The following is a 57,180-nucleotide window of genomic DNA, read 5'->3' as shown; positions in this document are numbered from 1 at the left end:
TTTCCTGCATTTGCTGCGGAGAAGCATTGGGTTCCATAATCGTATTTTGACTAAAACCCGCGACTGCAAACATTCCCAAAAATACCTGAGCAACAATCTTCGGATTCATCTTTCGATAAACTCCTTTTTCCATCGCCGTTTCAAAAAAAGCCTCAGCCACATCGCTCATTTTTCCAATGACTTCCAACTGAATTCTGTCGCGTAAATCCGGGTGAAACTGCGCCTCTAAGAAACACACCCGCATCATATCGCTATTCTCGCGGATATTTAGCATCCGGCGCCGCATCACCTGAGCCACCGCTTTGTAACTGCCCATCTCGCTCAATTCTGTCAGCAAATCTGTCAGTATTTCCACCCATCCTTCCGTGGCTACCTGAATCAAAATCGCTTTTTTATTCTCAAAATGCCGAAATAGCGTACCCTCTGCTACCCCCGCCGCCGCTGCTAAATCGCGAGTTGTCGTACCGTCGTATCCGCTGCGGGCAAACAACCGCTGAGCAGCTTGTAAAATTCGCTTCTTGGTTTCTGTTTCTGAAGGAGGAGACTGATTAAAAATTCGCATGGCTTTGCAATTGGTAATTGGCGACTTGGAACTGTGGGTTTGGGAATGAAGGGCGAAATAATGTTAAGTTTTAAGTTGTGCGCGACTTTAATCCCAAACTCAAAACTCCTTGCCGGGCCCCAGACCCTTTTTGAGATTTGCTGTATCAGCCTAACATCTGCGGCGCAACAGATCGCTTATGCCTCCAAAAATCTTTATCCTTAAGAAAGAATCCCTGGCATTGAGCGCAAACATTTTTTTGTTTGACAATCCAAAATCTAAAATCTAAAATCTAAAATCGAATGACTCCGCAGTTCCAAAAACCACGCGCGGCGAAGCTATCCCCTAGGGAATCGCCCCGCAAAACTCGATTCATCGCCTCCCTGCTCGCCGCTGTACTGCTGTGGTGGGGGATTTCACCCGAAATCGCCCTCGCCCGCGAGAACCCCGCTAACGGCTCCCAAGCAGTGTCTGTTCAACCGTCGCTCGATCGAGTAATCAAGCAAGTCACGGAATTTAAGCTCGACAACGGCATGACATTCGTGGTGCTCGAAAGGCCCAGATCCCCCGTAGCATCGTTTTTGATTCACGCTGACGTGGGAGGCGCCAACGAACCCGAGGGCCAAACCGGAGTCGCGCACTATCTCGAACATTTAGCCTTTAAAGGTACGCCAAAAATCGGCACTACCGACTACAAAGCGGAAAAACCGCTGCTAGAAAAACAAGACCAACTCTTCGAGCAAATGCAAGCAGCGAAGGCGAGCGGCAAAACTGAAGAAGTCGCTAAATTCAAAGCAGAATTTGACAAGGTTGAAGCCGAAGCATTGCAATTTGTCAAGCGCAACGAATTCGGCAAAATAGTCGAACAAGCAGGCGGAGTCGGACTAAATGCCGCTACTTCTATCGATGCTACAATGTATTTTTATAGCTTACCAGCTAACAAATTAGAACTGTGGATGTCTATGGAATCGGAGCGATTTCTAGAACCTGTTTTTCGGGAATTTTATAAGGAAAAACAGGTAATTTTAGAAGAACGCCGACTGCGAACTGAGAATTCGGCGATCGGGCAAATGGTCGAAGTTTTTGCTGACAAAGCTTTCTCTGTTCATCCTTACCGCCGCCCGGTAATTGGCTACACTGAAGACATTAAGAACCTCACGCGCAGCCAGGTGCAGACTTTTTTTGATAGCCATTACATCCCCAGCAAACTGACTGTGGCGGTTGTAGGAGACGTGAAAGCTGCGGAGGTGAAGCGTCTCGCTCAAATTTATTTCGGCCGCTACAAGGCGAAACCAGCGCCTCCTGAATTGCAAATTGTGGAGCCTCCCCAAACGCAAACTAAGGAAGTCACGCTGAAGTTAAAAACTCAACCTTGGTATTTGGAAGGATACCACAGGCCGGCGATGAATCATCCCGACAATGCGGTTTATGAAATCATTGGTTCTTTGCTCAGCAGTGGCCGCACTTCTCGGCTTTATAAGTCTTTGGTAGAGCAACAGCAGTTGGCGCTGGCTGCTCAAGGTTTCAGTGGTTATCCGGGGGAAAAGTACCCGAATTTGATGTTATTTTATGCTCAAACTGCTCCGGGTAAGACTGTTGATGAGGTAGCGGTGGCTTTGAGTAAGGAAATCGATCGCCTAAAAACTGAGCCGGTGTCTGCTTTGGAGTTGGAGCGGGTGAAAACTCAGGCGAGAGCGGGTTTATTGCGATCGCTCAATTCTAATATGGGCATGGCATTTTCGCTGCTGGATTATCAAGTGAAAACTGGTTCGTGGAAAAATTTGTTTAAGGAGTTGGATGCGATCGCGGCTGTTGCTCCTGCTGATATTCAACGTGTTTCTCAGGCAACTTTCCGCCCGGAAAATAAAACAATTGGTAAGCTTTTGCCGCTGTAAAGAAGTCATTGGTCATTAGTCATTGGTCATTGGTGTCAACTTAAGCTGAAACCTAGTGCCGATTTTCTGTCTAGCGATTAGGCCTAGATCCCCCCTAGCCCCCCGAAAGCAAGGGGGGGACAGGAGTATTCTCAAAGTCCCCCGACTATCCGGGGGATTTAGGGGGATCTGGCCTCGGACAAAAGCGAGATTTACTCGTTCCCAGGCAGAGCCAGGGAACCAGTTAAAAGCGAGATTTGCTCGTTTCCAGGCTCTGCCTGGGAACGCAGATCCAGAGGCTCTGCCTCGTTGAATTGTCAACAAATGAAACTTAGGAGAAAGAATGAAAAGGACTAAATTGAAACTGAAGAAAGTAAAGTTATTTCTGCTGTCGCTTTGCTTTTTTACTGTTTCACTTGGCACATTTAATTTGTTACCTTCGTTAGCGGCTGGGCCCAAACACTATGACGAATTAAAATTCCCGGCGCTGGCAGAAATTAAACTGCCTAAATACACTCGATTTGAGCTGAAAAATGGCATTCGCGTGTATCTAATGGAAGATAGAGAACTCCCGTTAGTTGGGGGGACGGCGCTATTTCGCACGGGCGATCGTTTTGAACCTGCTGATAAAATTGGCTTGGGAACTTTGACGGGAGAAGTGATGCGAACTGGCGGCACGAGTCGGCATACGGCTGATGAACTAAATCAGTTGCTAGAACAGCGTGCTGCTTCGGTAGAAACGGGGATTGATGTTACTTCTGGGAACGCTAATTTTAGTGCTTTAGCTGAAGATTTAGAACCCGTTTTTGACTTGTTTGCGGAAGTGATTCGGGAGCCAATTTTTGCTAACGAAAAGTTCGATTTAGCGAGGAATCAAGAGCAAGGTGGGATCGCCCGCCGGAATGACGATCCTAACGGTATTACTGGCCGCGAGTTTCAAAAGTTAATTTATGGCGATCGCAGTCCTTACGCGCGCACGGTAGAATACAAGACTCTCGCCAATATTTCCCGCGATGATTTGGTGGGTTTCTACCAGAAGTATTTCCACCCCAAGAATATGATTTTGGGTATTTCTGGCGATTTTGATACTGCTAAAATGCGATCGCTCGTTGAGCAAAAATTCGGCAATTGGCAACCGACGCAGAGTGCAGAAATGCCTGCGCTACCAACGGTATCGCCCGCAAATCAAGGCGGCATATTTTTGGTAGATCAGCCGCAATTGAGTCAAAGTTACGTGCAGATGGGACATTTGGGCGGAATGCTCAACAGTCCTGATTACGGTGCTTTGGACGTGATGAATGGGGTTATGAACGGTTTTGGCGGGCGTTTGTTCAATAATGTGCGATCGCGCCAAGGCTTAGCCTACACGGTATACGCCTCTTGGAGTCCGAGATTTGACTATCCTGGGGTGTTTGTGGCTGGAGGGCAAACGCGATCGGACGCGACAGTACCGTTTATCAAGGCAATTCGCGCTGAGATCGATCGTATCCGCACCGAAGCAATTACCGCCGAAGAATTAGCTTTTGCTAAAGATTCCACCCTGAATTCTTTCATCTTCAAATTTGAAAATCCCAGTCAAACTTTGTCCAGACTAATGCGCTACGAATACTACGGTTATCCTGAAGATTTCATTTTTCGCTACCGCCGCAGCATCGAAGCAGCCACAATTGCTGACGTGCAGCGCGTAGCTCAGACTTACTTGAAACCGGAGAATTTGGTAACATTAGTAGTGGGAAATACTGCGGGGATTCAACCGCCATTATCGAGTTTGGGAACTTCGGTAAAAGTGCAATCTGTTGATATCACAATTCCGTCGGCGACTTAATCGATGATTCGTGTGACGCACCAGACTATTGTGTGGTGCGTCACTGTGAGATTGTGGATCTAATTTGTAAATCTTCGATGGCGAACCCTACGGCTACTGAATAATATAATGAATATCAACACGCAAGAGCAATTCGAGTTAATTCTAGATTCTAGTATAGAAAGTCAAGAATTTATCAGATTAACTTTAGGAAAATATAGAGGAGGAGAAGACGGTTTAACTAAAATTATTGTGAGAATCGTACAATTTAAATCAAGCATAAAACTTTCTTTTACCTATGGCTACAAAACTAAGGAAATAGTCAAAAATTACCCAATCGAAGAAGGAGTAGATTTAATCAAAACCCTGATTGGCAGTGACTTTATGAGTATTAGATTATTCTCTATCAAGCAAGATGTTCAACTTGAATATGGTAAAAGTCAGAATCCTAAAATTAATTTTATTAAGCCCACTTTTACCAATCCTGTTGATACGAATCCGCAGGAACACGATCACAGGAAGAAACGGTATATTGAATCCCAAAATAATGTATATCTCAGAGCATTAGGCATTACCAATAGTCAAGGTAATGTCGTAAAAACGATGGAAGATAAGTTCAGACAGATAAATAAGTTTGTTGAAATCATACATGGCTTACTTGAATCATCAGGATTGGCAGGGAAGAGTCATATCTCTGTAGTTGACATGGGTTCAGGCAAGGGATACTTAACCTTCGCAATATATGATTTTTTGAACAATATTTTAGACAAAGAAGCATCAGTTATCGGTATAGAAAGCAGAATACATTTAGTAGATTTTTGTAACTCTGTTGCCCAATCAGTTAATTTTGAAAGGTTACATTTTAACCAAGGAAACATCAGTAACTATAGCGCAGAAAAATCAGACATAACCATCGCACTTCATGCGTGCGATACTGCAACAGATGATGCAATTTATAAAGGGATACAGTCTGATTCTTCTTTAATCATCCTAGCACCATGCTGCCACAAGCAAGTTAGGAAACAGATTCATCCGAATATGGTTTTGAAGGATCTGCTGAAGTCTGGCATTTTGCTGGAGAGGCAATCGGAAATAGTGACTGATGGATTAAGGGCACTTCTACTTGAATTGTCTGGCTACAAAACTAAGGTTTTTGAGTTTATATCTGCTGAACATACGAGTAAGAATATAATGATTGTGGGAATCAAAAGCAATCATAGTATCAATAAGGAGCAGATTATTGGACAAATCAAAGACATCAAAAAACTTTATGGCATCAATTTTCACTATTTAGAGACTTTACTATTTCCCGACTTCTTTCTTTCCCCTGATCTGGCTGATCTAATTAATGCTGAGTTGGTAAGCGATCGCCCTATAATACCAATTTGAACCCGATCGCCTTCAAGCAGTAATGCTGGGTTTGAAGCGCCGTATGGTCAATTTGGATGGAGTCGCGATTTCCCCGATCGCCCGAATCACGTCAGCCGATCGATATCAACACCCAACTCCCGCAACTTAGCCGCCAATAAATCCGCCCGCTGACGTTCGCGTTCCGCCCGCAGCCGTTCATATTCCGCTTGTTCCGAACTCCACAGCAGCAAATTTCCCTGCGAATCCCACCAGCGCAGCCAGTTAATAGTTTGTCCCAGCCGTTCCCCCGACCAAATCCCCAGCCACAAATCCAACTCTGGAATCCGCACCCGTCCTGACGCATCAGCAGCCTGCGTTTCATAGGCTCCATTTAGCAGATACCGCACTTCCAGCTTGGGCTCGTAGGGGTCATAAGTCACATAGGTGGGCACTTGCAGAATCTGTTCGTAGAAGTAGAGCTTGCCGTAGGGAGGAGTCGATCGCACAGACAATTCGCTGTAATCCTCATTAGACAAAAACTCCATCACCACCGATACCGGCGCACCCTCCAGATTCGGCGTGTAACTGCGGCGAATCGTGCCCTCTGCAACTCGATGCACTTGCGGCACGAAAAACCAATCCGGTGCTTTGACTACAGTCTGCTTATTTACCGTCGCTACCAGTCCAAAATTGGAACCGATCAGGGCGATGGGAGCGATCGATCCAGCGGCTCCCAGAGCATCGGTGAGAGCAGCAGCAAGCGACGGTTGTTGAATATTTTCCACAGGATCGTCCGGTAAAACAAAGTCGGCTGGTAGGGGTTCCCAGGTGATAGTTAATGCTTTAGAACTGGATGGGATTTGAAGTACCATTAGCTACATACCATTTTAAATTTTAGAGTTTAGATTTTAGATTGAAAAAGCGTAGGGAAACGGCATTGCCCAAAACGTGTCAACTTAAGCTCAAGCATAGTCAGAGACGGCTGTTTGGCGACCAAGGCTAGATCCCCCCTAGCCCCCCTTAACAAGGGGGGGACAAGAATCTTCTCAAAGTCCCCCTTCTTAAGGGGGATTTAGGGGGATCTGGCCTAGGCAATAAACGAGATTTATCAATGGTTTTAGGCTTAAGTTGACACTAATTGACATTGCCGTTTCCCTACAGTTTACCGCTAAAAATCAATAGTCAAAGGCGCTCTCGGAAACGGAATTACATCCCGAATATTGCCCATTCCCGTCATAAACTGCACCAACCGTTCAAAGCCCAAACCAAAGCCAGCATGAGGTACAGTACCGTAGCGGCGCAAATCCAAATACCACCACAACTCCTCCTTATTCATACCCTGTGCGTCCATGCGCCGCTCCAACACATCCAGCCGTTCTTCCCGCTGCGAACCGCCGATAATTTCCCCAATATTCGGAGCCAAAACATCCATTGCTCGCACGGTTTTCTCGTCATCGCTTAAACGCATATAAAATGCTTTAATCCCGACGGGATAATCGCTGACAATCGTCGGCTTTTTAAACAACTCCTCAGCCAAATAGCGCTCGTGTTCCGACTGCAAATCCAAGCCCCAGCTTACCGGAAAATCAAACTTTTTGTCGGCTTTTTCCAAAAGTGCGATCGCCTCCGTGTAAGTAATCCGCTCAAACTGATTGTTAATAATATTTTCAGCAGTCGCCAAAACTGTCTTATCAATGCGCTCATTGAAAAACTCCATATCTTCCGGGCAATGCTCCAAAACAAACTTAAAAATGTACTTTAAAAACGCCTCAGCCAAATCCATATTTCCCTGCAAATCGCAGAAAGCCATCTCCGGCTCAATCATCCAAAACTCAGCTAAATGCCGCGAAGTATTAGAATTTTCGGCTCGGAAAGTCGGGCCAAAAGTGTAAACATTGCCGAAAGCCAGCGCCATAACTTCCGCTTCCAACTGACCGCTAACTGTTAAATAAGCGCGCTTGCCAAAAAAGTCTTTCGCATAATCAACCTCTTGCGAATCAGTGCGCGGTACATTCTTTAAATCAAAGTTAGTAACGGCGAACATTTCCCCCGCACCTTCGCAATCGCTAGCAGCAAGAATCGGAGTGTGAACCCACAAAAAGCCGCGTTCTTGAAAAAATTGGTGTACCGCCGCCGAACAAGCATTGCGGACTCGAAAAACAGCGCCGTGGGTGTTTGTGCGCGGCCGCAAATGCGCGATTGTCCGCAAGAATTCTAATGAATGGCGCTTTTTTTGCAGCGGATAAGTTTGCGGGTCTGCTTCACCGTAAACTTGTACTTGTAAAGCTTTCAACTCAATGCGCTGTCCTTTCGCCGGAGACGCTACCAGCACTCCCGACACTTCTAAAGATGCACCTGTATTGATTTGTTTGAGTACATTTTCAAAATCAGGCAAATCGGAATTTATAACTACTTGCAAGTTAGCCATCGCCGAACCGTCGTTGACTTCGACAAAGGCAAATTCTTTTAATTCGCGCTTAGTACGAACCCAGCCTTGAACTGTTACAGTTTGATCGGGTTCCCCCGCGCGCAAAATTGCTGCAATTCGTTGATTAGTCATATCCACTCCCGTTTATTTAATATTTTGCACTATATCTCTGTTTTCTCTTCCTCTGCGCCCTCTGCGCCCTCTGCGGTAAAAAAAATCCAAAACTATCCCGCATAGGATTTCAACATCCAACCAAGCAAAATGCCGAGTCCCCCAAAGCGAACTGCTTGCCAAAAAGGTTGTTTGATGCTTCCCCAAGAAAACAGGCTGCTTTCTAAATTTAACTCGATCGTTTCCAATTCTTGCTCAATTTCCCGCAATTCTTGCTTGAGTTGCGGCAGTCGATTTTGGCGCAGAGACTGGCGCACATCTTCGCGGCGATGGCCGAGTTCGGCTTGGCGCTGTCGATCGACCTGAATTTGAGTGTAACGCTCTTTGACTGCCGCGAGCGATCGCTCCACTGCTGCGATCGCCTCCACCAACTCATTTTCTGACTCTTCCCGATTTAACTCTGACGGCTGTTGAGGCATTTCGATCTGCAAACCTGACAATACTTAAAAAAAACCAATTTCCAATTAAGTTGTTATTATATGCAGTATATTTTTCAAATTCAAAAACCCTAACCAAATCGCTATAATTGCCATCTATGCTTGAAACTACACAAACAACCCAAACTGTCAACCTCAACGAGCTTAGCACAGTAGAACTAGCCCAAGCCCTAGCAGCCCGCCTCGCCATTTCCGAAAAAGATTGGCACCGCCTCAAAGCCAACCGTTCTGCGCGCGCCGGAGAGCAAGCCTCGGCCGCTTTGGTCTTTTTGCTCAAAAAACAGCCAGAAGAAGCTCTCCCGCGCTTAAAACAAGCAGCAGGATGGCTGGATGGATCGATTTCTGCTCCTCCCTGTCCCACCCACGGCAAATAATTTTGAGTATTGAGTTAAATATTTGATTAGTCATTCACAACTTAGACAATCGCGCCGCTCGATCGAGCAGCGCGATGGGGAGTTAAAAAAGATTTTATACTTTTCTTACTCAAAACTCACATTTTGCATTATCATCAACTATCAATAGCCAGAGCCTGCAAATTCTCCATTCCCGGTTCCCCGCGGTCACGAAAAAATAGGCAGCTCTCGCTGATCCGTGAAAAATGCTGGAAAATATCGGTTCTAGCGCAAGCGCGGCAGTCGGTAGCGACTGGGAAGTTCTTTGCACAGCCTTAACTCTGTACCTTGAGCATTCCACTCTACCCGATCGAATATTTGGTAAAGAATAAACAGCCCCCTACCGCATTCTTGTTCAACATGGGGTAGTGCAGAGTTATCTGCAACATCCTCTGCTATGAGACTGTCGCAATTATCGCTATAAAGGTCACAACCGCAAGGGGCTTTAAAGCCAGAACCTTCATCCGATATCACCCACCAGTATTGGTTTTGGACGATCGAAAAACGGACTCCAACAGTTTTACCGGGGTCTAACTTGTTTCCATGCTTAGCAGCATTTACCAAAGCTTCTTGAAGCCCCAACCGCAATTCGGCTTGCCAGTGAGCCGGAACCTCTGCTAGGAGCAGATCCAAAATAGGACAAAGGTATAGGGTAGAAGCGAAGCTAATCGTAATCCAATTGCGTCCGACCGGACGGGCTGAAATAGCAATCACTCAGAAAACTCCCTAACTTTCAGGTGGATCAACTTCACACCCTGCATAGTTGGCTCCCTAGTATTCAAAATGCTAATTAATTGAGCGGCACAGCTCTACTTCTATCTTAGAGTATTAAAGCCGTTAAGAAAAGCAGAGAACCTCAGAAAATATTCTGTGATTCTCAGAAACGAATGCCCAGAAGCACCAGTAATTTTATTTATAACTGCTATCAGCAGCCTGATTTTTGCTCTCAGCTTTTGCTACCGCAGCTTCGCTGTGCCCGCTGCCTCCCCAGCCGTCAACACCTCGCTACAAAACGATCCCCACCTTGAAAAGAGCGGAAATATCTATTAAAAAGTCGATCCCTTGACTGCTCGCCAAGGGGACTCCACCCTCGCCGCCCCAGATGAGGGCCGATCGCCCACAACTCCTAATTGTCCCCAAAGATCGCACTTATCATACCTAGGTGTGTTGCCGCCAATGCCCGATATATTTCCCAAATACCGATCGCACACTGAGAACCCACTGCTGCGGCCTTTACCAAATCAATATTTGTTACAAAACTTATTTTACCTGAGTGCGATCGCCCAACTCGCCAAAATTGACGTATCCCTTGCTGACCAAACCCTGGCGCCTTTGCCAAATTTAATAAATTTAAACGCCACGATACAATAGTTAAAGTAAATACTTATTTCTTTACATTATGCAAACCACCGCAGCCCCGATCGCGGGCACATACTGGCAGTGGCGGGGGCATTCAGTATACTACGTGCGATCTAGCGATCGACATCCCGAACGCCCTCCCCTGCTGTTAATTCACGGTTTTGGAGCATCCACAGACCACTGGCGCAAAAATATCAGCGGGCTGAGCAAAGACTTTGAAGTGTGGGCGATCGACCTTTTGGGATTCGGGCGATCGGCAAAACCCGAAATCCAGTACAGCGGCGACCTCTGGCGCGACCAACTCCACGACTTCATCACCACCATCATCGGCCGGCCCGCCGTACTAGCCGGCAACTCCCTCGGAGGCTACGCAGCCTTGTGCGTAGCAGCAGGGCGCCCCGAATCCGCCGCCGGACTGATCTTAATCAACAGCGCCGGCCCCTTCAGCGAACCCCAGCCCGCACCCGAAGCCCCGCCCTTGCAAAAAGCCATATCTGCCGTAGCTAAAACCTTATTTCAGCAAGATTGGGCAAGTTTTCTGCTGTTCCAATACGTGCGCCAGCGATCGACCATTCGGAAAACCTTAGAAAAAGTTTATCTCGACCAAAGCGCCGTCACAGACCAATTAGTAGAAGAAATTTACCAACCATCCTGCGATCCGGGTGCGCCCAAAGTATTCGCCTCCGTATTCCGGACGCCCCAAGGCGAAAAAATCGACGTATTGCTGAGTCAATTAAACTGCCCGCTGCTAATGCTGTGGGGAGAAGGCGACCCCTGGATGAATTCTACAGACAGAAGCGCCAAATTTCGCAAACACTATCCGCAGTTGACCGAACACTTTATCAAAGCCGGTCACTGTCCCCACGACGAAGTACCAGAACAGGTAAACGAACTGATTCGCGGATGGATAATTGACCAATAGTCGATCGGCAAATCGGATGATTTTCCCCCGCAGCATCTCCTCCCTCAGAGATCGGGAAAATCATTCGATTTGCGCTCAACCTCTATGTATTGTGCAAACACCAACGCCATTAATTTCTAGTAATTCTCAGGAGGCGCCGGACAAACGTCGGTGTCGCAGTAGGGAACAGCGGTTACGGTTACAGGTTCGCTGGCTAAATTGCGGTGCGATCGCAATTTACCAAGCTAATCTGCACTAACGACTTATTTTGTGAAAAACCTATTTTCCCACGTCCCATCGGGCAGCCAGATGCCTCCTAGAGCACGCACGCGATCGGGTAACATCAAGTATGCCCAAGCCTGGCCCAGAGATTTGAGCTGTCGATCGCAAATTTCGATGGACTGCCGCTGATATTCGTTTTGTGCAGGTTCCCGCAGCGGATCGTAGTCTTCCAGTCGGTCTAAATCGTCCAAAATAGCGGAATTTGCAAAACAGAGGAGAAAACCGCAGATAGTACCATCTCCGGCCACCATCGCAGGATAGCCGATCGGCAGTGCAAAAAGTTGACCGCGGGCGATCGCGGGACAAGCATCCACAACCTTTCCCTCGCAGTAGCGCAGGTAGTTGCACTCCCCCGGCTTGAGAGTGCCGTAGACAAAGACTTTCATCGGGTAGGGCTTAACCGCTAGTTTTTGCTATATTAGATGCCAAGCTAATAGTTTAAGTCTCGCGGGCGATCGCGAGTGGAATCTTCCTAAATTTCGTTGTTTACCCTTTCTTATAATTCATGACTCTAGCAGTTAGTTTTATTGCTTTTGGACTTCGGCCTTTATACTTGAGCTCCTTTTTGCCCGACTTGCCCCTGGACAGCTTGTTTTCGACTCAAGGGATTATGGTGATGCTGCTGGCCGCCTATGCGGGGGCGATGTGGATGTTTCTCACCAGTGCTCCGAAGGTACACACCGTGATGGTATCGGATCTCGCGCAAGCCAGGGAGTTCTATGAAGGTATGCTCAGCCTCCCCGTAGCAGAAGTGCCACTGCACTACTACTACAATTACGAGCAAACCTTGGGGACAAATGGTATCGATCCCCTGTATTTGTCGCCGAATGTCGGGAGGGGAACGAGCACTCAAACGATGGCAAATCCCGAGGGCTTGTGGTATCAGTTGATGAAAAATACTCAACTGCACATTATTAGCGGGGCTGGTGTAGGCGAAAAAAATCGCGAACGTCATGTTTGTTTCGATCGCGATTGTTTGGATCAGCTATTGATGAGGGTACAAACTCGGGGGATTAGTTATAAAATTCGCCGGGAAAAGCCGCTGAATTTCTTGGTCAAGGATTATGACGGCCGCGTCATTGAAATGGCAGAGGTTAGTAATTAGATAAGAGTCGGCGGTTGAAACTCGGCGGTTGAAACTCGGCGGTTGAAACCGCGACTATACAAACGATGTCCGCCTCCGCGGACTGAATAAAATAACGTAATTTTAACGGTCTGTGTTCAACCCGCGGAGGCGGGTTTTGTCTGTGTCGCCGCGGTTTCCAACCGCCCGGTATTATGGGTTTCTCGTGTGTCAATTAATCTTAGCTTCAACGCTGGATTTTGCCGATACCGCCGCTGCTTTAACCTCTGAAATCGCCTTGCGACTAAAGAGTTGGAAATACAAAGAAACAAAGAATTCTTTGACTGGGAAAACAATCAAAGTCAAAGGATTGATTGTGACGATGATATTGCGGACATCAGCTTTAGCTTGTTTGACAATTTGCTGCGCTACCCAGTCAGGAGACATAATGCCGATCGGGTTTAAGTTGCTTTTGAACGGCCCTAAAATCAGTTTACGCACGATACAGGGCGCATCCAGCCTGCGCAGGGTGACTAAATCTCCCAAGGCGCGTTTGCTGAGTTCGTACAGGGGACTGACAGCGGGAATCACTTCTGCTTCTGAAGTGTTGATCCAGACTTCTTTGCAAGCGATGTTTTCGTTAGTACGGACTGTTAAGAAAAAGAGTTCCATCAGCCGCCACGCGGAAAAAGTGTTAATTTCGTATGAGTTTGCGATCGCCTCTCCGGTTCTTTCTCCCTGTACATTAATCCCGTGATTGATCACCAGAATATCAATTTTTTCTAACAATTTGGCTAAATCTGCCTCTTCGCCAGCGTGCCAAGTTACGGTTTTTACAGGCAAAATCTCGCCGTCTACATTCAAAGTAATTTCCTCATTTCCAGACGAGAGGGCGATAACTTTTGCACCAGCTTTGTGCAGGTGTTTCAGAAGCAAACGCCCTAATGTTCCCGATGCACCGGTGACGGCGACAGTTTTGCCTTTGAGAGAAAGTGCTGTACCCATAAGTTTATCTATTAAGGTGAAAGTACCGCAATAGTAAGCATTTTGATTGTCGAAGTGGTGCCGCCAATGATAAGGTTTATTAACGAACCAGTTACCGGGGATAGTCTGGAAGTTTCCCGGTTGGTGGGTGATGTCGGTTAATTCGTCTGCGCCTTTGATTCCACACGCGCGGGCGATCGCGCTCAACAAAAAGCCTAAAGTATAAATACAACCCGCTGCTGCGCCCCAGTGATATTGCGGCAGCCAAAAATAAGCTAAAACCCACAGCAACAAGCCCAAAACCAACATCGCCCCACCTTCGGGCACGTCGTGACGCCAGTGTGCTTGCTTGTAAATTGTCTCGCTGACAGCAGTCAAATTCGGGCGGAAAACCCGGTGATGCCAATTGTGCAGCTTTTGCAAAGGCGGCACATAATGAGACGCGACGTGATAAAAGTCTCGGATGATTTCTGCCCAAAAGACAGAAGCTATTCCCACAGCGCCGACTATCCAGTAATTTACCATGCTCGCACCAGTTTCAAATTTGAGATATTAGATATTGTCTGCTTTGAAAGATAACTCAAAATGGCTTTTATTGCTAGTCTGGTAATTGACTCAGGCGTTTTAAAATCTGCAAGACGCGGTACAATTCATTGCCTGGATTGCGGATTACAAATTCTGGAGATAAGGCGAACTCTGGAGTTTCCCCTCTGACTAACTTGACAAAAATGAAGTTAGCCCCTGTGGCAATCATCCCAAAAGTGGGAGTTTGGGGATGGGGATCTGCCAGCATATATGTCAGGAGTTGGGCAAGTGCTGCGTCAGTTGAGAAAGAAAGTTGTTTTGATTCAATTACTGTTACCCAAAAGTCTTTTTTCAAGATGAGAATGTCTATTCTGCCTTCGATGATTCTGCCTTCGTCTTCTTCTTGAATGGCGATCGACTTTTCGGCTTTAAGTTGAAAAGGAGACTCATACAGACCGGCAATAAACAAAATGGGGCTGATAATCGCCAGTTTGACTGCATTTTCTAACAAAGGCGGGGAGTCTACCAAGTTGTAGTAGATATCTTGAACGCGATCGAGCAATTGTTTTTCTGTGTCTGTTACTTCCGGCAAATTTTCTTGCCATTCTGGGAATAAATCATTTTTCCGAACTCGCTGTAAGCCGAAGTTATCGATTAAATAGCGGAGGTTGATCTCTCTTGGTTGAAGTTTTTGTACCATAATTTGCACCACAATTTACTATTTTAAGCTAGTTGACTCAGGCGTTTGAATATCTGCAAAACACTGTACAGTTCATTGTCGCGTCTACGAATTGAAAATTGCTCTGACAAAGCATAACGTGGAGTTTCCCCTCTAACCAACTTAAGAAAAATAAAGTTACCGCCAGTAGTAATCATCCCAAAAGTAGGTTTTTCTGGATAAGGACTAGCCCACATATAAGCCAGGAGTTGTCCCAGTCCTTCTTCAATCGAAAAAGCTGCTTTCTTTGACTCAATTACCATTACCCAAAATTGGTCTTTTAAAAGTAAAACATCTAGTCTGCCTTCGATGATTACACCATCATCTTCTTCTTGAATTTGAATTGATTTTTCAGCTTTTACCTGAAAAGGAGACAGATAAAAGCCGGCAATAAACAACAGCGGCCCCACTACTGACAGTTTAACGACATTTTCCAGTAAGGGCGGATATGTAAGTAAATTGATAAATCCGGCTTTTAGCAGATCTAGCAATTGTTTTTCTAAGTCAGTGATTTCTGGTAAATCTTCTTGAAATTCTCGAAGAAATTCCTCATCTTCTGCTAGCTGAAGACCGAAGTTGTCTATCAAGTAGCGAATGTTTATATCTTTAGCTGCGAGTGTTTGTGTCATTGTTTTATTTTTATATAACTATAATCCTATTCTACAGCAGTTTTTCTGCATTTTGGTATTTATACAGATATTTTTTGACATTTCACAACTTGTATGCAGCGTAATTTATTTAGGTTTCTGGTCGGCAGTTTGCTGTTTTTGGGCTGCTTGCATTTGCAACAATTGCGGCACGGTGACAAAACTATATCCCTGCTGTTTGAGTTTGGGAATGATTACAGAGACGGCCTCGACTGTTTGCTGGCGATCGCCACCACCGTCATGCAACAATACGATCGCCCCCGATGTCGCTCTTGACAGCACGCTGCGGGCGATCGCAGCCGCCGGAGGTTGCGAAAAGTCTTTGGGGTCGATCGACCACATGACAACTGCATAATTTTTCTTTTTAGCATAATCTGCGAAACCGTTATTTAATCGGCCACCGGGAGGACGAAACAACAAACTTTTCGCGCCAGTCGATCGATAAATATGAACCCCAGTATTATCTATTTCATCCGATGCTGTTTTTTCGGTAACATTATGATAGTAATGATGCCAAGTATGATTGCCGATCGCATTTCCCGCTTTTACTACTTGCTTCGCTATTTCTGGATACTCTCGCAAATTTGCACCCAAACAGAAAAATGTAGCTACCGCATTATGTTTCTCTAAAACTTGTAATATTTTCAAAGTTTCCGCAGTTGGGCCATCATCAAATGTCAGGGCGATAACTTTGGAGTCGCTGATATTTGCTTGATAAACAATTTGGCTGCGAAATTGCGCCTGTGGCGCGAAGACTAAAGGTTGTTGGGCGGGTTTCGGAGTCGGAGTTGCGGGGGGAGAAGCGGGTATTTGGGGTTTGGGCGGTTTCAGGAGATTGGGCGGGGGATTGCAAAAAGGGGGGATTTGGGCGATTCTCTTGATTGGTGTAGCCGCCGTAGGGACGGGCTGCGCTAACGAATTTGAATTGAGAGTTTGTCGATTTTCTGATGATAGCAAAATTAGGGCGATCGATCCGATAACTATAGCGGTTTTAATCCACGATTTTTTAGTAAATTTGGTGATCATTAACTGTTATTTGCTGTCAACTATCTAATTATCGTTTACAACTTTATCTAAAATTAGTTAAAATCCAAGATAGCAACGCATCATCACAGGAGAAAAGCCATGATTGCTCCGGCAAATCTCAGCCGCATCACGATTCCCCCTTTAGAAAATGGCGATTTGCTCAGCCGTGCAGAATTCGAGCGGCGCTATACAGCCATGCCCGCACTCAAAAAAGCAGAATTAATTGAAGGAATTGTTTATATGGCTTCACCCTTACGCTTTGAACCCCACGCCGAACCCCACGCCGATTTAATGGGGTGGCTGTGGACTTACAAAATTGCTACTCCCGGCGTGCGTCTGGGCGATAATCCCACCGTGCGTCTCGACGTAGATAACGAACCCCAACCCGATGCTGTACTGCTAATTGATGCTCAACGCGGCGGCCAAACTTGCCTTAGCGATGACGGCTATATCGAAGGCGCACCCGAATTTGTTGCCGAAATTTCTGCGAGTACCGCTACGATCGATCTGCGCGACAAAAAGCGAGTTTACCGCCGCAATGGAGTCAAAGAATATTTAGTTTGGCAAGTAATGAATCGCCGAATCGATTGGTTTTCCTTGCAGGAAGAAGAATATATTTCTCTGCTCCCCGATGCTGAAGGAATTATCCGCAGCAGAGTTTTTCCGGGGTTGTGGCTGGCAGTATCAGCACTTGTAGATGGAGATATGCCAAGTGCGATCGCAACTCTTCAAGCCGGATTAAACAGTGACGCACATCAAGAGTTTGTCCAACAGTTAGCTTCTTTTCCAAAGGCTACTTTATAGAGACGCAATTCGTCGCGTCTCTACAAATAATATTCCTACAACCGGCAAGTTTGCCGCGCCCTTTCATCCTCCACTTCTTGCCACCCAAAAGAAAAATGACTCACCGCATTAATTTGCGGCGTTGCAGAGCGAATTGCCCGCATTTGAATTTCCAAAGACGGCCGATTTTTTAGAGATTTCCCCCAATCTCCGGCAATCGCAGGAATGATTTTTGCTCCCGGAGGCGCTAAACTAACTGTCCGCTGTACCTGCGGCACAATGCAGCTTACATCCCCACAATTTCCGTAAGACATTGCATGGAATTCTACACCAGCCGGAAACCTATCCCAAGGCTGTAATCTCGAATCAAATCCCCCTTGATTTATCTTTTGGTTTCCATTAGGAAAAAACACCGCTCCTACAGGAATTCCCATTCTTTGAGCTGGTTGAGTTGCCATTCCGAAAAAATCTAAAATTCCTTGGACTGCGTGAGCAACGCTCAGTTGCCAGAGGTCTTTTTGCAGGATGCCAGTATCGGGAAGTGGCCGTGTTGGTGTTGGTGTGGGAGTTGCAGCATTTGGTGATTTTGTAGCGGGAGTTATTGAAGCTGCTTTTGATGTGGCATTCCCCTTAGAAACTGGAGTTGCTAGCGGAACAGGTTGCGGAATTCGCCCCTGCCAAAGAGGTTCTTGCTCGGTTGGATACTGTTTGACTACTGCTTGAACGTCATTAGTATTGATAAATCCTTTGGTCAAATATCGCTGAATTAAATCTCGTCCTTGCTGATTGTTAGCCCGCTGCAAAAGCATTTGCTGCGATGCTGTGCCGTAAATCCACAAGTCTTGAACTTTGGTAGCAACTGAAGCTGGCCCGACGCCCCGTACATAGCGAATGTAGTCGAATAACATTCCTTGGGGCTTCCGCTTGACTATTTGATTTACTAACAAAGCATAGTCTTGTCTTGCTTGCAGATTGTAGGGATCGACAAAGGCGTGGGTGGCGTGACTTTCTCCGGTTTGGTCGTCTAAACCCGCGTCTTGAATTACTGTTAAACTTGTCTGATTTTTGCCGTTGACGGCGAGGGTTTGCTGTCTGTCGGAACGCTGAGAATATGTATAGCCAAAGTTCATGGTAAATAACCAGGCGTATACTTTTAATCCTCGCTGTTTGCCTTTGGCGATCGCCTTTTCCAACAAATCATATTTTTCGTAGCCGCGATTTCTCACAACCGCAGGCCAAGCAGTTGGATTGTCTGCCGCCGGAAGTAGCACTTGACCGTCATAAAACACTTCGACATAGACTTGATTGTAGCCTTTATTCACAACTTTGTCTAATACGCGATCGATTTCTCCGGGTCTGACATCGCAGGGATACAAGCGCAGCCAAACAGCTTGGGTTTCGGGCCAAGTTTTTTGGCGACATTCTGCTATTTCCCGGGCGTGTTTGCTCAAAACTGCAAAATATGCTTGCTGAGATTCCGGTTTTCCTGACAGGGCGGCGCGGCGCAAGTCTTCTTTTTGGTTTACCTGCTCTTTGGATAATTGGCAATAGGCTGATGTTTCGGCAAAGGCTGGTTGATTTTCGATAAACGGCCAAATAAGCTGGCTGATGAAGCTACTGGTTAAAACAGCAGTTACCGCACTTAAAAAGCGTCGCTGGTGTTGAAAGTTCGCGATGCGAGTTGGTGCAATTTTCATGGGATAATTAAATTTGGTTTTCTAGTTTTAATTGGGTGGCGATCGCCGGATTGCCGATCGCCCAGACGCACACCTACAAATTTCTACTGTTTTTTGGTTGACCTAGTTATGGCACAAGTCGATCGCACAATGCAAATTCAGTTGGAGCGGCTATTTAGAGCGTGTGCGATCGAATAAGGATAAGACGGGCGCGGTTGAAACCGCCGTCTTATCTAAATGCCGCAAAAAAAGCGCCTGGGTAGAGCGGGCGCTAAAAACAGTTGATATTTCTACTAAAAATTGTTAACACTCAAATATCAAGGATGAAAGATGAATTATTAAAAATTATCCTTTATCCCTAAAGTTTGAGATTAAGATCCTCTGGTGAGAGCAGATTCTACCTGCTGAAATTCTGACTCAAGACGCTTTTTCAACTTTTCAGGAACGGGACGGTTGGGATAGGAACTATAATGTCCTGCCAAAGAGTTTAATGCAGTCCGCATTGTCGTGAAAGATGCCAGCTTGGTAAGAGCGGGATCGCGGCGGTATGCTGCGAAAAAATCATTGATACTTGTGCGAGCAGCGGCTTGAGCGGCTGCTTTTTCCGGCGCGCCATCTGGCAAAGTGAGCGCTGTTCTCAAGCTCTTCACTAATGCTAATGTGTCTTGGCCATAGTCTCCGCTGAGAGTGGCCGGAACATTGGTACAGCCCGCTACGCCGATGACAACAACTAATACCAGCGCTAACAGACGGGAAATGTAATGCTTCATAAGGGTTAGAAAAATGGAAGCGAAAGCGGCAATCAAAATTAACCTTTATCCTATCTCGAATTGAGCTAATAATGTCAAATTTTCATTATTTTTTGCAGCAATACCATGAAAAGTAAAATTTGTCAATCTCACATGGATTGATATCATATCGGCTCGAATGATCGCAATCAAATTGGTTCGTAGTGAGGACTTTAGTCCGCATCCGTCAGAGGACTTTAGTCCTCACTACAAACTGTTTTTATGAGGACTAAGTAAGCGGACATAATATAATTTATTAATATTAACACTCAAATCTAAACTTGATTAATTTGTCCGGAAGCCACGGAGAGAATTTGGGTTTGCCGCAGCCACTGACTGTCAAAAGCCCCTAGGTGAGTGGTAGTAATCAGAGTTTGAAATCGTTCTTGAATTGTTTCTAAAAGTTGATTTTGGCGGCTTAAATCGAGTTCTGCAAGTACGTCGTCGAGCAATAGTAACGGTGCTTCGCCGACGACTTCTTCTATAAGCTGCAATTCGGCTAGTTTTAATGCTAATACGAGGGTTCGCTGCTGGCCTTGGGAGGCGTATTGACGGGCTGGGGTATTGTTAATTGTAAATGTAATGTCGTCGCGGTGCGGGCCGACTAAGGTGGTTCCTTGAAACTGTTCTGCGATCGCCCTTTGCTGAATTTTCTCTAAAAATGCTTGCCGCACTCCTTCGAGATTGTCTTTACCGATTAATTCCGAGCTTACTTCAATATTAGCATCGTATTTGACATCTAAAACTTCTGTTGAACCGCTAATTGAACCGTGCCAATTTCGAGCTAAAGGCATCAATCGCTCCAAAATTCGATCGCGCCTGCGGATCACGCGAGCCCCCGCTGTCGCCAATTGCGCGTCCCACAAAGCTAATTCTGAACTGGGAATGGGGGATTGGGCATTGGGCATTGGGCATTGGGCATTGGGCATTGGGAATTCTGCGATATTTTGGTCTTCGGGAGTTTCAGATCCGATAAATCGCATTTTGTCAAAAGTCTCGGAAAATTCGGCTTTCCTGATTGCTTTAGAACGTTTTAACAGAGCATTTCGCTGGCGCAAAATTTGGTTGTATTGCTGCAAAATATGAGCGTAAATCGGCTCTAATTGGATGACTAGCCGATCGATCCAATTGCGCCTTCCTTCGGGGCCGCCGCGCACTAAGTCTAAATCCAAACAGGAAAACTGTACCACATTGATGACGCTCAAGAAGTCTAAATGGCGACGCAGCGGTTCGCCGTTGAGCTTCAGGGTGCGGCGCGCCGCTTGGCGCAGTGTTAACGATAAGTCGATCGCTCCGGTTTGACGTTCGAGTGTAGCATCTATTTGGGCGATCGGCTTTGAGTCGAGGATTAAATCGCGATCGCGCGATACTCTGTGGCTTTTTAAGGTGGAAAGCAACTCTACCGCTTCTAACAAGTTAGATTTTCCTTGGGCGTTATTTCCTACTAAAATTGTTTTGGGAGCGTCAAACGCTACCTTTTGATCGAAGTAGTTCCGAAACTGCCGTAGGTGCAGTGTTTTCAAATACATAATATTAGTTATTGGTTATTAGTTATTGGTTATTAGTTATTAGTTATTGGTTATTGTAATACAGTCATCGTAGGGTGCGCATTGCGCACCTTACCTATTGTAGTGAGGACTTTATTCCTCTGACTTTGCGGACTAAAGTCCTCACTACAAACCAAATATCGGCTAACAATACTACTTTCGAGCTTTGTACAAACGCACAAACAGTTTTTCCATTTCAATCCAGACAAACATCAGGGCACTGAAACCGAAGCAAACCAGTAACTCAAAAGGCGTCAAATAGTGAGTACCGAAAAATGCTCTCAGCGGCGGAACATAAATCAACATCAATTGCAAACCAGTAGTAACAATCACAGCTCCCCAAACAAAAACATTAGTGCGGGGGTCTAACTCGATAGTTAGCTGAGTATTAGAGCGAATTGCGATCGCGTGCCCCATTTGTGCTAAACACAGTGTTGTAAACACCATTGTTTTCCAAGCCTCTGGATTCCTGTGTCCCGGAGCGTGAGTATATCCGTAAGCCCAGGACATCATGGCGATCGTCAAAATCGCAAAAATAATCCCGATCCGAATCATATAAGAACCCAAACCCCGCGCAAAAATACTTTCTCGCGGACTGAAAGGAGCCTTTTTCATCACGTTCGGTTCGGCAGGTTCCACGGCCAAGGCCAAAGCGGGAACACCATCTGTGACTAAGTTCATCCACAAAATTTGCAGCGGAGTTAGCGGCACTCCTCCCAAACCCATTAAAGGTGCAGCGGCAATTGTCAAAACTTCGCCAATATTACTGCCCAAAATGTATTTAATAAAGCGGCGAATGTTGGTATAAACCACTCGGCCTTCTTCAGCGGCGGCGACAATAGTTGCGAAGTTGTCGTCGAGGAGCACCATATCGCTAGCTTCTTTGCTGACATCGGTGCCGGTAATCCCCATTGCGATGCCGATATCGGCTTGTTTCAAAGCGGGCGCGTCGTTAACTCCGTCGCCCGTCATCGCTACAAATTTGCCCCAGCTTTGCAAAGCTTGGACAATGCGTAATTTGTGTTCGGGAGAGACGCGGGCGTAAACGCTAACCTGTTCGACTTGCTGTTTGAGTTCTTCTTGGCTGAGCTTTTCTAATTCTTGACCGGTGAGAACTCGATCGCCCTCTGTGGCAATTCCTAAGTCATAGGCGATCGCTTTTGCCGTCAACTGGTGATCTCCTGTAATCATCACCACCCGAATGCCTGCATCGCGGCATTTCACCACGGCTTCGCGCACTTCCGGGCGCGGCGCATCCAGCATACTAACGAGTCCCAGCCAAATCATCTCTTGTTCGCTGGTTTCCTCGGAACCTTCGGGCGGCACGTTTTCCCAGATTTTGTATGCAAACCCCAGGACTCGCAAACCGCCGCTTGCCATGTTGTTGTTTTCGACGAGGATACGATCGCGCATTTCCTGAGTTAAAGGTTGTACTCGATCGCCGACTATAATGCCTTTGCAGCGCTCCAAAGTCAACTCTGGAGAACCTTTGGTCAGCATCAAATAATTCTGCTGCTGTCCTTCAACTGCTGGAAATCCCGAATGTCCCGAATGTCCCGGCACTTCGCAAATCACGCTCATCCGCTTGCGTTCGGAAGAAAAAGGAAATTCCGCCGTGCGTTGCAGCCATTGAGACTGTTGTTCCTTATAAATGCCTGCTTTTCCGGCTAAAGACAGCAGAGCTCCTTCTGTGGGGTCGCCCAAAATCTTCCATTCTTGCTGTTCTTGCTGCAATACTGCGTCGTTGCAAACTGCACAGGCAATTAATAAAGATTCGAGTTCTGGATATTCTTCTAAATTAGTAATTTGGGCCGAGGTATGGCGATCGGTAAAATCTCCGATCGGGGCATAGCCGTCGCCTCCGACGGCGACAGTGCAGTCGCCTGTAGACACGAGCTGCACTACCATTTTATTTTGGGTCAGAGTGCCTGTTTTGTCGGAACAAATAGTTGTTACCGAGCCCAAAGTCTCTACTGCTGGCAGTTTACGAATTAGGGCGTTTCGCTTCACCATCCGCCTAGTTCCGAGTGCCAAAGTAACTGTCACAACTGCGGCAAGTCCTTCGGGAACCACAGCCACAGCCATGCTGAGAGAAACTTTTAACAGTTCTGGAAACCTGCTGGTATCGAACCCGATGCCGCCGTTCTTGAAGGTGATCATGCCGCCAATGACAACAACTGCGACTAAGGCTAGGGCACCGGAAACTAGAACATTTCCTAACTGTCCCATCCGCTGTTGGAGGGGAGTCGGTTCGGTTTCTACTGACTGAAGCATGGCGGCAATTTTGCCAATTTCAGTTTGCATTCCGGTGTTGGTGACGATCGCCTTAGCGCGTCCCTGAACAACTTCTGTGCCCTGAAAAATTAGGTTGAGCCGATCGCCCAAGGAAGCATCTTCGGGAAGTTCGAGATTAGCTTGCTTGGTAGCTGCGATCGCTTCTCCCGTCAAAGCAGATTCTCTCACTTGCAGGTTGGAAGCTTCGATCAAGCGTCCGTCGGCAGCTATTTTTACCCCAGCCTCTAACAGCATCACGTCTCCGGGTACGAGTTCCTTGGCTGCTATTTCCAAAGTTTTGCCATCCCGCAGGACTCTGACTAGGGGAGAAGAGAGGTTTTTGAGGGCTGCGAGGGCTTTTTCAGCACTTTTCTCTTGGAAATAGCCGAGAATGCCGTTGAGCACTACGATCGCAAAAATGGCGATCGCATCTTTGGGAAAAGTATTCGACTGGATGTCCAAGAATCCAGAAACCACGGCCACACCCATCAGCATTATCAACATGATGTTGGTGAACTGATCGACAAAAATCGACCAAGAACTGCGGCCTCCTGTTTCTTCTAGTTCGTTGGTGCCGTATTGCTGCAAGCGTTCTGACACCTGTTGGCTGCTCAAGCCAGCGTCTTTGTTGCTGCTTAGCTGCTGGAGAGTTTTGTCAATTGCTACGGTGTGCCAAGAAGAGGGAGAATTTGAAGACATAAATTACGATCGAGCATAGGGCAATTAGGGGACTGCGGCCGAACAAGCTACCGCCGATGGATGTGGCTGATGGCAGTGAGAGAGTTTTTAGTTTTGCATCAAAAATTGCTTAACTTGAGACTCGTATTGGGCCCCGGTTCGATGCCAAGAGAGCAGGAAGCTTTTTTCACCTCACTGCGTCTTGCGGCTCGTTAGCGAAGCCCTCGAAGAGGATCGCGCCGTTTGTAGACCTACCGCTGACAGCACTTATCTACTTTACAACTAAAAATTAGCAATTTCTTCGGCTTTTATCCAATGCCCAACGGCTGAGTCTTCTCGCTAAATGCTGATATTTGGGGCATAAACTGAGGCGGTGGCGATCGGGCCCGCAATCTTTGGGATTTTACCGCCACCGAATTCTGTCGGCATCCTGCATTGGGCAGAATTTGTGCTGTTTTCCCTATTCCCCTGCCTTGTTTTTGCAAAACTTTAATTTTGTTTACTTTTCTTAACAATCCCGTCTTTTCCCTGGAAAACGCAACATGGGCGATGGCCCACGGGAAAATTCGGGCTGCCCCACCGCTAGATTACGGGCGTTGGAACCAGGCTAAGGGTTTCGCGCTGTCCTATCGCATCTACCGCAGGGAGTAGATTTACTCCCACTAGCCACCTAGCGATTTACCTTCTCAGAGAGATAAGTTTCTGTAATAAATTGTAATAAACAAACGCGGACGAGCATTGTATAAAGTTATCAGAGGGTTGAAACGACACGCTAAAGTTAACAAAAACACTGATTAACAAGGTTTGTCGGATCTCATAAAAGGTGTAAAATTTTCTAAGGTTTCTTAAACGTCCGTTACAATGTCACAATAGTGAAGGTAGCGGAAAGGGAGAGATCGATCGGAGCAGCAGATTAGCTGGCATCAAATTTCAGCCCTTACAGGCACTCGCGGCCTGAACAAATTTAACTTAACGGTTTTATACCGCAACCAAACTCAATTAACTCAAATAGGAGAGTTCTTTCATGTTTGACGCATTTACAAAAGTGGTTTCCCAATCTGACGCTCGCGGCGAATTCCTCGCACAGGGTCAACTAGATGCTCTCAGCAGCATGGTTTCCGAGGCTAACAAGCGGATTGATGCAGTAAACCGCATCACCAGCAACGCATCCACGATCGTTGCCAACGCAGCTCGCACCTTGTTCGCCGAACAGCCTCAACTGATCGCTCCTGGTGGCAATGCTTACACCAACCGCCGCATGGCAGCTTGCTTGCGCGACATGGAAATCATCTTGCGCTACGTAACCTACGCCACATTTGCAGGCGACGCCAGCGTTTTGGACGACCGTTGTTTGAACGGTCTCCGCGAAACCTACCAAGCTCTGGGAGTTCCCGGTGGCTCGGTTGCAGCCGGTGTGCAAAAAATGAAGGAAGCAGCGATCGCTCTTGCTAACGACCCCAACGGCATTACCCGTGGTGATTGCAGCTCGCTGATGTCTGAAATCGGCAGCTACTTCGACCGCGCTGCTAATGCAGTCGGCTAAAAATAGCCCAGCATTTCTTGGTGTAAAAAAGCGATCGATCGCATTTTTGCAAACACTCATTTTGGAACAAACAAAACATTAGGGAGACAGCAGAACAATGAAAACCCCTTTGACCGAAGCAGTAACCGCAGCCGATTCTCAAGGCCGTTTCTTGAGCAGCACTGAATTGCAAGTCGCCTTCGGCCGTTTCCGCCAAGCAGCAGCAGGTTTGGAAGCAGCCAAGTCGTTGACCGCCAAGTCTCAGCAATTGATTGACGGTGCAGCTCAAGCTGTGTACAACAAATTCCCGTACACCCAACAAATGCAAGGACCGAACTACGCGTCCACTGCAACCGGCAAAGCCAAATGCTCTCGCGACATCGGCTACTACCTGCGGATGGTAACCTACTGCTTAGTTGCAGGCGGCACCGGTCCGATGGACGAGTACCTGATTGCAGGCGTTGACGAAATCAACCGGACATTTGAATTGTCTCCTAGCTGGTACGTTGAAGCTCTCAAGTACATCAAAGCCAACCACGGTTTGAGTGGCGACGCTGCAACTGAAGCGAATTCCTACCTCGACTACGCAGTCAACGCTCTAAGCTAGATTTGCGTGATGCCCGGAATTGTAAGCTGCTGTTAGCTTGAGTGTTAGCGGTTGTTTAGAATTCCGGGCATCTGCGATCTTAGCCGAGTTTTCCAAATACTTTTTTTAGAACTTTTCAGTTTTTAAAGCAAAAAAGGGAGAAGCGAAGATGGCGGGATTAAGTGCAGCAGAACGGTTGGGAATAAAAGCATTTGAAGAAGCGGGACCAGTAGAACTGCGCCCCCATTGGACTCAAGACGATGCGAAAGCAGTAATGCGCGCGGCTTACAGCCAAGTTTTTGGCAACGAGTATTTAATGTCGAGCGAACGAGTCACCAGTGCGGAATCTTTACTGGTGCAAGGACAGATTTCAGTTAAAGATTTTGTGCGGTCAATTGCACATTCCGAAACTTATCGGAAAAAGTTTTTTTACCCGAACTCGCAAACGCGGTTAATCGAGCTTAATTACAAACATTTGCTAGGCCGCGCTCCTTACGACGAGTCGGAAATTGCTTTCCACGTTGATTTGTACAATGCAGAAGGCTACGAAGCTGAAATCAATTCTTACATTGACTCAGTAGAGTATCAAGAGAATTTTGGCGAGAGCGTAGTGCCTTACTATCGCGGCTTCGCGACTCAAAGAGGTCAAAAAACCGTCGGTTTTAACCGGATGTTTCAATTGTACCGGGGCTATGCCAACAGCGATCGCGCCCAAAACCAAAAGCAAGCGCGGCTAACCTGGGAAGTTGCCAGAAATACGGCTTCGCCCATCTCCACCCCCTCCACCGGGAAAGCCCTCGCCGGCACGAATGGCGGCTCTCGCGACCAAGTTTACCGAGTCACCGCAATGCAAGGTTCGGCTAAGTTTTCGCCCCAAGTGCGCTGCACTACTACCGAATATCTCGTGCCTTACGAGCAACTTTCGAGTCGCTTGCAGCAAATCAACAAACGTGGCGGCAAAGTGGTAAGTATTACCACAGCTTAAAGTTTGTAAAGACGTTTTTTTTGAAACGTCTTTAACAAATTAGGACTAATTAATGTGTATGAGTAAGGTGCGCACTGCGCACCATACTTTCAGACATATTTGCCTTAGTCCTAAAAATTTCCAGTGCAACCAAGCTTTAAATTTTTGTTGTTAATTTAGGAGAAAATCTGGTGGCGATTACGACAGCAGCATCCAGACTGGGAACATCCGCATTGAGCGATGCGCCGAAGGTAGAATTGCGCCCGAACTACACCAAAGACGACGTTGAAACAGTGATTCGTGCGGTTTACCGTCAGGTGCTGGGCAACGACTATTTGATGAAATCCGATCGCCTGATAAGTGCGGAATCTCTCCTGCGAGACGGCAGTTTGACGGTGCGAGAATTTGTGCGCGCCGTGGCAAAATCGGAACTGTACAAAACCAAGTTTTTATACAGCAGCTTCCAAACTCGGACGATCGAACTAAACTACAAACACTTGCTAGGTCGCGCTCCCTACGACGAATCGGAAGTAGTTTATCACTTAGATTTGTACCAAACACAAGGGTACGACGCTGATGTTGATTCTTACATCGATTCAGTAGAGTATCAAGAAAACTTCGGCGAGAGTATCGTCCCTTACTACCGGGGCTTTAACACGCAACGCGGTCAAAAAACCGTTGGTTTTACCCGGATGTTCCGGCTGTATCGCGGCTATGCAAATAGCGATACCTCTCAACTAGAAGGCAATAACTCCCGCTTAGCTGTCGAACTCGGCACTAACAGCGCTACGGCTGTAGTTGGGCCTTCTGGCGGCAACGAAGGTTGGGCATATCGCCCTTCAACACAAAACGTAACTCCCAGCAGCGGTTTCGGCGGCGCGGCAGCTTACGGCAAGGCAGGACGGCTCTTGCGCGTGGAAGTTTCTGGCATTCGCACCGGTGGCTATCCCAACGTGCGCCGCAGCAGCAAGGCTTTCATCGTACCTGTGGATGATTTGTCTTCGCAAATGCAGAAATTTCAACGCATGGGCGGGAAAATCGCTAGCATTACTCCAATTTAGTTATTGGTTATTGGTTAGTTGTTATTAGTTATTGGTTATTAGAACCAACAAATAACAACTAACAAGTAACAAATAACAAGTAACAAATAACAAATAACAAATTACCAAGAAGCTTATGTTGGGTCAAATTGTAGCTGGAAAAAGTGGCAATACAGCTTCCGCCGGTCGCTGTTTTCGGTATGAAGTTGCAGGCTTGCGCCAAAGCGATAATACCGAAAATATCGATTATTCGATTCGATCGAGCGCGAGTACATTTATCACCGTGCCGTACAATCGGATGAATCAAGAAATGCAGCGGATTACTCGCATGGGCGGTACAATTGTCAGCATTCAGCCGCTAAGTGCGATCGCAGAATCATCCCATGAATCCTCCCACGACTCATCGGATCATAACTAATAGTTGAAAGGGCGATTGAAATCGCTTCTTGTCAAATAATGTCTGCCGAGGCGGACTAAGAGTAAGAGTTAATTTAACCCGCGCAGGCGGGTTTTGTTTGTCTAGCAGCGATTTCAATCGCCGAGTTTCCTTAAAAATTATGAATTATGACGAATCCGACTCACCGCCGGCGGGTGTAGCTGAAGGCGAGTCTTTAACAATAGAACAGGCGATCGCAAATTTGCACTCCCAAGACTATAGTCTCCGGTATTACGCTGCTTGGTGGGTGGGCAGATTTCGAGTCAAGGAACCGGCAGCGATTGCAGCTTTAATTGCCGCCTTGCAAGAAGAATCAGAACAAACAAAAATAGGCGATTATTCCCTACTACGAAATGCGGCGCGGGCCCTGGGAAAATTGGGCGATAAACAAGCCTTGCCGGCGTTGATTCACTGTTTGGAATGCGCGGATTATTACGTGCGGGAAGCGGCGGCTCAAGCTCTAGAAATGCTGGGCGATCGCGATTCTATTCCACCACTCATGCAGCTATTGGATGGGGGCGTAGCTGTGGCGCTACGAGTGCCTGGAAAATCGCACCTCGTGCAGCCTTACGACTCGGTAATTGAAGCTTTAGGTACGCTGCAAGCGACAGAATCCATACCGCTAATTTCACCTTTTTTAGAACATTCTGTGGAGCGGGTGCAGTACGCTGCGGCGCGGGCGATGTATCAGTTGACTGGCGATCGGGTTTATGGAGAGCGGTTGGTAACGGCTCTGAATGGGGATAATTTGCAGTTGAGGCGATCGGCTTTGATGGACTTGGGGGCGATCGGCTATTTGCCGTCAGCGCCAGCTATTGCTGAAACTTTAGCAGAAAATAGCATGAAATTGATTGCTCTGAAAGGAGTTTTGGAGCATCATCTCAATCAACAAGCATCTCTATCCTTGTCAGATGAAGCTATCCAAGTTATGAATTTAATGGATAGTTTACTTTAAAAACGAAATTTTCTCTCCTGAAAGAGGATTGCTGTAGCGATGCTCAATTGTCTGCCGTAGATTCAGGACATAGTAAATTCAGGACACAGCAGTGCTGTTTCCCTACCTGTATTGATGAGGATGTTGGTGGGTGAGGTTGCTAAAAGTACGCGCGGCGCAGCTATCCCTCTTCAAGAATCGCGCGATCGAGCCAACCTACAATTACAATAGTCACGGTAGAGTTTACAACTAAATGGCATTAGAACTAATTCGCGCAGTCGAACAAGCAGATTCTTCCGAAGGCTTGTTAAATACTGTCAAAGCACTGGCGGCGGCTGAGTCAAAAGAAGCAATTCCTACCTTAATTACAGTCCTCGGCTACAACAACCCAGGCGCCGCTGTGGCCGCCGTTGACGGGCTGATTCAACTCGGAGAACCTGCCGTGCTGCCGCTGCTAGAACAGCTTGACGGCTACAATTACGGGGCGAGAGCTTGGGCTGTTCGGGCTTTGGCAGGAATTGGCGATCCCAGGGGTTTAGAGATTTTGCTCGATGCGGCGGCGAATGACTTTGCTTTGAGCGTGCGGCGGGCGGCGGTTAGGGGTTTGGGGACGATTTGCTGGGAACTTATGCCGGCAGAACAAATGGTAGATGCTCAACTGCGCGCTGTGAAAACGCTGCTGCAAGCGTCCCGAGATCCGGAATGGGTGGTTCGCTACGCAGCGGCGGGGGGTTTGCAAGCTTTGGCGGGTGCTGCGACTGTTAAACCGGATTGGTTAGCGGAAGTTTCGGCCCAACTTGAGGAAATCGCGCAAAGCGATGAAACTGTTTCAGTTAGAGCACGCGCCATGCTTGCCAAACAAAAATTGTCACTTGGCTAGGGTTTGGGCGATCATCTCTTCCAAGTCCCCTTGACTGAGAGTGGTTAATATAAAGACTTCTTGTACGGTTGTGCCCTGTCTGGCAATGATTTTAAATCCCCCGCGAATGGGTACTGACACTCTTAATGTCATGCGGGGGATGTGTCCTTTAACTTTGTTGATGACTCCGGGCGTAACGGTTTGAATGCCCATTTTTAGGGTGATGCGCTGTAAAATTGGGATCAAGCCGGGAAGGTGGGTAGAGTGATTCCAAACTAGGCGGCCTTTGGGTTGTGCGTTCATGACTTTTTTACCAAATTCAACATACCCAGTCTAAGTCACCCCTGGCTGGAACCAATTTGAAATTCCCTCAAGTTATGTATCAATAACGTTACTGTGCGCGTCATTGCGAGCAAAGGGACGCAATCTCAAACTGAGATTTTTGCTCCCGGGCGCGCTTGCTGAGATTTGATGGTGGAGAATTGTCCGTTACTTTTTGATATTTTGGGTTGCTAATTGTCGGTTTTTCTAGTTGAGTTGCGATCGCCCGCAGGATTTCTGTGACGCTGCAAGGTTTGCTGAGATAGCCATCTGCTTTGAGTTCGAGGACTTTTTCCATTTCGGTGGCGGTCATAAAAATAAACGGAATGCTGGCGGTTGCAGGGTACGATCGCAATGCCGCGAAAACTTCCAAACCGTTGAGTTCGGGCATCATCACATCAGACAAAATTAAATCAGGAATTTCGGCGATCGCTAACTGGATACCGACTCGTCCGTTTTCGGCGCCGACAGCTTCAAAACCTCGCGATTCCAGAAGTTCTAAAACGGTTTCTCGGATTAAGTTATTGTCTTCAATTACTAATATTTTTTTCATTTGTTGGAGCGAGCTCTTTACTTTGTTGATATTTGTATGTTACAATTTTGGCAGGTAAAATTTAAAAACTTCAAGAGGGTTATTGCAAAAAACCGCTTTTTACCGTAAAGTGCGATCGCAGCTACGTGCAATATCTCATCAATTCGCCGCTTAGCTCGCTCAAAATTACAAACTATGAAGTTCACAAAATTACTGCGAAGAGGGTAAAATAAAACTTGGTGGATCGCGATTTGTTGAGGAAAAGGATATGTCCGAATTTCTAGACTTTCTCAGACATCAGTTTGCCTACGTTGCCATTGGCGAATTTAAACCAGGAAAATTCAAAGAAGCAGAAGAACTTTTTGCCAAAGCCGTTGCAACTTATGCCACAGGCTTTAAGGGAGCATACCTGCTGCAATTGCCAAATACAGACAAAGGGATTGCGATCATTTTTTGGGAAAGCGTAGAAGAGATGGCTGCAAATCAAAGCCAAGCTTATCAGGAAATACTGAAGCAGATGACGCCTTTGTTTGCCAAAATTCCCGACACTGATGTTTATGAAATAGTCAGTGAAATTCAGTCGAAAAGTGAATAAACTTGAATTGCAAAAATCTTTTTAATCAAATTTTAGGACGTTGCTCAAAGCCCATCCCACAAAAATATTTTTTTCTTGTGGGATGTTGCTCTGAGCAACGTCCTAGCTATTTTTGCAATTCAAGTCTAATAATTAAAAATTATGCAACCTGCGCGTCATACCCATTCCCATCGGCGTCTTGCGCCCAACTCCGCTGTAAAGCGCAAAATCTGCTAAAGCATTAATTTGTTTGATAGCAGTCGGATTGACATCTCCCATAATTCGGTAACTAATATCGCCGACGCAGCCAATAAATTTACTGCGAGAATCTGTACAAACTTCTGTGCGGATATTGAAGAAGCTGGGGAAAATAGTTTCGATAAAAGTAGGTTCGATCGCAATTTCGCTGTACTTGTTCCAACGATTCGCCAAACTCCCAAAAACACTCTCTCTAGTTGGCATCGCACTGTCGTACACGCCTTGCCGAAAATTCGTAGGAGTGCAGAAGGTAAACGCAATTTGGCGCTCAGTTTCCGAAGCTCTCTCGAACAATTCGGCGTAACTGCAAAAGTTAACCCACGGCTGATGTGATTGCGGTTGGCTCTGAATATTAGTAATGTATATATTTGTCGGGCCCAAATGCCACGGGCTCTCGAAGTTGAGTTGCTGCCAAAGTTCAGTTAGGCGATCGAACAAACCGTCATCCAGCAGAGAAATGCGCCACCAAATCGGCGTATTTTCGCGAATTGCCTGCTTGTGTTCCCACTGCACAGCCTGCGAAATAGTGCGCCCCGCCGGAGGCAAAACTCTCTTTTGTGTCTGTGATATGCTGCTTTTGTCAACCTCTTTTCTGCTTAGTTGGAAAAGACTTAAAGTGAAAGCTTTTTCATTAGATTGGTCGTGCAGGTACGCGCTAAAATCGCTATCCACAGCACTCACAAGGTTGAGAAATAAAGCGTGAAGATGCCGTCCCGTTAAAAATTGGGATGGGATTGGTGCAACTGGCAGTAGGTTTAAAATGAGGCTGTGAGGCATTTAAAATTATATATTTTGTCTGTGTATCTGTTCGGTTACTATTAATATTACAGTTAAGTTGCAATTTATAATATTTCTAATGATTATTCCTACAATACATTTTTGGGGTTGTTTACAAGAGTTCTTGATCCGTGCTGGTGCGTCGCTATGAGAGCGTCCATTTTTTGGCAAAGATTTATCGCAGGCGACACACCCTACGGCTGATATTAATGAATTAGGCGATCGAAATTTCGGGCGACAAATAAACGTCTTGAATGGCGTGGAACAATTTTACACCTTCTTCAAACGGACGCTGAAAAGTTTTGCGGCCGGAAATTAAGCCGCAGCCGCCTGCGCGTTTGTTGATGACTGCTGTGCGAATTGCTTCGGCAAAATCGGTTTTTCCCGAAGCACCGCCGGAGTTGATTAAACCCATCCTTCCTGCATAACAGTTGAGCACTTGATAGCGGGTTAGATCGATCGGGTGATCCGTTGTCAATTCAGAATACACGCGGCTGTCAGTTTTGCCGTAACTCTTCCCGGTGGCTTTAGCAACTGCTGCGTAACCGTTGTTGCATTCGGGCAATTTCTGCTTGATGATATCGGCTTGAATTGTCACTCCCAAGTGATTTGCTTGACCAGTTAAATCAGCGGCAGTGTGATAATCTTTGTCTTGTTTGAAGATATCGTTGCGGAGGTAGCACCACAAGATTGTTGCCATTCCGTATTCGTGAGCGTGGGCAAAAGCTTGACTGACTTCTTGGATTTGTCGGGTTGATTCCGGCGAACCAAAATAAATTGTGGCTCCGACTGCAACGGCTCCCAAATTCCAAGCTTGTTCGACTGATGCAAACATTATTTGGTCGTATTGATTGGGATAAGTCAGCAATTCATTGTGATTAAGTTTCATAATGAAAGGGATTTTGTGCGCGTACTTGCGAGATACGCTACCCAAAACTCCCAGGGTTGTCGCGACAGCGTTACATCCTGCGGAGATTGCTAGTCTGATGATGTTTTCGCTGTCAAAATAGATGGGATTTGGTGCAAAAGAAGCGCCCGCCGAGTGTTCGATTCCTTGGTCTACTGGCAGGATCGATAAATAGCCAGTATTTGCCAAGCGTCCGCTAGAATAGAGTTGCTGGAGCGATCGCAAAACTTGAGGAGATCGATCGGTTTGAGCGAAAATGCGATCGACCCAATCGGGGCCTGGCAGGTGCAACAAATCTTTAGAAACTTTCGCTTGATGGGTGAGCAAGTCTTCGGCTTCGTCGCCCAGCCAAGATGCGATCGAACTGGGAACTGATAGTGTAGCTGTCATGCAGATTTCCCTCTCAATTTCAATTGCAGGCTGATGATTGCAAACATTAGCCTTGCTGATATTGTAGCAAACAATTCATATTTTCGATCCAGGCAATTATCAGCCAAGTTTTTAATAAGATTAGAGACAACAGCAGCGGGACGCGCTACTCTAGAATAAGCTGGCAGTTCCGCAGCAGCGAAAACACCAGCGATCGCCGATCGACTCACAACTCCTCCATCACAATGTCACACACTTACTTTGATTCTGAAAACGGTCATAAATCCTTCGAGATGCCCGGTGCGAGGCCCCACTACAACCCCGATCGCCCCGGTCAAGTAGAGCATATTTTCCTCGATTTAGTGCTGGATATTCCCAAACAAAGTTTTCGCGGCACTTGCAGCATCCGCATAAATCCAGTCCGCAGCGGTATTGACAAATTAACCTTAGATGCGGTCAACCTCAACATTAAATCGGTAAAAGTCGGTGAAATCAAGCAAGATTTTGACAGCGACGGGGAAGTGCTGCAAATTCAACTGCATGAACCAACGGTAGCCTACGAACCAATTACAATTGCGATCGCATACTCGGTCGAAAAACCCCAGCGCGGCCTTTATTTCGTCGGCCCAGACAAACACTATCCCGACAAACCAACACAAGTTTGGACTCAAGGCGAAGACGAAGATTCCCGCTTCTGGTTTCCTTGTTTCGACTATCCCGGACAACTCGCAACATCCGAAATTAGAGTGCAAGTTCCCAGACAACTTTTTGCTATTTCTAACGGCGAATTAATTAGCACAAAAACCGACGGCGACGATAAGATTTATCACTGGTCGCAAACGCAAGTACACCCGACCTATTTAATGACCTTAGCAGTCGGAGATTTTGCCGAAATCAAAGACGAATGGAACGGCAAACCAGTTAATTATTACGTCGAAAGAGGCCGCGAATCCGATGCTAAGCGCAGCATGGGGAAAACACCCCAAATGATAGAGTTCTTCTCTAAAGCATTTGGCTATCCTTACCCTTTTCCCAAATACGCACAAGTTTGCGTCGATGATTTCATCTTCGGCGGTATGGAAAATACTTCGACAACTTTACTAACAGATAGGTGCTTGTTAGACGAACGCGCCAGCCTCGACAATCGAGGTACTGAAAGCTTAGTCGCCCACGAATTGGCTCACCAGTGGTTCGGCGATTTAGTAGTAATTAAACATTGGTCTCATGCTTGGATCAAAGAAGGCATGGCTTCTTATTCCGAGGTGCTGTGGACTGACAAAGAATACGGCAAAGAAGACGCGGCTTATTATATGTTAGGTGAAGCCCGCAATTATTTAGCTGAAGACAGTTCCCGCTACCGCCGCCCGATGGTTACTCACGTTTACCGCGAAGCCATTGAATTGTACGATCGCCATTTGTACGAAAAAGGTGCTTGTGTTTATCACATGATTCGCGCCGAGTTAGGCGACGAGCTGTTTTACAAAGCAATTCACACTTTTGTGCGAGATAACGCTCACCAAACTGTAGAAACGATCGATTTGCTCAGGGCGATCGAAAAGGCGACAGGCCGCAATCTGATGTTTTTGTTTGACCAGTACGTTTATCGCGGTGGTCATCCAGATTACAAGGTTGCTTATTCCTGGGACGGCGACAACAAATTAGCAAAGGTGACTGTTACCCAAACTCAGGTAAAAGACAGCAAAAATGGCAACGGTAACGGTAATAGCAATAGCAAAGATGTCTTTGACTTGAAAATTCCGATCGGCTTCGGTTACAAGCCGGAAAAAGATGCAGACGATGACAGTTCAGCCAACCTAAAAACTTTCACTGTGCGAGTCCACGAACGCGAGCAAAGTTTCTATTTCCCCCTAGAAGAGAAGCCAGCATTTGTCTGTTTCGATGTCGGAAACAAATACTTAAAAACAGTTGTTTTAGAGTATGGAGTTGCGGAACTAAAAGCTCAGTTGCAGTTCGACCCCGACCCGGTTTCTCGGATTTATGCCGCCCAAGCTTTGGCGAAAAAGGGAGGATTGGAAGCTGTGAAAACGCTGTCAGAAGTTCTCAAGAAAGAGCGGTTTTGGGCTGTGCGGGCAGAAGTTGCGGGCCAGTTGGTAGACATTAAACTTGACCAAGCTTTTGATGGTTTAGCAACTGGTTTGAAGGATAAAGATGCCCGGGTTCGCCGCGCTGTGGTGAGTGCGCTAGCTAAAATCAAGACTCACGAAACTTATAAGGCGCTGAGGGCGATCGTCGAAAAAGGCGACGATAGCTATTATGTAGAAGCGGCCGCAGCGAGTGCTCTGGGCTCGATCGCAGGGGCTAACCCGGATGAAAAACCGACGGACGAACAGGTACTAAAAGAGTTAAAGTTGGTACTGAAAGAGCGTCAGGGCTGGAATGAGGTTGTGCGATCGGGTGCTATTTCCGGTTTGGCGCAAATGAAAACTTCGGAAGATGCGCTGAATCTAATTTTGAAATATACAGCCATCGGTACTCCGCAAGCTTTGCGCTTGGCTGCAATTCGCTCTTTGGGCACAATTTCGACAGGTCAAACTAAGCTCAATTTAGAACGGATTTTGCAGCGATTGGCGGAACTTTCTAAAGAGACTTTTTTCTTGACTCAAGTATCTGTAGTTGTGGGTTTAGGACAGATGGAAACTCGCAAAGCTATGCGGATTTTGCGTTCTTTAGCTGACCAAACCCCCGACGGGCGCGTCCGCATGATGGCTGATGAAGCTGTCCAAAGAGTGCAGAAAAATGCTGGTTCTGATGCAGCAGTGAAACAGTTACGGGAGGAATTAGACCTGGTGAAAAAGGATAATCAGGATTTGAAGAGTCGTTTGGAAAGTTTGGAGGCTAAGTCGAAAAAAGATTAGGCGTCAAACCGCATACCGGCGCAGATAAAGGCAGATTTGGGCGATCGGCTTTTATCTGCGCGTCGGTATAGGATTGCGCGAGATTATTGCAATAATATTATTTTTCAGCCGCAGTGCATCTACATTTGCTAGTTTCAACAGAGGGGAAAGCGAAATATGTCTATTTTCAACTTGGTTGTTGTTGTCTAAAAGGGTAAATTATCGAGAATCAGGCGTGCAGTTTTTATTGTTTAGGTCTCAATTATTAAGTAAGTTGCAGCAGCTTTTACACCCAGAAATATTGCAGAAATTATGAGTATACAAACCACTTTCTTGGTAGACCAATCGGCAGTAATTCCCTACCGCATTCAAGACGGACAAATTGAAGTGATGGTGATTACTTCTTCAACCGGTAAGCGTTGGGTGATTCCCAAAGGATTAATTGAACCTGACATGACTCCCCAAGATTCCGCCGCCAAGGAAGCTTGGGAAGAAGCAGGTTTGTTGGGTCAAGTGTTCCCGGATTTGCTGGGAACTTACGAATATCAAAAGTCTGGCTATACTTGTCGGGTAGAAGTATTTTTAATGCAAGTGAACGCAGTTTTGGAAATTTGGCCGGAAGCTAGCTATAGAATGCGGCAGTGGGTAAGTATTCCTAAAGCAATTAAGCGGGTTAAGGAACCGGAACTCAAACTGATTCTTGCGGATTTGCCGAAGAGGTTCTGGTGATTGATATATATAGCAGAAAGAAGTTCGGCAACGGATTGTGTAACGGATGTAACGGATAGTAAGCTTGTAGGGTGCGTCAGTCAGCTAAATTATGTGAAAATAGAGCTCTGATTACTGACGCACCCTACGACTTTATCTTTAAGCGTTAGCTGACAGAAAAGGAATGCTTTCGGCTAAGTTATCCTTGACTTCAATTCCCTGTTTTCTCGCCCAAAACTGGCTCAAAAAGTGAATTTGCCGCAAGCCGACAATTAAATTTAAACCAGGTACAAAAATCCACCAAACTGTTAGCGGTTCTTTGATTCCTTCTTGGCGGTACAGTTCGTTAACTGTGTTGTAAAGTTTGAACTGCACGATGTAAATCCAAGCAATTCCCACGAAGGAAAACCAACCAAACCATCCGGGAACATCGGGGTCGAATAGCCGCAAAGCTTGGGGGACTGCTACTCCTAAAACAAAGGGTAGCAAGCACAGTGTTCCCGACCAACCGCTGCCGTTATAGCGGCGCAATTCTTCTTGGATAATCCATTTGTACCAGCCGTAATATAGCAGCAAGCTGACTCCTGACAGCAAAATTACTTGCCACAAGGAGCGGGGCTTTCCTAAAGGTTTGTCGGACATTTTTAGATGTAAGATATGAATGGCTTTATTTATTGTATTAACATTTGTTAATTATTGCAAAATTGCTTCTCGGATCGATCGCGCGGTTGCAGGTGCCAGCAGAACACCGTTGCGGTAGTGACCGCTGGCGATAAGAACGCGGCTGTTACCGGGAAGCGATTCGATAATTGGGGCTGGCCGTCCTTCCGGGCGCGGGCGCAATCCCGACCATTTTCTGAGGATTTCAGCTTCTGCTAAGGCGGGACAAAGCGATCTCGCCCTTGCCATCACTCCATCTAACATCTCAGCATTCGCCTGAATTTCCGCGCCATTTTCCGAAAACTCCACCGTCGCCCCCACCCAATATTCCTGATTTGCCAAAGGCACAATGTGAACGTCATCGCAAGTAATTACTGGCGTAAAATCTGGGTTTCCTAAAGGATGTTTCAACCGCAAATGCAGCGCTTGTCCCAACACCGGGCGAATGTCAACCAATTGATTTAAGGATGCAGTAACAGCAGTAGAACCTAGGCCAGCAGATATGATTAGTCGATCGAACTCGCCAGTAGCAGCAATTGCCGATCCTGCAACTTCCACCCCATACTCAAAAATCACCCCATTGCGTTCAGCAGCATCCACCAAAGCCAAAGTTAGCGCTATCGGATCGATTTGTCTGTCTTGAGGTGAATAAATTGCTGCAATAGTCTTATTATTTAAATAGAGATGAGGGCAGCAATCACGCACTCGTTCCACATCCCAAAGTTCTAATTTCCAACCTTGAGACTCGCGAGTTGCTATCAACTTTTCCCACTTACTTAGATTCTCCCCCTCCGAACAAAGCATCAAAATTCCCTGTCTGTTAAAAGGAATTTTCCGCCCCGTAATTGCTTCCAATTCAGGAATCAAAGTTTCGTAGCGCTGAAGGCTGGTTTCCCTCAAATGCCAGTTTCTGCCCTTGGTTTTGTGACTGATAACTCCCATCAATACACCGAGGGCCGCACCTGTAGAACCTTGTGCCGGCGGTTGTTTGTCGAATACAGTGACTTTTAGTTCGGGGAATTTACTGAGTTCAAAGGCGATGGAAGCCCCGATAATACCGCAACCAATAATTGCAATGCGAATCATTCAATTTTAGATTTTAGATTTTAGATTTTAGATTTTATAGAAGAAGACAGGGCGGTTAGAAACCGCGTCTATACAAACAAAACCCACTCCAAGCGGGTTGAAGAACGGGCAGTAAAAATTAAGTTTTACGTTATTATCTTCAGTCCGCGGAGGCGGACATCGTTTGTGTAGACGCGGTTTCAACCGTACGTCTGATCTTCGTGTGTATAGACGCGGTTTCAACCGCCGTCCTATCTAAAGCGATTAGGCTTTAGGAATTAGCTGCAAGAATGTATCAAAATCATTCACAGCTTTGCGATAGCTAGCCGTGACTTTTGCGTAGTCAGTCGCTTTAGCAGCGTTGTCAATCTCGACCAAATCACCAAACAAACTCTTGGTCAAATCAACCGCTTGCTGTTGAGATTTTGGCAATAAAGTGCCAGACACAGTTTTCATGGTGCCGCGCAAGTCGCCCAGAGGCCCGTGAATGTAAGTTCTGGTATCAACCCAATTTCTTTTTTGAATTAGGGTTCCTAAGTTGTCCATGCGCGATCGGAATTCTGTCAGAGTAGGAACATAGCGCTGAATTTGCTGGATCTGGGCTGCTGTGTAAGTCGTGGGAACTTTTGCTTCGACACTGCTGCAACTAACCAGAAATGCCATCAAACACGCCATCATCAAGGCAAAAAACGAACGGGGACGAGTCATAGCGATTTTAGATTTTAGATTTTAGATTTCTCGTTCTCAGGCTTTGCCTGCGAATGGCGATCGGCGAGGATTTACTTCGCTGAGCCAGCACCGAGAGTTAGGTACAAAATATTATTTTACCTCCTGGCGGCGCAGAAAAGTTATCAGAGCTTCGCCAACTTTTTCTGACCAATGTTCTTGAGGATAATGCCCCGCTTCTTCGAGAGTAACTAACTCTGCATTTTTCATGGAAACGACTATGTTTTTAGCGGGTTCAACACTCAGCCAAGGGTCGGTCAAACCCCATACAAATAAGCTTGGTCGCGTCCATCCTTTTAAGCCGGATTCAATTTCTGCCATTGACTGCGGCAGTTGAATGTTACGAACTGTGTTCATTAGCGATCGCCCCGCATCCGAACTCTTCAAAAACGGGCGGCGGTAAACATCTAAATCCTTGTCTGATATGATTTTGCGGCAGCCACCTTCGAGGGTTCTGTCAACCAAAAGCGGGTCTTGGGTGATCATGTCGCCAATAAAAGGCAGTCCCAACTGCTGCATTTTCCAAGGCAATTTGATATCTGCTGAAACGGGTGTATTTATAACGGCTAAACGCTCAATTTTATCAGGATTTCTCAAAGCGTATTGAAGGCCTGCTGATGCTAAAAAGCCTTGGACAACGAGGGAAAATCTGTCTAATTCTAAAGTTTGAATAAAGCCACCGAGGGCATCAACAAAGGCATCGGGAGTGTAGGCAAAGTCGCGTTTGTCCGGTTTTGCCGATCGCCCGTAGCCCACCCAATCCGGGGCGAGCGAGCGAAATCCCTGGGCCGCCAAATCCGTCATGATTGCACTCCAGGTAAAGCTTTGGGATGGCAAACCGTGCAGCAGCAGTACAGGAGGTTTATCACTTTCGTTAACCGGATTTGTTTCCCGATAAAACCATTCCAGCGCGCCTACTTTAACTTTATTCTCATCAATTGACATTATTTTACTGATTATTTATCAAAGAATAAGGCGGGTATTCCCCGCCCTACTTACCTAATAGTTGGGTAGGCACAAAGCACCTTACCCAACTAATTAAAGCTGCGCTTAGAAATTCATTTCAGCAGCTTGAACTTTTTCGACCTGTTTCTTCTTGAGAACCAGCATGATTTGAGCCAGCATGGTCAAAGCCACGAAAGCCATCAATCCTGTAACTCGACCTGCACTTTGCAGTACAATCTCCACGTCTTTTTGACCGAAGCCGCCCACATTAGGATTGTTCGTCAAAAGTTCGCCGGCTGCAACTGTTTGTCCTTCGGTAACAATCAGTTCTGGGCCTGCGGGAATTGTATCAACAACCGCTGCACCTTCTGCCGGTTGAATTGTCACTTCATAACCGCCATCTTCAGGTGTGGCAATCTTAGAAATGCTGCCAGCTACCGAAGCATTATAAACAGCATTGTTGCTCTTGGCACCAGTAGGATAAACCTGACCGCGGCCGCGGTTGCCGCCGACATAAATTAGGTATTTGCCGTAGTGAACGGACTTGTCAGTTTCGGGATTTGGCGACAAAACTGGGAATACCAATTCTTTGTACTGTTCTCCTGGCAGCGGGCCCACTAAAATAATATTTTCTTGGGTTTCGCTGTAAGGTTGGAAGTAAAGATCGCCGACTTTTTCCTTCATTTCTTCGGGAATTCTGTCAGCGGGAGCAATCTTGAAACCTTCAGGCAACATCACAACTGCGCCCACATTCAAGCCACCTTTGGTGCCGTCGCCGACGACTTGCTGCACGCTAGTATCGTAGGGAAGTTTGACAATAGCTTCAAAAACCGTGTCAGGCAAAACAGATTGCGGGACTTCAATTTCAGTCGGTTTTACACCGAGGTGACAGTTGGCGCAAACAATTTTGCCAGTTGCTTCGCGGGGAGTAGCTGGTGCTGTTTGCTGAGCCCAGAAAGGATAAGCAAATGCTGCTTGGGGAAGTGCAATGTCGCTGGTGAGGAAAAATCCTGCGGCAGCGATCGCAATTAAGGCAGTTTTGGCGATCGTCTTGGCACTGTGACGAAATATCGCAGATAAATTAATTTGTGGCATCAGAGTATTCAATCTCAAAGGTCAGACAATTTAGTGATTAGTCATTGGTCATTTGTCATTGGTCATTGGTCATTGGTTATTAGTTATTGGTTATTGGTTATTGGTTATTGGTTATTGGTTATTGGTTATTGGTTATTGGTTATTGGTTATTAGTTATTGAAACTAACGACTAACGACTAACTACTAACTACTAACTACTAACTACTAACTACTAACTACTAACCACTAACGACTAACGACTAACTGCTAACTAATAACTATGACCAGGTAGGTGCTTCACCGGTGCGGAAATCTGTTTCTTTCCAAGGGGTGAAAGCAACCTTGTCATCTGCGATAGTGACGTGGGCTAGGGCCAGAGACAAAGGCGCGGGCCCGCGCACCACTTTGCCCTCATTGTTGTATTGAGAACCGTGGCAAGGACAGATAAACCTGTTTTCGCTAGCATTCCAAGGCACGACGCAACCCAAGTGAGTGCAGACTGCATTGATGCCGTATTCGGCCAGAGATAGGTCTTCTTTCACCACAAGATAAGTGGGGTCGCCTTTGAGACCTTGAGCTAAAGTGCGATCGCCCGCAGGGTGCGAAGTCAAATATTCGCTAACGATGATGTCGTTACCCAAGGCATCTTTAGCTGTGACTCCGCCACCAACTGCCCCACTCGACGGAGGAACAAAATATTGGACAACAGGATAGAGTGCGCCCAGTGCCACACCTGTGACTGTACCGAACGTCAGCAAATTCATAAATTGGCGACGCCCCATATCGGGGACATCGGGATTTCCAGCAGAAGATTGAGCCATGACCTGCCTTACGGTTTTAAGTTACGTTTGTTTGTTAGCTGTTAGCGAACCTGTACGTGCAGACGAAGGAGGATGATTGCCGCCAATCTGCCCGCACAAATCTCAGGCCGCGAAAATTCGTTTAAGAATGCACCTTCCAGCCTTTATTAGAGTATTATTACATTTTTTGAACTTTGTCTTTTATTGTTTAAGAGATTAACTCAGGAGCAACCATGACGGGCAAGGATTTACACCAGCTATTGCTAGAGAAATGGGGAAAATCTTACGATATCAGATTGCGGCGGACGCGGGGCAAGATTTTCGTCCAGGTGATGTGGAAATATCTCGAACAGGTGTCTTTTCCGATGACGGAGGCTGATTATTTTGAGCATTTGGACGCGGTGGCCAATTACCTCAACGGCTGGGGCAGCACCGAACAGGTGAGAGAATATATTGTCACTACTCGCGATCGCCCGCGTTTGGGCAAAGCTGTCAGCGTTCCCCTAGATTTAGGCGAAAGAGCCTCGGAGTGGTTGCTTGACGAGTTTTGAGTCATCAGTCATTCGTCCTCAGTCATTCGTCATCAGTCAACAGTCCTCAGTCAACAGTCCTCAGTCAGAGCGAATCCGGTGACATCCGAATGATACCGCAGTGCGAGCGGGACGCTCGCTGCAAGGGAAACCACAACGGTCGATCGCCGATCTCGCAGCTTGTAAAGTTTTGTGTCTGGTCGGGGGTGGATTTTTTGAGTTCCCAGTCCCGAAAATCGTGAGGCGAACTTGTCATCCGGCGTGCGGGCGGCGAGAAACTAAGCTGTCGCGCAGCTAATTTTCGCAGTTTTTTTGATTCAAAGTCTTGTAGGGCGGGCTTTCCTGTCCGACACTGGGGTTTAAATGCCGCCACAGCTTGTGGGGCTCCTTAATTTTGGGCGATCGAATTTCTAGTTTAGCAAAATCATCCGAACCAATTTCTGTCAACAATTTCACATACAATGAGTCTCAGATATCTTGTGAAATTTAGGAGAATGTTGTAATGGGTGTTGCAGTTGGAATGGTTGAAGTCTTAGGATTTCCCGCTGCCGTAGAAGTTGCAGACTCAATGGTGAAAGCAGCCCGAGTTACTTTAGTTCGCTATGAAAAGATAACCCGTGCCTACTGGACAATTATAGTTAGAGGAGATATCTCTGAAGTGCAAGCAGCCGTTGCTGCTGGAATTGAATCAGTTAAAAAGGTCGATGGCGGAAAGTTGCTATCGTATCACATAATTGCTCGTCCCCACGAGAATCTCGATTACGTTTTGCCGATCGGCTACACACCTGAAGTCGAACAGTTCCGAATGTAGACAAAGTTTTGACAAAACTTTGGTGTGGAATTTTAACTTTTACTAAAATATAGAGGCGCGGGCGATCGCACCTCTATATTTTTAGGCTTCGAGGCGATCGATCTTTGAAGATATCACCGCCCTAAAAGCTTCACCAAACCAACGCCGCCAAAATACAAGGCAAGCACCGCACCTCCTAAAAGACTTTGCGTTAAAGGGTCAGTAGAAGGCGTTAAAACAGCTCCCAAAACGGCCGCTCCCAAGACTACATAGCGCCACCCCGATAGCATTTGCTTAGAAGAAACTATCCCCAAAACACCGAGCAATACTTGAACGATCGGGATTTGAAAAGCTAAGCCAGTGCTGAACATTAACAATAGTACAAATTTAAAGTATTTGTCGATCGACCACAACTGCTCTACAACATCCGCCCCGTAGGTAACAAAGAAGTTCAGCGCCGCCGGAATCAGAGCGATGTAAGCAAATACCAGCCCGCCCATGAATAGAAAACTCGAACCAAAAAACACTGGGCCCAGCAACCCGCGTTCTTTGCGAGTCAAGCCGGGTAGCACAAATAGCGCTATTTGGTAAAAAATAAACGGACTTGCAATTAGCAAACCGCAGTATCCGGCTACTTCGATCGAAACAAAGAAATACTCGCCGGGTGCTAGTTGCAGAAATTTGACTGGCCCGGCGGGTACTTCTAGCAATTGTACGATCGGCTTAACGGTTAAAAAGCAACCAACTACACCGATTGCTACGGCAATTAGCGAGTAGAAAAGTCGCTGCCGCAATTCTTCTAAATGGTCGAACAAAGACATCTCAACTTCGTCGGGAAGTTCGTCTAGAAATTCGTTTTCTAGGTTGCGAGAACCCATGAAATCGTCGGTTATTGGCACAATGCTATTTTCCGAGCTAATTAGTTCGAGGTTGTTGTCGGAATTTTGTTCGGATGTCTCCAAGTCTGAGGGGGCAGTCATAGGTATTTTTGATTTTATTTAGGTTTTACGTTTATTCGTCTTGGACGCAGGTGAGTGCAAAAATCGGTTTCTGGGTTAAGGGCGATCGCTCTTTTTACTTACTTTAACGCCAACCGCGCATTTTTTGGTGAACCATTGCCAGGTAAGGCATATAATCCTCTAAGTCGTATTGGTTAAACATGATTTTTTTTAACTGTCAATGGCGATCGCAATTTTGCCAACAGCGCGGCCTGTTTCGCTGTAAACGTGGGCGGCTGCTACTTCTGCTAAGCTGTAAGTGCGATCGACAATCGGCTCAACTTGCTCGGATTCGATTAACTCCCGCAAAATGCCTAAATCGCCCGGATTCGGATTAGCGACAATCAATTTAGCTTTTTTACCAGGAATAAACCAGCTCGTCAACATCGGTGTGAGGTTGTCGAAACTCGGCAAAGTCGAGATATAAACTCCCTCGGCTTGCATCACTTTTTCGCATTCAGCAAATGTTTTAGTGCCGACAGCATCCAAGATTATATCATACTTTTCTGGCTGTTGAGTAAAGTCAATCTCTGCATAATCCAGAACCAAATCTGCTCCCAAACCCTTGACAAAATCTCTATTTTGGGCGCTGCAAACTCCCGTCACTTCCGCGTTCATTGCTTTCGCCACTTGCACCGCAAACATCCCGACTCCGCCGGAAGCGCCGTTAATCAATACTTTGTACCCTGCTTTAATTTCACCCAAATCCCTGAGGGCTTGCAAAGCGGTTAAACCTGCGATCGGTACTGCTGCTGCTTCGGCATGGGTGATGTTTTTAGGCTTAATTGCCGCACTCGATTCTGCCACCGCAGCGTATTCGGCACAACCACCGCCAGCGATCGGATTTAAGAATGTATAAACTTCATCTCCAGGTTGAAATTGGGTAACTTCCGATCCAACTTCTACGACAACTCCTGATATATCTGAACCGACAATTCGAGGAAAGTTAAATCCTGTCAGTAGTTGCAGGTGTCCTTGGCGGATTTTCCAGTCTACGGGATTGACGCTGCTAGCGCGAACTCTGACTAGCAATTCGTTGGCTTTGGCGATCGGCTTGGACAATTCTCGGTACTGCAATTCCTCGGCGGAACCGTAGCGATCGTAGGCAACTGCTTTCATGGCGATTTTTTATTTTTATTTCAAGCAGAACACTTTCTCCTATACAATTATCATATAGCAGTTCTATTTGGTTTGTGAACGGGATTTATTTTTTTTATTAACCGCAGAGGGCGCAGAGGGCGCAGAGAAAGAGAAAAGATAGAGAGAGAGAAATGATTGATTTAACTGGAAAGGTAATTTTAGTAACGGGCGGCTCGAAAGGGATTGGTGCAGCGACGGTTCGCACTTTGGTTAATGCTGGGGCCCAGGTGATTTTGCATTACTGTCGCAGTCAGCAAGCGGCGGAATCGGTAGCAGCAAGTGTCGCGGGCGATCGCTGTTATTTATTAGCAGCAGATTTGATGTCACCAAATGCGGCGGCGAGTTTGTGGCGAGATGCTGTAAAATGGCGCGGTCATATTGATATTATAGTTAACAATGCTGGGATTATGCAGTCCGCGGGTATCGAGGACGAGTTCGATATTTGGTCGTCGGCTTGGCAGCAAACTCTACAAGTTAATTTAGTTGCGGTTGCTGATTTGTGCCGGGAAGCAATTCTGCATTTTAAGACTCGCAATGGCGGTACAATTATTAATATAGCAAGTCGCGCTGCTTTTCGCGGCGACGATCCGAATTATCTGCACTACGCTGCATCAAAAGGTGCGATTGTTTCTTTAACTCGCAGCATTGCTAGAGGGTTTGCGACTGATAATATTTTAGCTTTTACTGTTGCACCGGGATTTGTGAGCACGGAAATGTCCGATCGGTTTATTCGGGAGTGCGGCGAAGCACAGATTGTGCGCGATATCCCGATCGGCAAAATCGCTCCTCCTCAAGATGTCGCCAATGTAATCGCGTTTTTAGCGTCGGGTTTAGCAACCCACGCTACCGGGACAACGATCGACATTAACGGCGCTTCTTACGTGCACTGAGGCTATAATTTGGACGGGCTAGAAGCCCATCCCACAAAATTTTTTTCTTGTGGGATGGGCTTCTAGCCCGTCCAAAAATTTGATTGATAGGACTTTGACAATCTTGTTTAAATCCTAGCGCGCACGAAGCACAGATATGCCTACCTCTAAAGACTCAGATCGCCCCTTTTCATCCTAACAAAATTATAACTTTAGCCAGACGCGATCGCACCCAGAAATAAATTAAGTTGATAGAAAATGCTACCTTAAGGGAAACTGATTATGACAGCAGATAACGAAGCTAACAGCAAGCGAGTTGCCATACTCATCGAAAATGGAGTTGAAGATTCGGAATTTCTGGTTCCTTACAACGCCTTAAAACAAGCAGGATTTGACGTAGTTGTCCTCGGTTCGCGCACAAACGAAAAATATGCGGGTAAAAATGGTAAAGTTGCCCAGCAGGCTGACGGAACTACCACTGAATCATTAGCCGAAGAATTCGATGCAGTGATAATTCCCGGCGGTATGGCTCCCGATACAATGCGGACAAATCCCAATACAGTGCGGTTTGTCAAAGAAGCCATGGAACAAGGAAAAATCGTCGCTGCTGTGTGTCACGGCCCGCAAGTTTTGATTGAAGCAGACGTGCTCAAAGGCAAAAATGCGACTGGTTTCTTGGCAATTAAAACCGACATGATCAATGCCGGAGCTAACTACATCAACGAAGCTTTAGTAGTTGACGGCAACTTGATTACTTCCCGCCAACCGGGAGATTTAGGAATATTTACTACAGCAATTATGGCGCGCCTCGGTTACGGTGGCAAAGCAGTCGGTTTACCCGAAGAAACCGACGCCAGCGCAGAATGGTGGAAATTAGCTAACGGTTGGGGCGGCTCGACACAAGGCGACATTGTTAAAGGTTTGAATACCGCCCTCGCAGGCGAGCGCTATGCTTGCGAAGCGTTTCAGAATTATGCGGAAAAAACCGGAGATGCCGATTTGCGATCGCTCCTGACGGAAATGATCCAAAATAAACAGCAACACATCCAGGCTCTCGAAAACCGCCTCAACGATTTCGGCGAAAAACCCTCAATTCCCGCCCAAATTGCTGACAAATACGCCAAATTAAAATCTTCCATGCAAGGAACCGATGAAACCTTCTTGCTGCGCAGCACCCTCGGCGATTTGCAAACAGGTGTTGTCGATATCAACAACCTGCGGGCGAAGTTCACCGATCCGGTATCAACTGACATTTTTACACAGATAGAAGCGGATTTGTCCAAGTGCGAGCAAGTCGTTGCTAAACTCTTCCGCGCCCGTGCTGTTTCCCAAGAAATTAAGGCTCCAAAACCTTCGACTAGCCCCGCTGTAAAAATGTAATCTCCATGCGGATTAACAAGTTTGTAGTTGTGCCTAGGGGTTAAAACCCCCACCCAGAGCGCAACTACAAATTTGTTGTGCAATAATAAAATCTACGCCTTTGCGGTAAAATAAAACGTAAGCATAAAAAGCTGACACTGAAGTAACTGCAAGGTGGAGATTTTTATTAAATGGCTTCTATTTTTGTTTCAGCCGGACACGGCGGGTTTGAAGGCAGCTTGCGGGATTCTGGGGCGATCGCATTTGGCACAACCGAAGCCCAGGAATTGATCCTAATTCGCGATTTATTAGTACCCGAATTGCGGCAGCGAGGCCTAAGCACTTTCTCCGTGCCGGATACTCTAAGTTTAGTAGAAACTATCGCTTGGATCAACAACCGCTGCCAGCCGGGAGATGTAGCAGTCGAAATGCACCTCGACGCTTTTTCTAATCCCCAAGTTCGCGGTGCAAGCGCGTTTTATATTGGCAGCAACCCCAAGCGAAAAGCAGATGCGGATTTAATCTTAAACGGCTATTTGCGTAGGTGTCCAGAAATACCGAGCCGCGGCGCAAAAGCAGATACTGAAGCAGGTGTTGGTAGCCTCGGATTTTGCCGGCGCGTCAACGTTCCTTCGCTATTAATAGAACTCGGTTTTTTGACCAGTCCCGACGACTTGCGAATTCTTCAAACTCGCCGCCGCGATGTCGCCCTCGGACTCGCTGACGGACTCGAAGCTTGGTTAAAAAATACCGCTTTGAAACCTTTGCCGACACCAACACCCGCACCCACACCCGCACCCACACCCGCACCCACACCCGCACCAAAACCTATAGTTTATCCTTTAATTAATATCCAAATCAACGGTGCGCCCCACGAAGACAAAGGCATTTTGGTCAACGGAAATGCTTTTGTTCCTTCCGAAGTTCTAGACGCTCTGAATGTCAAACCCGAGGCAGCCGATCGCCGAATCACGTACAATGGAGTAGTATTCGTGCGGGCAGTCGATTTGCGCGATCGCGAAATTTCCGTAACTTGGGATCAGACCACAACATCAGTATCCCTGCGATCGCGCCGTGATATCCTCTCAGGCGTAGGAAAAATCATGGGCCGCGGTTTAACCACCGCCCAACAACTGACAGTATTTCTTACCAAAAATAACAGCAAAGCCCTGGCAGTATTTCCCAATTTAACTCAAATTTACGTCCAAGAAGCAGCCGCAGAAGGCGTCAACCACGACCTAGCTTTTTGCCAAATGTGTTTAGAAACAAACTATCTCAACTTTGGCGGTGCAGTCAAACCAGAACAATTTAACTTTGCCGACATGGGAATCATCAGCCCCACAAATTCCGGCATCTCATTTCCCGACGCCCGCACCGGAATTAGAGCGCAAATTCAGCACCTCAAAGCTTACGCCAGCACCGAACCAATCAACCAACCTTTAGTTCAAGAAAACGTGCGTTTTCGCTTTGTCAAGCGCGGCATCGCCCCCACCGCCAACGAACTTGCAGGCCGCTGGAATTCCGATCCTTTATACGGACAAAAAATTATCAATATCATCCGACTTTTGTACGAAAATGCAGGTTTGCTGTAGTCAGTTGACTGTTGACAGTTGTTATTAGTTATTAGTTATTAGTTATTAGTTATTAGTTATTTGTGACTTGCTACTAATAACTAATAACCAATGCCCAATGCCCTATGCCCTATGCCCAATTATTAAATAACTATGGTTTCCAGCACAAATCGCTTCTCCGACATTCAAAATCATTGGGCAAAAATATTCATTGACGGCCTAGTAGAACGGGCCGTGATCAGCGGTTTTCCCGATCGCACTTTTCGCCCCAACAGCAACCTCACCCGCGCCCAATTCGCCGCCATCGTCAGCAAAGCCTTTCCCGTACCCGACAAACGGCCCTACATTTCCTTTATCGACGTTCCCCCCACCCACTGGGCCGCCAGCGCCATTCAAGCAGCATATAAAAGAGGATTTATCTCCGGCTATCCCGACAACCTGTTCAAACCCGAAAACATGATTACCAGGGCCGAGGCATTAGTTGCCTTAGTCAGCGGAATTTTTGGGGCGAACGCTGCACCGACAACCAATCTGATCTTATCAAACATCTACCAAGATAGTACAGAAATTCCCAACTATGCCAAAAAGGCGATCGTCATCGCCACCCAATCCGAAATAGTCGTCAACGCCCCCAATTTAAACCTATTAAATCCCGCCGCAAACGCCACCAGAGCCGATGTCGCCGCCTGGGTTTATCAAGCATTAGTATACCTCAAAAGAGCACCACAAATATACAATCAATATATTATAGTTCTCAGCAAAGTTCCCCGACCGCAAGTGAGCGTCAACCACCAGCGAGAATTTCGCGGAGTGTGGATAACATCCGTGTGGAATATTGACTGGCCGCTCAGCAACAAACTCTCAACAGAACAGCAAAAAGCAGAACTGCTGAAAATCCTAGACAGGCTGCAAGAAATGAATTTCAATGCAATTATCCTGCAAATTAGAGCTGCGGGCGATGCCCTTTACGCCTCACAATTAGAACCTTGGAGTGCGTGGCTGACAGGAACTCAAGGAAAGCCACCGCAACCTTATTATGACCCTTTAACATTTGCCGTTACAGAAAGCCACAAACGCAACATCGAAGTTCACGCTTGGTTCAATCCCTACCGCGCCAAAGTTTCTTATACCCAAACGCCTCCCAACGTCAGCCCGCACCTCTCTGTTACCAATCCCGAATGCGTTTATCCGTGGGGCGATGATTTGTGGATGGACCCGGGAATTGATTTAGTTGTAGACAAGACTTACAACGTAATTTTAGACGTAGTAAAGCGCTACGATATAGACGGCGTTCACTTCGACGATTATTTCTATCCTTATCCGATTGCCGGTCAAGAATTTCCCGACAGCAAGATTTACAATAGTTATGTCTCCCGAGGCGGCCAAATGAGTTTAGGAGACTGGCGGCGCGAAAATGTCAACAAATTAGTTAGAAGACTCGGACAAGGAATTAGATCAGCCAAACCAAACGTCAAATTCGGCATCAGTCCCTTCGGCATTTATCGCCCCGGACAGCCACCGAAAAGTCGCGGTTTAGACGCCTACGAAACACTCTATGCCGACGCCAAAAAATGGCTAGAATCAGGTTGGGTAGACTATCTAAATCCCCAACTTTACTGGCGCATCGACCAAACAGCTCAAAGCTATCCAATGTTACTGCAATGGTGGCTAGAAAACAACCCTCAAAATAGACATATTTACGTAGGAAATAACCTAGGAAGACTGGACGGCATAAAATGGACAGTAGACGAAATAAACAATCAAATTCAGATTACGCGCAACTCTAAAGATAACTTAGCTTTAGGCAATGTTTTCTTCAGCATGAAAGCATTTAGCGACAACCGCCAGCAAATTTACGATAATTTCAAATCCACTACATACACCCAGCCCGCACTCGTTCCCGCGATGCCCTGGCAAAATGGAAAGCCGCCAGCCCCTCCAGTATCAGTGGTAGTACAAAAAGTCGGCAGTAGCAATGTTTTGCAGTGGAAAAATCCCGCCGATAAAAACATCCGTTCTTGGACGCTTTATCAAAAGAATGGTGATACTTGGAAGCTCATAAAAATCATCAATGCAGACACAGTACAAGTAACAGTAGGAACAGGAATTTACGCTTTGTGTGCGGTAAGTATCATGGCTGTTGAAAGTGTAGGAGTTTTCATAGAAATAGCATCATAAAATACAAATGTAAGGTAAGCAAGAACATGAAAAATCTGAGACTTCCCGAACAAAGACGAAAAGTTTACATTGAAATCGCCCTACGCAGATGCCGTCCTGGTAGCGGCAGCACCTTAGAATTTCTCAGCAAAAGAACTTGGAACACTCCCGTGACTAACATCAAAGCTATTATCAAACAAACTCAGTTTGTTGTTGTAGGAGGAATTGCTACCAGGCTTTATATGCCAGAACGCATGACTGACGACCTAGATATTTTAGTGTTGACTGATGATGCCGAAAATATCTATCAAGAATTAGTGGCAACTGACAGCAAAAAAGTGGGAGAACTCAGCATAGGTGGCAGTAGTTGGCAACTACCAGACGGTAGTATTTTGGATGTTCTGGAATCACAACAACCTTGGGTTGTAGAAGCGATCGCAAATCCAAACATTGCCCCCGACAATTTGCCAATTATCGGATTGCCTTATTTAATCATAATGAAATTGCAAGCCAGTCGCGGTATAGATATTGGCGACTTGACGCGGATGTTAGGAGGGGCTGATGAAACTGCCTTAGAATTAGTAAGAAAGACAGTAAAAACTTACCTTCCTGATGCGGTGGAAGACTTAGAAAGTTTAATTGTACTAGGAAAACTAGAAATGGGAGAATTACGTTAATTGTTTAGACTTGCATTGCACTCATTCCCAAAAAATCTTAAAACTATCTGCGTTTATCTGCGCTTATCTGCTTTTCATCTGCGGTTGACATATCAATCAAAGATTTCTGCAATAAGTCTAAACACTTTCTCTTCGCCAACATGAACCCAACCGCAGCCAAGCCCCTCTTCCTTCTGACTACTGACTAATGACTAATGACTAATGACTTCTTCTCTCTTCCTTTAGAGAGGAGACAGCTTACAGATAAATGCGCTATTGTGTTGCCAATATTTTGATGTTGAGGAAAAAAAAGCTGTGGTTCCCTTACGCGATGACAATCCCACCAGTATCACTCCCTACGTTACCTTCGGACTGATTGCTGTCAACATATTAGTATTTTTGTACGAACTCAGTTTGGGCGATCGCCAATTAACCCAATTTTTCTACTCTTGGGCGGTAGTTCCTTGCCAGTTAAGCAATATGTGTCGGGTGTCTCTGCCTGTTTCGCCATTTCCCGAATGGACGACGCTAATTAGCTCGCAATTCCTGCACGCAGGCTTTCTGCACATAGCCGGAAATATGTTATTTTTGTGGATTTTTGGCAACAACGTAGAAGACCGTTTAGGGCACGTCAAATTTTTAATATTTTACCTTACTTGTGGCGTTTTAGCATCACTAACTCAGTGGTATTTTTCCTCAACATCGGCGATTCCATCCCTGGGTGCTAGCGGGGCGATCGCAGGCGTGATGGGAGCTTATATTCTCAGATATCCCCAAGCCAAAGTTTTGACACTGCTGCCCTTGGGATTCTTTATTACCACAGTCCGAGTTCCCGCTTTCTTCTTTCTAGGATTTTGGTTTGCACAGCAAGCATTGAGCGGTTTGGCTTCCTTGAATGCCCCGGCAAGTGTAGGCATGGAATCCGGGGGAGTTGCCTACTGGGCCCACGCCGGCGGCTTTGTTTTCGGCGCGATTCTCGCTCCTTTATTGGGACTTTTTTCTGATGAAAATCAGATTTAACGGTTTGTAGTGAGGACTTGAGTCCGCATCAAAAAGGACTCAAGTCCTCACTACAAACCTAGATAAACGTGTTGTAGTGAGGACTTGAGTCCGCATAAAGAAGGACTGAAGTCCTCACTACAAACCTAGATAAACGTCAAGTCAAAAGGCGAAAGAGAAGTAACTCCAGTTACACCATTTAACTTCGCCAAAATGCGAGAATCGCCGCCTGTTTGGTTGTTACCGTTGCCGTCATAAATGATGTAAGTATTGCCGCCGGAATCGTAGGCAAACAAGAAAGCAGTTCCTCCCAAAATATTTGCAGAAACATTTGTTTGCACCGTTAGCAGAACTTGCGTGCTACCGCCCAGATTCGGGAATCCGGGGGCAAAGTTAAACTGATCGGCGATCGGCACACCGAGACCGGTAAAATCAGTAATCACATCGTATCCGCCCGCGGCGATCGCAGCATTGATTGCCGCCGAAGAAGCCGCATCAAACGCCGGCCCGCCCTCTGCGGGGCTGGTATAGCGGAATTGATTGCTGCCGCCGCCGCCCGTCATGGTATCTGCACCCAGGCCCCCGATCAGTACGTCGTTATCCGCGCCACCATTAATCGTATCGTTGCCGCCTTGGCCGTCAATAGTATCGCTGCCCGCAAAACCGTTCAAATTGTCCGGCAAAGATCCGCCAACTAACCTGTTAGGCCCGCTATCTGCTGGCAAGATGGAAACGGCGATCGTACCTGTGCCCGGAATTGTCCCGAATCCGTCGCTGACGCTGTAGGTAAAAGTAGTTGTACCCGCTACGTTGCCGGCAATGAACTGCACCTGAGTGCCGAGATTCACAGCTATGCCCAGTTTCGGGGTGCCGACATTGATAATGCTGAGCGGCCCTTTTTGCGGACTGGAGTCGTTGGCGAGCACGTCGATGAAGGTGGGCAGCAAATTATTCGTATTCGTAAATACGATGCCGTCGTTGACAGCAACTGGTGGCAGGTTAGTTGGAAGGGTTGAGGACGCATCGAAAGAGTTGATGTTAATCGCCACTGAGGCTGCTGCCGTGCCGCCTTGGTCGTCCGCTACGCTGTAGCTGAATGAACCGGCTTGCCCGATCGCATCAGCTTTAGGTTGGAATTGCAGACCGAGCAGTTCTTGAACCGTCAATTTTTGATTGATCGCGATCGGACTCGTACCGACAACTATTTGACCGAAAGTCGGACTGGGAACTCTGACAACTGCGATCGACAGCGGTTGACCCTCTGGATCGCTGGGCGCCGAAATGCTCAGAGACAGAGGCAAATTCTGCAAACCAGTCAGCGTTTTACCAGTTTCCACGATCGGCGGCTCGTTAGGAGTCGGAGATGTAAAACTGGGCGGAACCGGCCCCCCGCCGAAAGGTGGAGTTGGAGTCGGGACGATCGAAGGAAGCTGTGTCGGCAATGTCCCAGCCGTCGGAGTCGGAGTCGGACTCGGAACCTGTGTCGGCAATGTCCCCGTAGTCGGAGTCGGACTCGGAGTTGTCCCGCCCGCAGTCGGAGTCGGACTTGGAGTTGTCCCCGCCGGAGTTGGAGTCGTCGCCGGAGTCGGAGTCGTCGCCGGGGTTGGAGTCGTCGCCGGGGTTGGAGTCGTCACCGGAGTTGGAGTCGTCACCGGAGTTGGACTAGGAGTTGTCCCCGCAGGAGTCGGTGTCGGTGGCGGTGTCGTAACAGGTTTTGTACCCGTCGAAGGTGTCGGAGAAGCACTTGTCCCCGTCGAAGGTGTTGTCCCCGTCGAAGGTGTTGTCCCCGTCGAAGGTGTTGTCCCCGTCGAAGGTGTTGTCCCCGTACTTGGAGAAGGACTTGTCCCCGTACTTGGAGAAGGACTTGTCCCTTGAATGGTGAAGGGATTGTCGTCTACGCGCGGTATTTGAGCTGTAGTAAACCTAGATTCATCCAGCGAGTTCGATCGCACATCAAGCAACACCGCCAAAAATTCGCCAGTTTGTTTGTCCTGAATAATCGTGTTACTAGAATTCGAGCCTTGACCCTGGAAGATGTTTAACTGTGTAAAGTTCAGACCTCCAGCCAGACCGATCGAATCTCCCGGCTTAAAATCTCTAATTAAATCAGCATCCCCGACTTCGCGGCCGCCAGTAGTGAGAAACCCGTTACTGGAAACCGACGTGCCCACCCTACCGAGAACAAAGATATCCGAACCGTCGCCTCCTGTGAGAGTATCAGATCCGCGATCGCCCGAAAGAATATCATCCCCAGCATCTCCAGACAGAGAATCATTGCCATCGCCCCCAAAGATCAGGTCATCACCAACACCGCCGTCACCAGTATCGTTACCAACACCGCCGCTGATGACATCCCCGCCGTCGCCGCCCAACAAAATATCATTGCCAGCAGCCCCAATCAGGCAATCATTACCCGTGTCGCCAAAAACAGTGTCATTGCCCTTATCGCCAAAAATCAGGTCGTCTTCGCCACCTCCGCGCAGACAGTCATTGCCTTTACCGCCGTACAGCGTATCGTTGCCTTCAGCACCCAAGACAATATCGTTCCCCTGGTCGCCAAAAGCTACATCATCGCCCAGGTCGCCAGAAACCAAGTCATCGTCTTTGCCGCCCCGCGCCGTGTCATTGCCGCGCCCGCCCTCAACAATATCTTTACCAGCGCCGCCATTGAGAGAATCGTTACCGTCATCGCCCCTGATGATATCGGCCCCGTCCCGACCCAAAATCGTGTCGTCACCGCCGCGCCCGGAAATCGTGTCATTGAACAAGCTGCCGATTAAATAGTTATTGCCATCATTGGCGACAATTACGCCATCGACAAACACTGGCTGTGGGGGAGGCGTGGGTACTGTTATCGCTGGCCGCGGCACCGGCGTGATGGAAATCCCCGGGCCCGTCCCGGTCATTGTCGGAGAAGTCCCGATCACTGTCGGAGAAGTCCCGGTCACTGT

56 protein-coding genes (1 of these 56 running past the window's edge) are annotated in these 57,180 nt (G+C 46.9%); 27 read left to right on the top strand and 29 right to left on the bottom strand.

Annotation, left to right across the window (positions count from 1 at the left end; genetic code table 11):
• Nucleotides 1-562 carry the 5' portion of a TetR/AcrR family transcriptional regulator gene (locus QUB68_RS15130; RefSeq protein WP_332993782.1) on the bottom strand. The gene continues 53 nt to the left of window position 1, outside the view, so the window shows 562 of its 615 coding nt (coding positions 1-562); its start codon is at nt 560-562; its stop codon lies beyond the left edge, outside the window.
• A gap of 281 nt (nt 563-843) precedes the next feature.
• Here QUB68_RS15130 and QUB68_RS15125 point away from each other — a divergent pair, with 281 nt between their 5' ends.
• The 3 genes from QUB68_RS15125 to QUB68_RS15115 all read left to right on the top strand — a co-directional run bounded on the left by QUB68_RS15125 (nt 844) and on the right by QUB68_RS15115 (nt 5,608).
• Nucleotides 844-2,436 carry a M16 family metallopeptidase gene (locus QUB68_RS15125; protein WP_332993780.1) on the top strand — a complete coding sequence of 531 codons (1,593 nt, stop codon included), beginning with the start codon at nt 844-846 and terminating at the stop codon, nt 2,434-2,436.
• Between the two features lie 322 nt (nt 2,437-2,758).
• Nucleotides 2,759-4,240, top strand: a complete 1,482-nt coding sequence (locus QUB68_RS15120; protein ID WP_332993778.1) for a M16 family metallopeptidase — start codon at nt 2,759-2,761, stop codon at nt 4,238-4,240.
• A 108-nt stretch (nt 4,241-4,348) separates the two neighbouring features.
• Entirely contained in the window at nt 4,349-5,608 is a 1,260-nt protein-coding gene (locus QUB68_RS15115; RefSeq protein ID WP_332993775.1) for a class I SAM-dependent methyltransferase, read from the top strand.
• 86 nt (nt 5,609-5,694) lie between these two features.
• On the opposite strand, the gene QUB68_RS15110 is transcribed toward QUB68_RS15115, so the two are convergent.
• The 3 genes from QUB68_RS15110 to QUB68_RS15100 all read right to left on the bottom strand — a co-directional run bounded on the left by QUB68_RS15110 (nt 5,695) and on the right by QUB68_RS15100 (nt 8,587).
• Entirely contained in the window at nt 5,695-6,441 is a 747-nt protein-coding gene (locus QUB68_RS15110; protein ID WP_332993773.1) for a Uma2 family endonuclease, read from the bottom strand.
• A gap of 296 nt (nt 6,442-6,737) precedes the next feature.
• On the bottom strand, nt 6,738-8,129 hold the full coding sequence (gene asnS / locus QUB68_RS15105; protein WP_332993771.1) for an asparagine--tRNA ligase: 1,392 nt from the start codon (nt 8,127-8,129) through the stop codon (nt 6,738-6,740).
• Between the two features lie 92 nt (nt 8,130-8,221).
• A complete protein-coding gene (locus QUB68_RS15100; protein ID WP_332993768.1) occupies nt 8,222-8,587 on the bottom strand; it encodes a DUF2203 domain-containing protein in 366 nt (121 codons plus the stop codon).
• 116 nt (nt 8,588-8,703) lie between these two features.
• On the opposite strand from QUB68_RS15100, the gene QUB68_RS15095 reads away from it, so the two are divergent.
• Complete coding sequence (locus QUB68_RS15095) at nt 8,704-8,979, top strand: DUF6439 family protein (protein ID WP_332993766.1); 276 nt, start codon at nt 8,704-8,706, stop codon at nt 8,977-8,979.
• 243 nt (nt 8,980-9,222) lie between these two features.
• Here QUB68_RS15095 and QUB68_RS15090 read toward each other — a convergent pair whose 3' ends face one another.
• Nucleotides 9,223-9,711 (bottom strand): ATP-binding protein, encoded by a 489-nt coding sequence (locus QUB68_RS15090; RefSeq protein WP_332993764.1) that lies wholly within the window; start codon nt 9,709-9,711, stop codon nt 9,223-9,225.
• A 348-nt stretch (nt 9,712-10,059) separates the two neighbouring features.
• Here QUB68_RS15090 and QUB68_RS15085 point away from each other — a divergent pair, with 348 nt between their 5' ends.
• Genes QUB68_RS15085 through QUB68_RS15075 form a run of 3 tightly spaced genes read left to right on the top strand, consistent with a single transcriptional unit; the run spans nt 10,060 to nt 11,516 of the window.
• Nucleotides 10,060-10,368, top strand: coding sequence for a hypothetical protein (locus QUB68_RS15085; RefSeq protein ID WP_332993763.1), 309 nt, complete (start codon nt 10,060-10,062; stop codon nt 10,366-10,368).
• Nucleotides 10,369-10,396: 28 nt separating this feature from the next.
• Nucleotides 10,397-11,278, top strand: a complete 882-nt coding sequence (locus tag QUB68_RS15080) for an alpha/beta fold hydrolase (protein ID WP_332993760.1) — start codon at nt 10,397-10,399, stop codon at nt 11,276-11,278.
• Entirely contained in the window at nt 11,268-11,516 is a 249-nt protein-coding gene (locus QUB68_RS15075; protein WP_332993757.1) for a hypothetical protein, read from the top strand. Before QUB68_RS15080 ends, QUB68_RS15075 begins: the two co-directional genes overlap by 11 nt.
• Nucleotides 11,517-11,520: 4 nt before the next feature.
• Here the strand turns inward: QUB68_RS15075 and QUB68_RS15070 are convergent, their stop codons facing one another.
• Nucleotides 11,521-11,925, bottom strand: coding sequence for a gamma-glutamylcyclotransferase family protein (locus QUB68_RS15070; protein ID WP_332993755.1), 405 nt, complete (start codon nt 11,923-11,925; stop codon nt 11,521-11,523).
• Between the two features lie 119 nt (nt 11,926-12,044).
• Here QUB68_RS15070 and QUB68_RS15065 point away from each other — a divergent pair, with 119 nt between their 5' ends.
• A complete protein-coding gene (locus QUB68_RS15065; RefSeq protein ID WP_332993753.1) occupies nt 12,045-12,644 on the top strand; it encodes a glyoxalase-like domain protein in 600 nt (199 codons plus the stop codon).
• A gap of 189 nt (nt 12,645-12,833) precedes the next feature.
• Here QUB68_RS15065 and QUB68_RS15060 read toward each other — a convergent pair whose 3' ends face one another.
• The 4 genes from QUB68_RS15060 to QUB68_RS15045 form a co-directional block, all read right to left on the bottom strand.
• Nucleotides 12,834-14,111, bottom strand: coding sequence for a bifunctional sterol desaturase/short chain dehydrogenase (locus tag QUB68_RS15060; RefSeq protein WP_332993751.1), 1,278 nt, complete (start codon nt 14,109-14,111; stop codon nt 12,834-12,836).
• 73 nt (nt 14,112-14,184) lie between these two features.
• Nucleotides 14,185-14,811 carry a restriction endonuclease subunit R gene (locus QUB68_RS15055; RefSeq protein ID WP_332993749.1) on the bottom strand — a complete coding sequence of 209 codons (627 nt, stop codon included), beginning with the start codon at nt 14,809-14,811 and terminating at the stop codon, nt 14,185-14,187.
• A gap of 23 nt (nt 14,812-14,834) precedes the next feature.
• Nucleotides 14,835-15,458, bottom strand: coding sequence for a restriction endonuclease subunit R (locus tag QUB68_RS15050; protein WP_332993746.1), 624 nt, complete (start codon nt 15,456-15,458; stop codon nt 14,835-14,837).
• A gap of 105 nt (nt 15,459-15,563) precedes the next feature.
• Nucleotides 15,564-16,502, bottom strand: a complete 939-nt coding sequence (locus QUB68_RS15045) for a polysaccharide deacetylase family protein (RefSeq protein ID WP_332993743.1) — start codon at nt 16,500-16,502, stop codon at nt 15,564-15,566.
• Between the two features lie 99 nt (nt 16,503-16,601).
• Here QUB68_RS15045 and QUB68_RS15040 point away from each other — a divergent pair, with 99 nt between their 5' ends.
• Complete coding sequence (locus QUB68_RS15040; protein WP_332993741.1) at nt 16,602-17,306, top strand: Uma2 family endonuclease; 705 nt, start codon at nt 16,602-16,604, stop codon at nt 17,304-17,306.
• 35 nt (nt 17,307-17,341) lie between these two features.
• Here the strand turns inward: QUB68_RS15040 and QUB68_RS15035 are convergent, their stop codons facing one another.
• From QUB68_RS15035 to QUB68_RS15015, 5 genes are all read right to left on the bottom strand, one after another.
• Nucleotides 17,342-18,982 carry a hypothetical protein gene (locus QUB68_RS15035; RefSeq protein ID WP_332993738.1) on the bottom strand — a complete coding sequence of 547 codons (1,641 nt, stop codon included), beginning with the start codon at nt 18,980-18,982 and terminating at the stop codon, nt 17,342-17,344.
• Nucleotides 18,983-19,332: 350 nt separating this feature from the next.
• Nucleotides 19,333-19,731, bottom strand: a complete 399-nt coding sequence (gene psb27 / locus QUB68_RS15030) for a photosystem II protein Psb27 (RefSeq protein ID WP_332993735.1) — start codon at nt 19,729-19,731, stop codon at nt 19,333-19,335.
• Nucleotides 19,732-20,024: 293 nt separating this feature from the next.
• Nucleotides 20,025-21,278, bottom strand: coding sequence for a DNA replication/repair protein RecF (locus QUB68_RS15025; RefSeq protein WP_332993734.1), 1,254 nt, complete (start codon nt 21,276-21,278; stop codon nt 20,025-20,027).
• 171 nt (nt 21,279-21,449) lie between these two features.
• Nucleotides 21,450-24,269: a cation-translocating P-type ATPase gene (locus QUB68_RS15020; RefSeq protein WP_332993732.1), complete on the bottom strand. Its 2,820-nt coding sequence runs from the start codon at nt 24,267-24,269 to the stop codon at nt 21,450-21,452.
• 287 nt (nt 24,270-24,556) lie between these two features.
• A complete protein-coding gene (locus tag QUB68_RS15015) occupies nt 24,557-24,763 on the bottom strand; it encodes a hypothetical protein (RefSeq protein WP_332993730.1) in 207 nt (68 codons plus the stop codon).
• A gap of 509 nt (nt 24,764-25,272) precedes the next feature.
• Between QUB68_RS15015 and QUB68_RS15010 the strand changes: the two genes are divergently transcribed.
• The 7 genes from QUB68_RS15010 (at nt 25,273) to QUB68_RS14980 (ending at nt 30,610) form a co-directional block, all read left to right on the top strand.
• Nucleotides 25,273-25,791: a phycocyanin subunit beta gene (locus QUB68_RS15010; RefSeq protein WP_332993727.1), complete on the top strand. Its 519-nt coding sequence runs from the start codon at nt 25,273-25,275 to the stop codon at nt 25,789-25,791.
• A gap of 97 nt (nt 25,792-25,888) precedes the next feature.
• Nucleotides 25,889-26,377 carry a phycocyanin subunit alpha gene (cpcA, locus tag QUB68_RS15005; protein ID WP_332993725.1) on the top strand — a complete coding sequence of 163 codons (489 nt, stop codon included), beginning with the start codon at nt 25,889-25,891 and terminating at the stop codon, nt 26,375-26,377.
• A gap of 148 nt (nt 26,378-26,525) precedes the next feature.
• A complete protein-coding gene (locus QUB68_RS15000; RefSeq protein WP_332993723.1) occupies nt 26,526-27,341 on the top strand; it encodes a phycobilisome linker polypeptide in 816 nt (271 codons plus the stop codon).
• Between the two features lie 170 nt (nt 27,342-27,511).
• On the top strand, nt 27,512-28,381 hold the full coding sequence (locus QUB68_RS14995) for a phycobilisome linker polypeptide (protein ID WP_332993720.1): 870 nt from the start codon (nt 27,512-27,514) through the stop codon (nt 28,379-28,381).
• Nucleotides 28,382-28,496: 115 nt separating this feature from the next.
• Nucleotides 28,497-28,778 (top strand): phycobilisome linker polypeptide, encoded by a 282-nt coding sequence (locus QUB68_RS14990; RefSeq protein WP_332993716.1) that lies wholly within the window; start codon nt 28,497-28,499, stop codon nt 28,776-28,778.
• A gap of 139 nt (nt 28,779-28,917) precedes the next feature.
• The gene (locus tag QUB68_RS14985; RefSeq protein WP_332993715.1) at nt 28,918-29,751 is read left to right on the top strand and encodes a HEAT repeat domain-containing protein; all 834 of its coding nucleotides are present in this window, start codon (nt 28,918-28,920) and stop codon (nt 29,749-29,751) included.
• A 232-nt stretch (nt 29,752-29,983) separates the two neighbouring features.
• Nucleotides 29,984-30,610: a HEAT repeat domain-containing protein gene (locus tag QUB68_RS14980; RefSeq protein ID WP_332993713.1), complete on the top strand. Its 627-nt coding sequence runs from the start codon at nt 29,984-29,986 to the stop codon at nt 30,608-30,610.
• Here the strand turns inward: QUB68_RS14980 and QUB68_RS14975 are convergent.
• On the bottom strand, nt 30,599-30,892 hold the full coding sequence (locus tag QUB68_RS14975) for a DUF2103 domain-containing protein (RefSeq protein WP_106333592.1): 294 nt from the start codon (nt 30,890-30,892) through the stop codon (nt 30,599-30,601). The genes QUB68_RS14980 and QUB68_RS14975 overlap by 12 nt on opposite strands.
• Nucleotides 30,893-30,992: 100 nt before the next feature.
• Nucleotides 30,993-31,463, bottom strand: a complete 471-nt coding sequence (locus tag QUB68_RS14970) for a response regulator transcription factor (RefSeq protein WP_332993711.1) — start codon at nt 31,461-31,463, stop codon at nt 30,993-30,995.
• 247 nt (nt 31,464-31,710) lie between these two features.
• Between QUB68_RS14970 and QUB68_RS14965 the strand changes: the two genes are divergently transcribed.
• Complete coding sequence (locus QUB68_RS14965; protein WP_332993710.1) at nt 31,711-32,037, top strand: antibiotic biosynthesis monooxygenase; 327 nt, start codon at nt 31,711-31,713, stop codon at nt 32,035-32,037.
• A gap of 132 nt (nt 32,038-32,169) precedes the next feature.
• On the opposite strand, the gene cas6 is transcribed toward QUB68_RS14965, so the two are convergent.
• On the bottom strand, nt 32,170-33,051 hold the full coding sequence (gene cas6, locus QUB68_RS14960) for a CRISPR-associated endoribonuclease Cas6 (RefSeq protein ID WP_332993708.1): 882 nt from the start codon (nt 33,049-33,051) through the stop codon (nt 32,170-32,172).
• Between the two features lie 214 nt (nt 33,052-33,265).
• Nucleotides 33,266-34,348, bottom strand: coding sequence for a class I fructose-bisphosphate aldolase (locus QUB68_RS14955; RefSeq protein WP_332993706.1), 1,083 nt, complete (start codon nt 34,346-34,348; stop codon nt 33,266-33,268).
• A 224-nt stretch (nt 34,349-34,572) separates the two neighbouring features.
• Between QUB68_RS14955 and QUB68_RS14950 the strand changes: the two genes are divergently transcribed.
• Together QUB68_RS14950 and QUB68_RS14945 are read left to right on the top strand one after the other, a co-directional pair.
• Nucleotides 34,573-37,203 carry a M1 family metallopeptidase gene (locus QUB68_RS14950; RefSeq protein ID WP_332993704.1) on the top strand — a complete coding sequence of 877 codons (2,631 nt, stop codon included), beginning with the start codon at nt 34,573-34,575 and terminating at the stop codon, nt 37,201-37,203.
• A gap of 291 nt (nt 37,204-37,494) precedes the next feature.
• On the top strand, nt 37,495-37,911 hold the full coding sequence (locus QUB68_RS14945; RefSeq protein ID WP_332993702.1) for an NUDIX hydrolase: 417 nt from the start codon (nt 37,495-37,497) through the stop codon (nt 37,909-37,911).
• 138 nt (nt 37,912-38,049) lie between these two features.
• Here QUB68_RS14945 and QUB68_RS14940 read toward each other — a convergent pair whose 3' ends face one another.
• The 6 genes from QUB68_RS14940 to petC form a co-directional block, all read right to left on the bottom strand.
• Nucleotides 38,050-38,532 (bottom strand): hypothetical protein, encoded by a 483-nt coding sequence (locus QUB68_RS14940; RefSeq protein ID WP_332993700.1) that lies wholly within the window; start codon nt 38,530-38,532, stop codon nt 38,050-38,052.
• Between the two features lie 51 nt (nt 38,533-38,583).
• On the bottom strand, nt 38,584-39,636 hold the full coding sequence (locus tag QUB68_RS14935) for an NAD(P)/FAD-dependent oxidoreductase (protein ID WP_332993697.1): 1,053 nt from the start codon (nt 39,634-39,636) through the stop codon (nt 38,584-38,586).
• A gap of 243 nt (nt 39,637-39,879) precedes the next feature.
• The gene (gene psbQ, locus QUB68_RS14930; RefSeq protein WP_332993695.1) at nt 39,880-40,323 is read right to left on the bottom strand and encodes a photosystem II protein PsbQ; all 444 of its coding nucleotides are present in this window, start codon (nt 40,321-40,323) and stop codon (nt 39,880-39,882) included.
• Nucleotides 40,324-40,434: 111 nt separating this feature from the next.
• Nucleotides 40,435-41,286, bottom strand: coding sequence for an alpha/beta fold hydrolase (locus QUB68_RS14925; RefSeq protein ID WP_332993693.1), 852 nt, complete (start codon nt 41,284-41,286; stop codon nt 40,435-40,437).
• 105 nt (nt 41,287-41,391) lie between these two features.
• A complete protein-coding gene (petA, locus tag QUB68_RS14920) occupies nt 41,392-42,381 on the bottom strand; it encodes a cytochrome f (protein WP_332993690.1) in 990 nt (329 codons plus the stop codon).
• Nucleotides 42,382-42,638: 257 nt separating this feature from the next.
• Nucleotides 42,639-43,181, bottom strand: coding sequence for a cytochrome b6-f complex iron-sulfur subunit (gene petC / locus QUB68_RS14915; RefSeq protein WP_332993689.1), 543 nt, complete (start codon nt 43,179-43,181; stop codon nt 42,639-42,641).
• Between the two features lie 212 nt (nt 43,182-43,393).
• Between petC and QUB68_RS14910 the strand changes: the two genes are divergently transcribed.
• A complete protein-coding gene (locus QUB68_RS14910; RefSeq protein WP_293224989.1) occupies nt 43,394-43,711 on the top strand; it encodes a DUF3067 family protein in 318 nt (105 codons plus the stop codon).
• 273 nt (nt 43,712-43,984) lie between these two features.
• Here the strand turns inward: QUB68_RS14910 and QUB68_RS14905 are convergent, their stop codons facing one another.
• Entirely contained in the window at nt 43,985-44,146 is a 162-nt protein-coding gene (locus QUB68_RS14905) for a hypothetical protein (protein WP_332993686.1), read from the bottom strand.
• A 46-nt stretch (nt 44,147-44,192) separates the two neighbouring features.
• On the opposite strand from QUB68_RS14905, the gene QUB68_RS14900 reads away from it, so the two are divergent.
• Nucleotides 44,193-44,501 carry a carbon dioxide-concentrating mechanism protein CcmK gene (locus QUB68_RS14900; RefSeq protein ID WP_332993683.1) on the top strand — a complete coding sequence of 103 codons (309 nt, stop codon included), beginning with the start codon at nt 44,193-44,195 and terminating at the stop codon, nt 44,499-44,501.
• A 113-nt stretch (nt 44,502-44,614) separates the two neighbouring features.
• On the opposite strand, the gene tatC is transcribed toward QUB68_RS14900, so the two are convergent.
• A complete protein-coding gene (gene tatC / locus QUB68_RS14895) occupies nt 44,615-45,460 on the bottom strand; it encodes a twin-arginine translocase subunit TatC (RefSeq protein ID WP_332993681.1) in 846 nt (281 codons plus the stop codon).
• 189 nt (nt 45,461-45,649) lie between these two features.
• Nucleotides 45,650-46,597: an NAD(P)-dependent alcohol dehydrogenase gene (locus QUB68_RS14890; protein WP_332993679.1), complete on the bottom strand. Its 948-nt coding sequence runs from the start codon at nt 46,595-46,597 to the stop codon at nt 45,650-45,652.
• Between the two features lie 152 nt (nt 46,598-46,749).
• On the opposite strand from QUB68_RS14890, the gene QUB68_RS14885 reads away from it, so the two are divergent.
• The 6 genes from QUB68_RS14885 (at nt 46,750) to QUB68_RS14860 (ending at nt 54,250) form a co-directional block, all read left to right on the top strand.
• Nucleotides 46,750-47,508 carry an SDR family NAD(P)-dependent oxidoreductase gene (locus tag QUB68_RS14885; protein ID WP_332993676.1) on the top strand — a complete coding sequence of 253 codons (759 nt, stop codon included), beginning with the start codon at nt 46,750-46,752 and terminating at the stop codon, nt 47,506-47,508.
• 261 nt (nt 47,509-47,769) lie between these two features.
• Nucleotides 47,770-48,867, top strand: a complete 1,098-nt coding sequence (locus tag QUB68_RS14880; protein WP_332993673.1) for a DJ-1/PfpI/YhbO family deglycase/protease — start codon at nt 47,770-47,772, stop codon at nt 48,865-48,867.
• Between the two features lie 170 nt (nt 48,868-49,037).
• On the top strand, nt 49,038-50,438 hold the full coding sequence (gene tftA, locus QUB68_RS14875; protein WP_332993670.1) for a hormogonium tapered terminus morphoprotein TftA: 1,401 nt from the start codon (nt 49,038-49,040) through the stop codon (nt 50,436-50,438).
• Between the two features lie 132 nt (nt 50,439-50,570).
• A complete protein-coding gene (locus QUB68_RS14870; RefSeq protein ID WP_332993667.1) occupies nt 50,571-52,595 on the top strand; it encodes a glycoside hydrolase family 10 protein in 2,025 nt (674 codons plus the stop codon).
• A gap of 26 nt (nt 52,596-52,621) precedes the next feature.
• Nucleotides 52,622-53,251 (top strand): hypothetical protein, encoded by a 630-nt coding sequence (locus QUB68_RS14865; protein WP_332993665.1) that lies wholly within the window; start codon nt 52,622-52,624, stop codon nt 53,249-53,251.
• A 294-nt stretch (nt 53,252-53,545) separates the two neighbouring features.
• The gene (locus QUB68_RS14860) at nt 53,546-54,250 is read left to right on the top strand and encodes a rhomboid family intramembrane serine protease (protein WP_332993662.1); all 705 of its coding nucleotides are present in this window, start codon (nt 53,546-53,548) and stop codon (nt 54,248-54,250) included.
• 125 nt (nt 54,251-54,375) lie between these two features.
• On the opposite strand, the gene QUB68_RS14855 is transcribed toward QUB68_RS14860, so the two are convergent.
• Nucleotides 54,376-57,180 (bottom strand): Ig-like domain-containing protein (locus QUB68_RS14855; protein ID WP_332993659.1); only part of this gene is annotated, 2,805 nt, incomplete at its 5' end.

Origin of the sequence: Microcoleus sp. A006_D1 (assembly GCF_036702805.1) — a bacterium.
Taxonomy (GTDB): domain Bacteria; phylum Cyanobacteriota; class Cyanobacteriia; order Cyanobacteriales; family Microcoleaceae; genus Microcoleus.
This window is presented reverse-complemented; position numbering and strand designations above follow the sequence as displayed.

Excerpts from the sequence above, each read along its gene's own strand:
- QUB68_RS15125 (WP_332993780.1), top strand. The coding sequence starts at position 844 with ATGACTCCGCAGTTCCAAAAACCACGCGCGGCGAAGCTATCCCCTAGG.
- QUB68_RS15120 (WP_332993778.1), top strand. The coding sequence starts at position 2,759 with ATGAAAAGGACTAAATTGAAACTGAAGAAAGTAAAGTTATTTCTGCTG.
- QUB68_RS15115 (WP_332993775.1), top strand. The coding sequence starts at position 4,349 with ATGAATATCAACACGCAAGAGCAATTCGAGTTAATTCTAGATTCTAGT.
- QUB68_RS15110 (WP_332993773.1), bottom strand. The coding sequence starts at position 6,441 with ATGGTACTTCAAATCCCATCCAGTTCTAAAGCATTAACTATCACCTGG.
- asnS (WP_332993771.1), bottom strand. The coding sequence starts at position 8,129 with ATGACTAATCAACGAATTGCAGCAATTTTGCGCGCGGGGGAACCCGAT.
- QUB68_RS15100 (WP_332993768.1), bottom strand. The coding sequence starts at position 8,587 with ATGCCTCAACAGCCGTCAGAGTTAAATCGGGAAGAGTCAGAAAATGAG.
- QUB68_RS15095 (WP_332993766.1), top strand. The coding sequence starts at position 8,704 with ATGCTTGAAACTACACAAACAACCCAAACTGTCAACCTCAACGAGCTT.
- QUB68_RS15080 (WP_332993760.1), top strand. The coding sequence starts at position 10,397 with ATGCAAACCACCGCAGCCCCGATCGCGGGCACATACTGGCAGTGGCGG.
- QUB68_RS15070 (WP_332993755.1), bottom strand. The coding sequence starts at position 11,925 with ATGAAAGTCTTTGTCTACGGCACTCTCAAGCCGGGGGAGTGCAACTAC.
- QUB68_RS15065 (WP_332993753.1), top strand. The coding sequence starts at position 12,045 with ATGACTCTAGCAGTTAGTTTTATTGCTTTTGGACTTCGGCCTTTATAC.
- QUB68_RS15060 (WP_332993751.1), bottom strand. The coding sequence starts at position 14,111 with ATGGTAAATTACTGGATAGTCGGCGCTGTGGGAATAGCTTCTGTCTTT.
- QUB68_RS15055 (WP_332993749.1), bottom strand. The coding sequence starts at position 14,811 with ATGGTACAAAAACTTCAACCAAGAGAGATCAACCTCCGCTATTTAATC.
- QUB68_RS15050 (WP_332993746.1), bottom strand. The coding sequence starts at position 15,458 with ATGACACAAACACTCGCAGCTAAAGATATAAACATTCGCTACTTGATA.
- QUB68_RS15045 (WP_332993743.1), bottom strand. The coding sequence starts at position 16,502 with ATGATCACCAAATTTACTAAAAAATCGTGGATTAAAACCGCTATAGTT.
- QUB68_RS15040 (WP_332993741.1), top strand. The coding sequence starts at position 16,602 with ATGATTGCTCCGGCAAATCTCAGCCGCATCACGATTCCCCCTTTAGAA.
- QUB68_RS15035 (WP_332993738.1), bottom strand. The coding sequence starts at position 18,982 with ATGAAAATTGCACCAACTCGCATCGCGAACTTTCAACACCAGCGACGC.
- psb27 (WP_332993735.1), bottom strand. The coding sequence starts at position 19,731 with ATGAAGCATTACATTTCCCGTCTGTTAGCGCTGGTATTAGTTGTTGTC.
- QUB68_RS15025 (WP_332993734.1), bottom strand. The coding sequence starts at position 21,278 with ATGTATTTGAAAACACTGCACCTACGGCAGTTTCGGAACTACTTCGAT.
- QUB68_RS15020 (WP_332993732.1), bottom strand. The coding sequence starts at position 24,269 with ATGTCTTCAAATTCTCCCTCTTCTTGGCACACCGTAGCAATTGACAAA.
- QUB68_RS15010 (WP_332993727.1), top strand. The coding sequence starts at position 25,273 with ATGTTTGACGCATTTACAAAAGTGGTTTCCCAATCTGACGCTCGCGGC.
- cpcA (WP_332993725.1), top strand. The coding sequence starts at position 25,889 with ATGAAAACCCCTTTGACCGAAGCAGTAACCGCAGCCGATTCTCAAGGC.
- QUB68_RS15000 (WP_332993723.1), top strand. The coding sequence starts at position 26,526 with ATGGCGGGATTAAGTGCAGCAGAACGGTTGGGAATAAAAGCATTTGAA.
- QUB68_RS14990 (WP_332993716.1), top strand. The coding sequence starts at position 28,497 with ATGTTGGGTCAAATTGTAGCTGGAAAAAGTGGCAATACAGCTTCCGCC.
- QUB68_RS14985 (WP_332993715.1), top strand. The coding sequence starts at position 28,918 with ATGAATTATGACGAATCCGACTCACCGCCGGCGGGTGTAGCTGAAGGC.
- QUB68_RS14980 (WP_332993713.1), top strand. The coding sequence starts at position 29,984 with ATGGCATTAGAACTAATTCGCGCAGTCGAACAAGCAGATTCTTCCGAA.
- QUB68_RS14975 (WP_106333592.1), bottom strand. The coding sequence starts at position 30,892 with ATGAACGCACAACCCAAAGGCCGCCTAGTTTGGAATCACTCTACCCAC.
- QUB68_RS14970 (WP_332993711.1), bottom strand. The coding sequence starts at position 31,463 with ATGAAAAAAATATTAGTAATTGAAGACAATAACTTAATCCGAGAAACC.
- QUB68_RS14965 (WP_332993710.1), top strand. The coding sequence starts at position 31,711 with ATGTCCGAATTTCTAGACTTTCTCAGACATCAGTTTGCCTACGTTGCC.
- cas6 (WP_332993708.1), bottom strand. The coding sequence starts at position 33,051 with ATGCCTCACAGCCTCATTTTAAACCTACTGCCAGTTGCACCAATCCCA.
- QUB68_RS14955 (WP_332993706.1), bottom strand. The coding sequence starts at position 34,348 with ATGACAGCTACACTATCAGTTCCCAGTTCGATCGCATCTTGGCTGGGC.
- QUB68_RS14950 (WP_332993704.1), top strand. The coding sequence starts at position 34,573 with ATGTCACACACTTACTTTGATTCTGAAAACGGTCATAAATCCTTCGAG.
- QUB68_RS14945 (WP_332993702.1), top strand. The coding sequence starts at position 37,495 with ATGAGTATACAAACCACTTTCTTGGTAGACCAATCGGCAGTAATTCCC.
- QUB68_RS14940 (WP_332993700.1), bottom strand. The coding sequence starts at position 38,532 with ATGTCCGACAAACCTTTAGGAAAGCCCCGCTCCTTGTGGCAAGTAATT.
- QUB68_RS14935 (WP_332993697.1), bottom strand. The coding sequence starts at position 39,636 with ATGATTCGCATTGCAATTATTGGTTGCGGTATTATCGGGGCTTCCATC.
- psbQ (WP_332993695.1), bottom strand. The coding sequence starts at position 40,323 with ATGACTCGTCCCCGTTCGTTTTTTGCCTTGATGATGGCGTGTTTGATG.
- QUB68_RS14925 (WP_332993693.1), bottom strand. The coding sequence starts at position 41,286 with ATGTCAATTGATGAGAATAAAGTTAAAGTAGGCGCGCTGGAATGGTTT.
- petA (WP_332993690.1), bottom strand. The coding sequence starts at position 42,381 with ATGCCACAAATTAATTTATCTGCGATATTTCGTCACAGTGCCAAGACG.
- petC (WP_332993689.1), bottom strand. The coding sequence starts at position 43,181 with ATGGCTCAATCTTCTGCTGGAAATCCCGATGTCCCCGATATGGGGCGT.
- QUB68_RS14910 (WP_293224989.1), top strand. The coding sequence starts at position 43,394 with ATGACGGGCAAGGATTTACACCAGCTATTGCTAGAGAAATGGGGAAAA.
- QUB68_RS14900 (WP_332993683.1), top strand. The coding sequence starts at position 44,193 with ATGGGTGTTGCAGTTGGAATGGTTGAAGTCTTAGGATTTCCCGCTGCC.
- tatC (WP_332993681.1), bottom strand. The coding sequence starts at position 45,460 with ATGACTGCCCCCTCAGACTTGGAGACATCCGAACAAAATTCCGACAAC.
- QUB68_RS14890 (WP_332993679.1), bottom strand. The coding sequence starts at position 46,597 with ATGAAAGCAGTTGCCTACGATCGCTACGGTTCCGCCGAGGAATTGCAG.
- QUB68_RS14885 (WP_332993676.1), top strand. The coding sequence starts at position 46,750 with ATGATTGATTTAACTGGAAAGGTAATTTTAGTAACGGGCGGCTCGAAA.
- QUB68_RS14880 (WP_332993673.1), top strand. The coding sequence starts at position 47,770 with ATGACAGCAGATAACGAAGCTAACAGCAAGCGAGTTGCCATACTCATC.
- tftA (WP_332993670.1), top strand. The coding sequence starts at position 49,038 with ATGGCTTCTATTTTTGTTTCAGCCGGACACGGCGGGTTTGAAGGCAGC.
- QUB68_RS14870 (WP_332993667.1), top strand. The coding sequence starts at position 50,571 with ATGGTTTCCAGCACAAATCGCTTCTCCGACATTCAAAATCATTGGGCA.
- QUB68_RS14865 (WP_332993665.1), top strand. The coding sequence starts at position 52,622 with ATGAAAAATCTGAGACTTCCCGAACAAAGACGAAAAGTTTACATTGAA.